Source organism: Phaeobacter sp. HF9A, from assembly GCF_011806385.1.
Classification (GTDB): domain Bacteria; phylum Pseudomonadota; class Alphaproteobacteria; order Rhodobacterales; family Rhodobacteraceae; genus Epibacterium.
Genome location: NZ_JAATOX010000003.1, coordinates 1 through 57,671 on the forward strand (window position 1 = coordinate 1; position 57,671 = coordinate 57,671).

43 protein-coding genes and 1 pseudogene (1 of these 44 running past the window's edge) are annotated in these 57,671 nt (G+C 61.4%); 21 read left to right on the plus strand and 23 right to left on the minus strand.

What is annotated here, in order from left to right; translation table 11 throughout:
* Nucleotides 1-205 precede the first annotated feature (205 nt).
* Nucleotides 206-4,459: an Ig-like domain-containing protein gene (locus HCZ87_RS20845; RefSeq protein WP_167641827.1), complete on the minus strand. Its 4,254-nt coding sequence runs from the start codon at nucleotides 4,457-4,459 to the stop codon at nucleotides 206-208.
* A 224-nt stretch (nucleotides 4,460-4,683) separates the two neighbouring features.
* On the opposite strand from HCZ87_RS20845, the gene HCZ87_RS00605 reads away from it, so the two are divergent.
* Nucleotides 4,684-5,982, plus strand: coding sequence for an MFS transporter (locus tag HCZ87_RS00605; RefSeq protein ID WP_167641828.1), 1,299 nt, complete (start codon nucleotides 4,684-4,686; stop codon nucleotides 5,980-5,982).
* A 19-nt stretch (nucleotides 5,983-6,001) separates the two neighbouring features.
* Nucleotides 6,002-7,729, plus strand: a complete 1,728-nt coding sequence (locus HCZ87_RS00610; protein ID WP_167641829.1) for a HAMP domain-containing sensor histidine kinase — start codon at nucleotides 6,002-6,004, stop codon at nucleotides 7,727-7,729.
* A 1-nt stretch (nucleotide 7,730) separates the two neighbouring features.
* On the opposite strand, the gene HCZ87_RS00615 is transcribed toward HCZ87_RS00610, so the two are convergent.
* The 3 genes from HCZ87_RS00615 to HCZ87_RS00625 form a co-directional block, all read right to left on the minus strand.
* Nucleotides 7,731-8,378 (minus strand): response regulator transcription factor, encoded by a 648-nt coding sequence (locus HCZ87_RS00615; protein ID WP_167641830.1) that lies wholly within the window; start codon nucleotides 8,376-8,378, stop codon nucleotides 7,731-7,733.
* 240 nt (nucleotides 8,379-8,618) lie between these two features.
* A complete protein-coding gene (locus HCZ87_RS00620; protein WP_167641831.1) occupies nucleotides 8,619-9,803 on the minus strand; it encodes an aromatic amino acid transaminase in 1,185 nt (394 codons plus the stop codon).
* Nucleotides 9,804-9,849: 46 nt separating this feature from the next.
* Nucleotides 9,850-10,887, minus strand: a complete 1,038-nt coding sequence (locus HCZ87_RS00625) for a zinc-dependent alcohol dehydrogenase family protein (RefSeq protein ID WP_167641832.1) — start codon at nucleotides 10,885-10,887, stop codon at nucleotides 9,850-9,852.
* Nucleotides 10,888-11,028: 141 nt separating this feature from the next.
* Here HCZ87_RS00625 and HCZ87_RS00630 point away from each other — a divergent pair, with 141 nt between their 5' ends.
* A complete protein-coding gene (locus tag HCZ87_RS00630; RefSeq protein ID WP_167641833.1) occupies nucleotides 11,029-11,508 on the plus strand; it encodes an Lrp/AsnC family transcriptional regulator in 480 nt (159 codons plus the stop codon).
* Between the two features lie 17 nt (nucleotides 11,509-11,525).
* On the opposite strand, the gene HCZ87_RS00635 is transcribed toward HCZ87_RS00630, so the two are convergent.
* Genes HCZ87_RS00635 through HCZ87_RS00645 form a run of 3 tightly spaced genes read right to left on the minus strand, consistent with a single transcriptional unit; the run spans nucleotide 11,526 to nucleotide 14,390 of the window.
* Nucleotides 11,526-12,002, minus strand: a complete 477-nt coding sequence (locus HCZ87_RS00635; RefSeq protein WP_167641834.1) for a hypothetical protein — start codon at nucleotides 12,000-12,002, stop codon at nucleotides 11,526-11,528.
* A gap of 22 nt (nucleotides 12,003-12,024) precedes the next feature.
* Nucleotides 12,025-13,308 carry a glycosyltransferase gene (locus HCZ87_RS00640; protein ID WP_167641835.1) on the minus strand — a complete coding sequence of 428 codons (1,284 nt, stop codon included), beginning with the start codon at nucleotides 13,306-13,308 and terminating at the stop codon, nucleotides 12,025-12,027.
* A complete protein-coding gene (locus HCZ87_RS00645; protein ID WP_254868470.1) occupies nucleotides 13,305-14,390 on the minus strand; it encodes a GntR family transcriptional regulator in 1,086 nt (361 codons plus the stop codon). The genes HCZ87_RS00640 and HCZ87_RS00645 overlap by 4 nt, the downstream gene beginning before the upstream one ends.
* Before the next feature lie 25 nt (nucleotides 14,391-14,415).
* On the opposite strand from HCZ87_RS00645, the gene HCZ87_RS00650 reads away from it, so the two are divergent.
* The 13 genes from HCZ87_RS00650 to HCZ87_RS00710 all read left to right on the plus strand — a co-directional run bounded on the left by HCZ87_RS00650 (nucleotide 14,416) and on the right by HCZ87_RS00710 (nucleotide 26,964).
* Nucleotides 14,416-15,465: a spermidine/putrescine ABC transporter substrate-binding protein gene (locus tag HCZ87_RS00650; RefSeq protein WP_167641836.1), complete on the plus strand. Its 1,050-nt coding sequence runs from the start codon at nucleotides 14,416-14,418 to the stop codon at nucleotides 15,463-15,465.
* A gap of 101 nt (nucleotides 15,466-15,566) precedes the next feature.
* Nucleotides 15,567-16,421 (plus strand): ABC transporter permease, encoded by an 855-nt coding sequence (locus tag HCZ87_RS00655; protein ID WP_217701923.1) that lies wholly within the window; start codon nucleotides 15,567-15,569, stop codon nucleotides 16,419-16,421.
* A 1-nt stretch (nucleotide 16,422) separates the two neighbouring features.
* Entirely contained in the window at nucleotides 16,423-17,214 is a 792-nt protein-coding gene (locus HCZ87_RS00660; RefSeq protein WP_167641837.1) for an ABC transporter permease, read from the plus strand.
* Entirely contained in the window at nucleotides 17,211-18,284 is a 1,074-nt protein-coding gene (locus tag HCZ87_RS00665) for an ABC transporter ATP-binding protein (RefSeq protein WP_167641838.1), read from the plus strand. The genes HCZ87_RS00660 and HCZ87_RS00665 overlap by 4 nt, the downstream gene beginning before the upstream one ends.
* Before the next feature lie 69 nt (nucleotides 18,285-18,353).
* The gene (locus HCZ87_RS00670; protein WP_167641839.1) at nucleotides 18,354-19,640 is read left to right on the plus strand and encodes a glycosyltransferase; all 1,287 of its coding nucleotides are present in this window, start codon (nucleotides 18,354-18,356) and stop codon (nucleotides 19,638-19,640) included.
* A complete protein-coding gene (locus HCZ87_RS00675) occupies nucleotides 19,637-19,999 on the plus strand; it encodes a cupin domain-containing protein (RefSeq protein ID WP_167641840.1) in 363 nt (120 codons plus the stop codon). Before HCZ87_RS00670 ends, HCZ87_RS00675 begins: the two co-directional genes overlap by 4 nt.
* Before the next feature lie 12 nt (nucleotides 20,000-20,011).
* The gene (locus tag HCZ87_RS00680) at nucleotides 20,012-20,356 is read left to right on the plus strand and encodes a cupin domain-containing protein (protein WP_167641841.1); all 345 of its coding nucleotides are present in this window, start codon (nucleotides 20,012-20,014) and stop codon (nucleotides 20,354-20,356) included.
* Nucleotides 20,353-21,417: an aminoglycoside phosphotransferase family protein gene (locus tag HCZ87_RS00685; protein WP_167641842.1), complete on the plus strand. Its 1,065-nt coding sequence runs from the start codon at nucleotides 20,353-20,355 to the stop codon at nucleotides 21,415-21,417. The genes HCZ87_RS00680 and HCZ87_RS00685 overlap by 4 nt, the downstream gene beginning before the upstream one ends.
* The gene (locus tag HCZ87_RS00690) at nucleotides 21,410-22,915 is read left to right on the plus strand and encodes an aldehyde dehydrogenase (protein ID WP_167641843.1); all 1,506 of its coding nucleotides are present in this window, start codon (nucleotides 21,410-21,412) and stop codon (nucleotides 22,913-22,915) included. The genes HCZ87_RS00685 and HCZ87_RS00690 overlap by 8 nt, the downstream gene beginning before the upstream one ends.
* A 22-nt stretch (nucleotides 22,916-22,937) precedes the next feature.
* The gene (locus tag HCZ87_RS00695) at nucleotides 22,938-24,431 is read left to right on the plus strand and encodes an aldehyde dehydrogenase family protein (RefSeq protein WP_167641844.1); all 1,494 of its coding nucleotides are present in this window, start codon (nucleotides 22,938-22,940) and stop codon (nucleotides 24,429-24,431) included.
* Nucleotides 24,428-25,180 (plus strand): NTP transferase domain-containing protein, encoded by a 753-nt coding sequence (locus HCZ87_RS00700; protein ID WP_167641845.1) that lies wholly within the window; start codon nucleotides 24,428-24,430, stop codon nucleotides 25,178-25,180. The genes HCZ87_RS00695 and HCZ87_RS00700 overlap by 4 nt, the downstream gene beginning before the upstream one ends.
* On the plus strand, nucleotides 25,177-26,574 hold the full coding sequence (locus tag HCZ87_RS00705; protein WP_368484061.1) for an NAD(P)/FAD-dependent oxidoreductase: 1,398 nt from the start codon (nucleotides 25,177-25,179) through the stop codon (nucleotides 26,572-26,574). The genes HCZ87_RS00700 and HCZ87_RS00705 overlap by 4 nt, the downstream gene beginning before the upstream one ends.
* A gap of 30 nt (nucleotides 26,575-26,604) precedes the next feature.
* Nucleotides 26,605-26,964, plus strand: coding sequence for a cupin domain-containing protein (locus HCZ87_RS00710; protein ID WP_167641846.1), 360 nt, complete (start codon nucleotides 26,605-26,607; stop codon nucleotides 26,962-26,964).
* A gap of 91 nt (nucleotides 26,965-27,055) precedes the next feature.
* On the opposite strand, the gene HCZ87_RS00715 is transcribed toward HCZ87_RS00710, so the two are convergent.
* The 7 genes from HCZ87_RS00715 to HCZ87_RS00745 all read right to left on the minus strand — a co-directional run bounded on the left by HCZ87_RS00715 (nucleotide 27,056) and on the right by HCZ87_RS00745 (nucleotide 35,500).
* On the minus strand, nucleotides 27,056-28,483 hold the full coding sequence (locus tag HCZ87_RS00715) for a M20 family metallopeptidase (protein ID WP_167641847.1): 1,428 nt from the start codon (nucleotides 28,481-28,483) through the stop codon (nucleotides 27,056-27,058).
* Nucleotides 28,480-30,045 (minus strand): gamma-glutamyltransferase family protein, encoded by a 1,566-nt coding sequence (locus tag HCZ87_RS00720; RefSeq protein WP_167641848.1) that lies wholly within the window; start codon nucleotides 30,043-30,045, stop codon nucleotides 28,480-28,482. Before HCZ87_RS00720 ends, HCZ87_RS00715 begins: the two co-directional genes overlap by 4 nt.
* Nucleotides 30,042-31,025, minus strand: a complete 984-nt coding sequence (locus HCZ87_RS00725; protein WP_167641849.1) for an ABC transporter ATP-binding protein — start codon at nucleotides 31,023-31,025, stop codon at nucleotides 30,042-30,044. Before HCZ87_RS00725 ends, HCZ87_RS00720 begins: the two co-directional genes overlap by 4 nt.
* Complete coding sequence (locus HCZ87_RS00730; protein ID WP_167641850.1) at nucleotides 31,022-32,017, minus strand: ABC transporter ATP-binding protein; 996 nt, start codon at nucleotides 32,015-32,017, stop codon at nucleotides 31,022-31,024. The genes HCZ87_RS00725 and HCZ87_RS00730 overlap by 4 nt, the downstream gene beginning before the upstream one ends.
* A 3-nt stretch (nucleotides 32,018-32,020) precedes the next feature.
* Nucleotides 32,021-32,917, minus strand: coding sequence for an ABC transporter permease (locus HCZ87_RS00735; RefSeq protein WP_167641851.1), 897 nt, complete (start codon nucleotides 32,915-32,917; stop codon nucleotides 32,021-32,023).
* Nucleotide 32,918: 1 nt separating this feature from the next.
* Complete coding sequence (locus HCZ87_RS00740; RefSeq protein WP_167641852.1) at nucleotides 32,919-33,836, minus strand: ABC transporter permease; 918 nt, start codon at nucleotides 33,834-33,836, stop codon at nucleotides 32,919-32,921.
* A gap of 140 nt (nucleotides 33,837-33,976) precedes the next feature.
* On the minus strand, nucleotides 33,977-35,500 hold the full coding sequence (locus HCZ87_RS00745) for an ABC transporter substrate-binding protein (protein WP_167641853.1): 1,524 nt from the start codon (nucleotides 35,498-35,500) through the stop codon (nucleotides 33,977-33,979).
* 148 nt (nucleotides 35,501-35,648) lie between these two features.
* On the opposite strand from HCZ87_RS00745, the gene HCZ87_RS00750 reads away from it, so the two are divergent.
* A complete protein-coding gene (locus tag HCZ87_RS00750; protein WP_254868471.1) occupies nucleotides 35,649-36,440 on the plus strand; it encodes an IclR family transcriptional regulator in 792 nt (263 codons plus the stop codon).
* A 91-nt stretch (nucleotides 36,441-36,531) separates the two neighbouring features.
* Nucleotides 36,532-40,032 (plus strand): DNA polymerase III subunit alpha, encoded by a 3,501-nt coding sequence (gene dnaE / locus HCZ87_RS00755; protein ID WP_167641854.1) that lies wholly within the window; start codon nucleotides 36,532-36,534, stop codon nucleotides 40,030-40,032.
* Between the two features lie 21 nt (nucleotides 40,033-40,053).
* On the opposite strand, the gene HCZ87_RS00760 is transcribed toward dnaE, so the two are convergent.
* The gene (locus HCZ87_RS00760) at nucleotides 40,054-40,485 is read right to left on the minus strand and encodes a DUF1489 domain-containing protein (protein ID WP_167641855.1); all 432 of its coding nucleotides are present in this window, start codon (nucleotides 40,483-40,485) and stop codon (nucleotides 40,054-40,056) included.
* Between the two features lie 176 nt (nucleotides 40,486-40,661).
* On the opposite strand from HCZ87_RS00760, the gene HCZ87_RS00765 reads away from it, so the two are divergent.
* Nucleotides 40,662-42,953: an adenosylcobalamin-dependent ribonucleoside-diphosphate reductase gene (locus tag HCZ87_RS00765; protein ID WP_167641856.1), complete on the plus strand. Its 2,292-nt coding sequence runs from the start codon at nucleotides 40,662-40,664 to the stop codon at nucleotides 42,951-42,953.
* Between the two features lie 176 nt (nucleotides 42,954-43,129).
* Entirely contained in the window at nucleotides 43,130-43,678 is a 549-nt protein-coding gene (locus tag HCZ87_RS00770; protein WP_167641857.1) for a metallophosphoesterase, read from the plus strand.
* A 142-nt stretch (nucleotides 43,679-43,820) separates the two neighbouring features.
* On the opposite strand, the gene HCZ87_RS00775 is transcribed toward HCZ87_RS00770, so the two are convergent.
* From HCZ87_RS00775 to HCZ87_RS00790, 4 genes are read right to left on the minus strand one after another with little or no spacing between them, the layout of a single operon-like run.
* The gene (locus HCZ87_RS00775; protein WP_167641858.1) at nucleotides 43,821-45,722 is read right to left on the minus strand and encodes a TniQ family protein; all 1,902 of its coding nucleotides are present in this window, start codon (nucleotides 45,720-45,722) and stop codon (nucleotides 43,821-43,823) included.
* Nucleotides 45,719-46,738, minus strand: a complete 1,020-nt coding sequence (locus HCZ87_RS00780; RefSeq protein WP_167641859.1) for a TniB family NTP-binding protein — start codon at nucleotides 46,736-46,738, stop codon at nucleotides 45,719-45,721. The genes HCZ87_RS00775 and HCZ87_RS00780 overlap by 4 nt, the downstream gene beginning before the upstream one ends.
* Entirely contained in the window at nucleotides 46,731-48,908 is a 2,178-nt protein-coding gene (locus tag HCZ87_RS00785) for a Mu transposase C-terminal domain-containing protein (protein WP_167641860.1), read from the minus strand. The genes HCZ87_RS00780 and HCZ87_RS00785 overlap by 8 nt, the downstream gene beginning before the upstream one ends.
* Complete coding sequence (locus HCZ87_RS00790) at nucleotides 48,905-49,609, minus strand: hypothetical protein (RefSeq protein WP_167641861.1); 705 nt, start codon at nucleotides 49,607-49,609, stop codon at nucleotides 48,905-48,907. Before HCZ87_RS00790 ends, HCZ87_RS00785 begins: the two co-directional genes overlap by 4 nt.
* Before the next feature lie 1,015 nt (nucleotides 49,610-50,624).
* On the opposite strand from HCZ87_RS00790, the pseudogene HCZ87_RS20915 reads away from it, so the two are divergent.
* Nucleotides 50,625-50,747: pseudogene (locus HCZ87_RS20915) on the plus strand (transposase); the annotation flags it as partial.
* 35 nt (nucleotides 50,748-50,782) lie between these two features.
* Here the strand turns inward: HCZ87_RS20915 and HCZ87_RS00800 are convergent.
* The 4 genes from HCZ87_RS00800 to HCZ87_RS00815 form a co-directional block, all read right to left on the minus strand.
* Nucleotides 50,783-52,429 carry a hypothetical protein gene (locus HCZ87_RS00800; RefSeq protein ID WP_167641862.1) on the minus strand — a complete coding sequence of 549 codons (1,647 nt, stop codon included), beginning with the start codon at nucleotides 52,427-52,429 and terminating at the stop codon, nucleotides 50,783-50,785.
* A 272-nt stretch (nucleotides 52,430-52,701) separates the two neighbouring features.
* Entirely contained in the window at nucleotides 52,702-54,762 is a 2,061-nt protein-coding gene (locus HCZ87_RS00805) for a TIGR03986 family CRISPR-associated RAMP protein (protein WP_167641863.1), read from the minus strand.
* A complete protein-coding gene (locus HCZ87_RS00810; protein WP_167641864.1) occupies nucleotides 54,755-55,987 on the minus strand; it encodes an RAMP superfamily CRISPR-associated protein in 1,233 nt (410 codons plus the stop codon). The genes HCZ87_RS00805 and HCZ87_RS00810 overlap by 8 nt, the downstream gene beginning before the upstream one ends.
* Nucleotides 55,984-57,671: the 3' portion of an RAMP superfamily CRISPR-associated protein gene (locus HCZ87_RS00815; RefSeq protein ID WP_167641865.1), read on the minus strand. The gene runs 67 nt beyond the window's last position; only the last 1,688 of its 1,755 coding nucleotides appear in the window; the start codon falls outside the window, past its right edge — the gene reads right to left on this strand; the stop codon is at nucleotides 55,984-55,986. Before HCZ87_RS00815 ends, HCZ87_RS00810 begins: the two co-directional genes overlap by 4 nt.

Sequence of the window (57,671 nt, forward strand, 5' to 3'; positions counted from 1 at the left end):
ATAACAATCACTTACACCCCGCTTCGGCGGGGTTGTTCGCGTTGCGACAAACGCACTGGAAGCACTACGGAAAAAAAACAGCGCCAAACCGCGATGTGGCCGAAGGGCAAGAATCCAAGGCCCAAAGCATGAACTAAATAGTGACCGCTGCAAGTAAATCGGCCGCCCCCGATGGGACGGCCGCGTTTTCGAGATGTTATTGGGGTCAGAGTACGATGTCGGTTGCGCCGTAGAGGGTGATGTCGACCGTTTCGACCGCAAGCCCGCCGTGCCCGTCAGTGACGGTGTAGACGAAGCTGTCGGTCGCGGTCTGCCCTGTATTCAGATAGTCGAAAGCCGATGCATCGTAGGTGAAGCTGCCGTCCTGGTTATTGATGACCTCGCCCAAAGTCTCTGTGGTGTCCAGCTCGAACACCAGCGTATCGCCATCGGGATCAAAGCTGCTGACATGGATGGTCCGCAACGGCGAGGGCTGTTCGATCACGGACGAGAACTGAACCGATTGCACATCCAGATCGTCAACCGCGAAGACCGTGGTTTCGTAGTCCAGATCGTTGACGACGGCCTTGGCGCTGACGATGCGCCCGTCGCTCAGTTCGACATCATTGACCGCGATCGTGATGCGTTTCACCTCTTCGTTGTCTTCCGGGAAGGCGACGAAGGCGTCGTCTGTCAGGCTGAAGCTGCCACCATCAATGTCGAGGATCTCGAAGCTATCGCTGTCCAGCTTGGTCTGCACCCCGTCGACAAAGAGATCGGCGCCGAAGGTCCAGCCCGTGTTGTTTGGGTTGGGGTGCACGATCAACCCGTTGCCGTTGCTCAGGTAGGCATCGGCAACCTGCTGTTCGCTATAGAGGTTCGAGAAGTCGCGCAGCACCGTTTGCGCCTGGTTCGTGTCGAAATCATAGATGTACCAGCGCCCGGAATTGGGCATGTCGGTATAGCCGATCCCGGCGCTGCGCTGGATGTCGGCTGGCTCGGAAATGGACAGGCTGCTGGACGTGGTTTGCGGCGCGTCGTTCAGCCCGTCCACCGTGACCGATACGGTTTCGGTGGCGGTGCTGCCCTGGCCGTCATCGACGGTGATATCGAAGCTGGCGGTCACGCTTTCGTTTGCGGCCAGCCCGGTGAACAGGCTGCCATCGGTGGCAAAGGTCCAATCCACGTTGCCGCCCTGCGCCGACGATGATGCGTCGGTGGCGATCGAGAACAGTGCTTCGACCGCGCTGGCATTGATGCCTGCGGTGTCGCCCGACAGGGCAAAGCCGGTCACGCTGGCGGTCTGCACATCCGACGTGTCAAGATCCGAGAACACGATCTGCCCCGAGGCTTCGGTCGCCGCGACCTGCGCGGCGATGGTCATGCCGGTGTAATAGTGGGTCTCGTCGCCTTCATCGGTGCCGAGGAAAACCGACAGACCATTTGCCGGGTCGAGATCGTCGCCTGCGCTCAGCGACCCGTTGACCGGGACATTGATCCCCATCGCATCCGACGCGCCGTCCAGATCATAGCTGAGGCTGTAGTCCTCGATCCGCGGCGAGGTGACGAAGGCGCTGTCGCTGCCTGAGGAGCCGGTCAGCACCGCCAGAGACCCGCTGGCCGAGGCGTCGTCGCTCAGCAGATAGACCCCGCCCTGTTCGCGGGTGAAGATCGACATGTGCCAGTCGCCATCGGTGAGGCCGATCATCGAGTCCTGATCGCCTGTGCCGTATCGGTAACCGCCCGTCAGGGTGATCGAAACCGTGTCGTCGGTGGTCAACTCGCCGGCTGCGAACAGGTCGATTTCGGTATGGATCACGCGGTAGCCATTGCCGGGCAGAACCCGCATGACGTCTTCGCCGCGATAGCTGATCAGATCGGCCGGGCCGCTGCCGGTGTAAAAGCTCAGCAGCTCTTGCGGGCTGAGGGTCATGGAGCGCGTGGTGCCTGCGCGCACTGTTGCGCTCAGGTCAGAGCTTGCGGCGTCGATTTCCACCGCATCGTTCTGGCCGGTGACGGTGACAGTGACGGTTGCCGTGTCGGTGCTGCCCTGGCCGTCATCGACGGTGTAGCTGAAGGTCTCGGTTCCGGTTTCGCCGACGGCGAGCGCGTCGAAGGCGCCATTGGGGTCGTAGCTGAAGGTGCCGTCGCCATTGTTGGTGACAAGGCCCTGAACCCTGCTGTCGTCCACGGTCACGGTATGCGTGTCCGAGCGATCCACATCCGAATAGTCCGCACCGAGGGTCAGGGCCGGGCCGTCCTCGTCCGTGGCTGCGGCAAGATCCTGCGCTTCGGGTGCGTCGTTGACACCGTTGACGATGATCTCGGCGCTGGCGGCGACGCCCTCGGGTGCGGCGAGCAGCGTGACGCCACCGATCTGCGGGGTCGTATAGGAGATGCCATTGCCCTGCGACACGCCGGGTATGGTGAAGCTGTGTACCATGTCACCGCAGTCTGCATCCGAGTAGGGGATTTCGACGGTGACCGTTTCATTGGTCATGTCGCCCCCCACCAAGACATAGCGGGCCGGAACCTCCAGCGAATCCACGGTGGTCGGGCCGGTGTAGCTGCCCAGCGACACGCCGTCGACGCCCACGGTGGACACCACGCCATCGTGAATGGCACGCGGGCTGATCCCGACGCCTGTGCTGTTGCCGTCGATCACCACCAAGGTGCCGTTCTCCACGCCGGCAACGGCGATGGCTTGTTCCGCGGTTGCGACAGACGGGCTGCGCTTGACGCGGATCAGGGTGCCGGTGTCATTGTCGGCGATGAAGAAGGTGCCGGCGTTGTCCAGCGTCTCGGCACCGGAGGTTCCCTCATAGGCCCGGTCGGCTTCGAACACGTCGTATGCGACGGTGACCGTCGCGCTTTCGCCTGCGGCAAGGTCATCGAACTGGCCGGGGTCCAGCGTCAGCGTGCCGGTGGTTTCATCAACCGAGACCAAGAGGGACCGCCCGTCCGACGCGGTGGCCGAGCTGTTTGCGATGGCGAGCGTATCGCCTTCGATGTCGGAGGCATTGGCGAGCAGGTCAAGGGTGAGCGGCGCATCGGCCTCGGTGACACTGGCGGTGACGGTGCCGGAAACCACGGGCGCATCATTGGTGCCGGTGATGGTGACCACAACGGATTGCGTCGAGCTGCCGCCATTGCCGTCGTCCACCGTGTAGGTGAAGGTGTCGGTTGCGGTCTCATGGCAGCCAAGCGCCTCGAAGGCGCCATTGGGGTCATAGCTGAAGGTGCCATCGCCATTGTCGGTCACCGCGCCAAGCGTGCCGGTGGTATCAACGCTGAACGTGTGGCTGTCCGAGCCGTCCACGTCAGAGAAATCGGCGGCAAGGGTGATGGCGGACCCCTCTTCGCCGGTCGAGCCGCTGATCGCCGCGACGATGGGCGCATCGTTCTGGCCCTGGATCGTGACGGTGACGGTTTCCGTATCGGTGCCGCCATTGCCGTCATCGACGGTGAAGGTGAAGCTATCGGTGGTGCTCTCGCCCGGGGCGAGCGTTTCGAAGGCGCTGTTGGGGTCGTAGCTGAAGGTGCCATCCCCATTGTCGATGACAGCCCCGAGCGTGCCGGTGGTATCGACCGTGACGGTATGCGTATCGGTCGCGTCAACGTCCGTATAGGCGGCGGCGATGGCGACGGCGGGGCCGTCTTCGAGCGCGGTGGCCGTGACGGCTCTCGCGACCGGGGTATCGTTCACACCTTCGATGGTGACCGTATAAGTCAGCGTCGTGGTGCCGCCCTGACCGTCGGACAGTTCGATGGTCACGGTCTCGGTGGCGATTTCCCCAGCGCCCAGCGTTTCATAGGCATTGCCGGGATCGACGGTCACGACCAGACCGCTGCTGCTGCCCGTTGTGGCGTCTTGCTGTGCCGTGGTCTGCGCAACGCTGACGGACCCGCCGCCGGTGATGGCAGAGGAGGTGACGGAGACGGTGCCACCTTCGAGATCGTAGACATCCAGCGCGAAATCGAAGGCGCCGTCTTCGTTGCCGGTCAGCCCGTCGCCGCGCAGCTGCGCCAGCGGTGCATTGTTGCCGCCCAGGCCAAAGCTTGCATCCGCGAATTGCAGCGTCTCGAAACGGTGCAGGAAGTCGTGGCCATCAGGGCCAGAGACAAGCAGCCAGGGGCCACAACCCACAGGTTTGATGGTGTAGTCGAGAAAGGATCCCGAGAAGACCGCCGTATCGCTGCCGCGTCCACCGTACAGGATATCATTGCCGCCGCCGCCGGTGACGGTGTCATCGCCCGATCCGGCGAATAGCATGTCGCGGTAGCGCGAGCCGATGATCGAATCATCGCCGTTGCGGGTGTGGGCGATCACGCCGTGACCCCGGTCGGAATAATCGCGGTTCTGGTCCCAATGATGGTTGCGGTGGTCGTCACGATCGTGACCGCGACCGCCACTGTTTCCCTTGTCTCCGTCATCGTGTTTGTTGCGGCGATCAGAGGTCTTAGATGAGTTCGATCTCATGGAACAATCCTTTGGTACGCTTGAAGAGTTTTTCCAGCAAAATCCGCAACTTAAAATTGTATCGCGTTTTTTGTTTCTTAACGTATCGTAAGGAAAGCCCCCCCGGCCCAACAATCGCCCGAATGGGTGAATGTGACGCTGGGCGGGGTGAGGTAGGGTCGGCGACACATTCGTCTTTGGGCGACCCGCAAGGGCGCGGTTGGGGCAGACGAGGAGCGCACACAATGGCGTCACGCCGTATTATGACCGTCTGGCAGGTGCTGGGCTATGGGCTGCTGACCACGCCGCTGGCGCTGACGGGCTTTGCGTTGGTGATCTACGTTCCGACGTTCTATGCCGTGGATGTCGGGCTTGGGCTGGGCGCGGTGGGGGCCGTGTTTGTGGCCGGTCGGCTGCTGGATGTGGTGAGCGATCCCTTGATCGGCCACCTGAGCGACCGAACCCGGCATCGCGCGGGGCCGCGGCTGGTGTGGATCGTGGCGGGGCTGCCGGGGTTCATCGCGGCGACATGGCTCTTGCTGAACCCGCCCGAAGGCGCGGGGCTGGGCTATCTGGTGGCGGTCAGCGCGCTGTTTTTCCTGTTCTACACGGTGGTGGATGTGCCCTATTCCGCCATCGGAATCGAGATTTCCCCCGATGTGCATGAACGGTCCTACCTGGCGGGTGCAAAGGCGTTGTTCCAGGTGCTTGGCGCGCTTGTCGCCTCCATCGTGCCGGTTGCGCTGGCCGCCGGGATGGGCGTGTCGCTGCGGATGATCGCGATTGTCGCGGTGGCGTTGGCGGTGCTGGGCGTTGCGTTGCTGGTGATGGTGCTGCCGCCTGCGCCCGCTTTGGTTGCAGCGCGGGGGCCTTTGCTGGAGGGATGGCGGGCGGTGCTGAACAACCGGTCATTCCGAAGGCTGGCGGCGGCGTTCTTCATCGTACAGGCCGCCAATGCGCTGACCGCAGGGCTGATGGTGCTGTTCCTGACCCATGTGATCGGAGCCCCGGATCTGGTGGGGCAGATGTTCTTGCTGGTCTTTGCCGCCACCGCAGTGTTCCTGCCGCTTTGGATCAGCCTGTCGCGCTGGCGGTCGAAGCGGTTTGCCTGGGGGGCGTCGGTGGTGTTCGCCGCGGCGATGCTGGGCTTTGCGCTGACGCTGGGTCCGGGGCAGGTGATGGCGGCTGCGGTGTTCAGTACGGCGCTTGGCGCGGTCTTCGGCGCGGATGCGGTGATGCCGACCTCGATGCTGGCCGATATCGTGTCGGATGAGGCCCAGAGCGGCGACGCCCCCCGCGCGGCGAGCTTTCTGGCGGTCAAGAATGCGGTGTCAAAGCTGACCTTTGTGGTGCCTATGGGGCTGGCGTTCCCGGTGCTGGGGCTGGTGGGGTTCGACAAGGCCGGACCAAATGACGCCTACGCATTGGGATGGCTTGCGCTGTTCTACGCGGGCCTGCCACTGGGGCTGCGCCTGCTGGCCTTTATGATGATCCTGAGGCTGCCCGTGGCGGCAGTGTCCGAGACCCCGGCCGCTGCGGCGTGACGGGGCAGGTGAATCCAGCATGAGCAAAGCCAACCCCTTTGATCTGTTTGATCTGTCGGATGTGCTGACAGAGGAAGCCCGCCAGCTGCGCGCGCGGGCCTGGGGGTCGGCGCGGATGGTTGGCTGGGTGATCCTGTTCGGAGCCATTCTGTTGGTGCTGAGCGGAAACCACCGCGACGCGGCGCTTTGGGTCGCTGTGGCCGGAGGCATGGTCGGGGTGACATTGCTATATGCCTATCGCATCTGGCCCGACGGCATCGCGGACGGGCAGGCGCAGGCCTATCTGCGTGGCCATGTTGTTGTGAGCGCCTGTACCGGGCTCGTCTGGGGTGGTTTCGCCATCTACATGGTGGCGGGCGGGGGCGAGGCGGAGATTTATGTCTCGGCGGTCTTCCTGTCGTCGATCACCACCGGAGGCGCCATGTCCGGCACGGTCTACCGGCCTGGTTACCTGGCGTTGGCGACTGCGGCGCTGATCCCGTTCGGCACCTATCTGATGGTCTTTGGCGAAGGATACCCAAGGGCTTATGGCCTGTTCGCCTATCTCTATTTCGCCTTCTGCTATATCACCAACGAACAGGCCAGCGCGCGGACGCGGCGGGCAATCATGTCAGATCTTGGCCGCGCCGCCTCGCAGGAGATTATCGACCAGGGTGTGATCATCGCCCGGCTCAACGACGAGAAGAAGCGGTTCATGGCTGCGATCAGCCACGACATGACCCAGCCGGTGATTGCGCAACAGCATCTGTTGGCGCATCTCGAAAGACCGGACGCAACGCCCGAAGAAATTTCAGCGCTGGCCGGGATTCGGCAGGCGCTGAACAGTCAGAAGTATCTGCTGGATGAGCTGATCACCTATGCGCGGCTGGACACATTGGCAGCGACCGCCGCGCCCGAGTTGATCGACACGGGCGTCTTGCTGGACACGCTCTGCGCGGAATTCACCCTGCGGGCCGAGGCACGCGGCCTCACGCTGGTGACCCGGAGCGACTGCGCGACCATCATCTCGACGCGTCACATCCTGCTGCGCATTCTGCGTAATCTGTTGAGCAACGCAGTGAAATATGCCGATGAGGGCAGCGCGGTCGAGATCACCATGACGCGGGACGCCTCGGGGCGGATCGCAATTGCGGTCGCCAATTGGGGACCGGAGATCGCTTTGGCGGATCGCGGGCGCATCTTCGACGAATACGTGCGCCTGTCGGACGGGGCCGACCAGCCTGGGCTTGGACTGGGCCTGACGATCACGCGCAGTCTGGTCGCGCAGATCGAGGGCCAGATCGCGCTGGTTTCGGGCGGCGGCAAGACGGTGTTTACCGTGAGTATTCCCGAACGCCCGGTCGCGCCCGCGGTTCTGGATGAGGCGCCTTTTGTTCTGTTTGTCGGGCAATCCGAGGATCCGTTGCTTGGCAGCTATAGCGAGATGCTGTCGATCTGGATGTGGCGCTTTGCCCATGCGGATAGCGAACACGGGGCGCAGCGGCTGATCCGGCTGATGGGGGCACGGCCTGATGTTGCGGTGCTGGACATGCCCCGAGATGCGGCCCCCGATGTGCCCATTGACGGGCCCGCAAAGGGCGAGGCTGTGCCTGTGCCGGATGGGCTGGCGATGGCCGAGAGGATCGAACGCGCGCTGGGCATTCCGGTGTTGACCATCGACCGAAGCGGCGCAGCGATCACGTCCAGCCTGAGCGCGCCGTTTTCGCCGCAGCTCTTGCGGCAGCGGATCGAGGCATTGCTGGTCTAGGTTAGATAAGGCTCAATTCGCGCGCGCGCCGGGCCGCCGCGGTGCGCGATTTGACACCCAGCTCCCGGTAGATTGCCTGAAGATGCGTCTTGACGGTGTTTTCGCTGATGAACAGCGCGTCCGAGATTTGCCGGTTGGAATGCCCCTCGGCGATAAGTTCCAGCACGCGGGTTTGTTTTGGGCCAAGTTGCGGCACGATGGACGCATCGCTTTCGGCCAGCCGCAGCGACATATCACGCGGGCTGGGGCGTTTGGCTGCATGCGCCTCGCGGATCGCGTCCAGCAGGGTTTCGGGATCGGCGGATTTGTGCAGGAAACGAAATGCCCCGAGTCGCTCACTGCTTTCGCGGGTCAACCCATCCTCGGATGCGGTCAGGATGATGCAATGCGCGGTCATCCCCCGCGACCGCACCGCCGTGATCAACGCCAGCCCATTCAGATCGCGCATGGTCAGGTCGGTCACGATCACGTCAAAGCGTTTGCCCGCTTCCAGCGCCTCCAGCAGATCGAGCCCGCTCTCGAAACACTGGCAGTGCATCGTGCCATCAGGGCCGTTCAGCAAGCGGTCAAGCCCTGCGAGAAACAGCTTGTGGTCATCGACAGCCGCTACGCGGATCGCTGATTGAGGCAGGTTCGCGGCAGGGGCCATTCAGAGTTCTTGCGTCCAGAGTGGTGTTGGCCGCGACCTTACGTCATGAACGGTGAAGAGCGTGCCATCCGCGTTCAAATTTCCAGAAAACGTGCGGCAATAACACAACAATGCGGATTTCAAGATGTGTCCGCCGCGCGTGTTTCGCCGATGCGTTGTTTTCTGGGCGGTGTCTGGCGGGTGGCCCGGCGCCGAATCTTTCCTCTGTGAAGAGGCGCGGCACAGCTGCCCTGCGGGGGGCTAGGGCGTTGACATCACCGTCTTTGCGGCGCGGATCAGCCAGCCGATATCCTCGGTGCCGAGGCGTGCGACATTGACCCGGCCGCCTTTGACGACATGAATGCCGTGATCACGGGTCAGGGCGGTTTCCTGGCTTTCGGTGAGCGGCAGCAAGGAGAACATGCCGGACTGACTGGCGAGGTAGCCAAGAGCCTGCGAGCTAAACGCCTGCATTTCGGTCTGCACGATATCCGCGCGAACCTGGGCCACGCGGGCGCGCATCTGGTCGAGTTCTTGCAGCCAGAGCGTCTTGAGCTCTGGATCCTGCAAGATCGTGCGCACCACGGATGGTCCATGATCGGGCGCATGCGAGGCCCCCGAACGCACGATGGCCGATATCGCCCGGTGCATGCGCTCCCGGTCTGCCGCGCGGGTCTTGACGAACAGTGCCCCAGCGCGGTCGCGATAAATGCCAAAGGATTTGGACAGGGTGACGCAGACGATACATTCGGGGAAACGCGCGGCGATCTTGCGGGCCATGGCGCAATCCGCCTCGAAGCTCTGCGCAAAGCCGAGATAGGCAAGGTCGATCCAGGGCACGATGCCCCGGGCTTCCAGCAGGTCGAGCAGCGCGTCGAACTGTTCCACCGTCATATCTGCGCCGGTGGGGTTGTGGCAGATGCCCTGCATCAGGAACACATCACCGGATTTGGCGGCAGCGAGCCCGTCGAGCATCTGATCAAAGGTGATCGCGCGCCGGATCGGGTCGTAATAGGGAACCTGGCTGAAGCGCGCGCCGGCGGCGGTCAGGATCGGGATGTAGTTGCCGTAGGTCGGCGTTTGCAGCCAGACGGAGGGGGCCTTCGGCATCTGGGCCAGAAGATCCGCCATGACCCGCAGCGCCACCGCCCCGCCCGCGGTCTGGGCTGCGACCCAGTCGGCGCCCCAAGTGTCGCCCAGGATGGCCTGTCCCAATAGGGCGCAATAGTCGGGATCGCCGGTCAGGGCGACATAGGATTTGGTCAACTGTGTATCGACCAGGCGCTGTTCGGCTGCCTTGACCGCCTGGAGCACCGGGGTCTTGCCCTGCGCATCCTGATAGATCCCAACCGTGAGGTTCAGCTTGTCCGTGCGGGGGTCCTGCGCGAAATAATCCGCGCCGATCATGATCGGATCGACGGGGTAGTCCTCAAGCGTTTCAAACATGGCTTCGCCCTTTCCCAGGTCGCCTGCGCGTCGCTGGATTTATGTCTCAGAACCGTGTGATCACGGTGGCGCCGACGGATTGGAATTTATCCATGTTCATCAGGGCCTCGGGCGCCTCTGCAAGGCTGATTTGATTGCCGACCAGCCGGGCCGGATCGAGCTTGCCGCTTGCGACCATATCCAGCATCGCGCCATAGCGGTGAGCCTGCATCCCATGTGAGCCGAGGAGCTCGATCTCCTGGCCGACGATCTTGGGCATCGGGATCGCGGGGGCGGAATGTTCGCCCAGCATCAGCCCGACCTGGATGTGTTTGCCCCGTGGCCGCAGGCAGAGGATGGAATTGGTCATGGTCACCGGGTGGCCAAGCGCATCGAGCGACACATGCGCGCCGCCCCGTGTGAGCTCATGGATGGCGCCGGGGACATCGGCCTCCTTGCCGTTGAGGGTGGCCACCGCGCCGAGATCCTTGGCCAGCGCCAGCTTGGCCGGGTCGAGATCAACGCCGATGACATTGGCGCCAGCGGCGGCGGCGATCATCACTGCCGAAAGGCCGACACCGCCGCAGCCATGCACGGCGACCCATTGGCCCGCCCGCACCTTGCCCTGATCAATCACCGCCCGAAAGGACGTGGCAAAGCGGCATCCAAGGCTGGCGGCGGTGGCGAAATCCATGCTCTCGGGCAGCGCCACGAGGTTCAGGTCGGCCTGGTGAATGCCGACATATTCGGCAAATGATCCCCAATGGGTGAAGCCGGGCTGTTCCTGATGCAGGCAGACCTGTTGATGACCCGCGTGGCATTCCGAACAAGAGCCGCAGCCGCAGATGAAGGGCACGGTGACCTTGTCGCCGACCTTCCAGTTGGTCACATCCTTGCCGACCGCCTCGACAATGCCGGCCAGCTCATGGCCGGGCACATGGGGCAGTTCGATGTCGCTGTCATGGCCCATCCAACCGTGCCAGTCGCTGCGGCAGACACCGGTTGCCGCGACCTTGAGCACGACGCCATGGGGCTCCGGGCTCGGGTCCTTGACGGTGACGAGCTTGGGCGCTTCTTGGAACTTCTCAAAGAGGACGGCTTTCATCGCGGGGTCTTTCCGTTGCGGTTGACGATTTTCCGGCACCATACCAAATGCCGCGAGAAATGCTTTGCTAATATTGCGCGGTTTACAGTATTTTAGGGCGGAAAGTGCTCCATTTTGTGCATTTTGAAGAGGTTTCTGCCCTTGCCTGAGATTGATGCCGTCAACGCCCAGATCCTGTCCGCGTTGCAAGATGATGGGCGGATCACCAATGCGAAGCTGTCAGAGATGCTGGGCATGAGCGAGACTCCCTGCTGGCGGCGGCTGAAGCGGCTGGAGGAGAGCGGCATCATCGAGGGCTATCAGGCCAATCTGAACCGCCGGAAGCTGGGGCTGGGGGTGATGGCCTTTGTGCAGCTGCGCTGTTCAGAGCACGACCAGGCCGCCACCGCGGAATTCCAGCGGATTGTTGACGCCACCCCGAATATTCTGACCTGTCACAACACCACCGGCGCGGATGATTTCCTGCTGATCGTGGTGGCCCGGGATCTGGATGATTACAGCGCCTTTGTTGATACCACCCTGCGCCGCCTGCCGGGGGTGACCAGCATCCGCTCGAATCTCTCGCTGAAAGAGATGAAAGCCTCCAGCAAATTGCCGATCAGCCCGCCGGCCCCTGCCTGAGGTGAGCGAGGGCGGCCCTAGCGCGGCAAGTAGCCGACGAAGGAGACGATCTTCCAGTCGCCGCCGGATTTGCGCAGGGTGAAGACGGATTGCCAGCTGTAGGGCTCGTGGCTGCCGTCCCGGAGCGGGAGCTTGCCGTCAAAGACCTTGTGCAGAATGGCGGTGTCCCCGCCGTAAAAGTCGATCCGCGCGATTTCTGCGCCGGAAAACAGCGCCTGGCGCAGCTGTTCCGGGTCTGCCTTGGCGAGGGTCTGCTGGGATTGCTCCAGCCATGAGGTGCGGTAGGCCGCGAGGTCGGGAAAGCCGATGGTCCAATCGGCCGGGGTCTGTGCCCCGCCCGCATCAAGGGCGATGAAGCGTTCGGCGTCGAAATAGGGGGCCACCGCGTCCCAGTCGCCAGCGATGAAGGCGTCGATGTCGATGCGCATATGCGCCTCCCAGAGGCTGCGACGCTGGGCATCCGAGGCGGGAAAGGGATTGTCGAAAGGGGACATCTGGAGGGGCTCCTTTGGGGGATCAGCGGTGGCGCAGCAGCGCCATCACCGCGTCGGCGGCGCTGCGGGTTCCGGGGGTTTTCTGCATCTGCTCGGAGACCTGCAAGAGCCGGTCCGCCAGCGCGCGGTCGTCCAGCAACGCCATGATATCGGCGCGCAGTGTCTTTGGCGTCCAGGCGGCGCGGTCCACGCGCCGTCCCACAATGGTATCGACAGCCCGCTGCGCATTGTCGTGCCCGTCCCAGCAATAGGGCATCACCAGCGAGGGCACGCCGTGATACAGCGCTTCGCAGAAGCTGTTGTTGCCGCCGTGGTGGATGAACAGATCGCAATGTGCCACGACCGAGGGCTGCGGGAACCAATCGCCGAGAAATACATTGTCCGGCACCTGGCCATAACTGTCGAGATAGCCGCCGACATTGACGATGAAGCGCGCGTCGATTTCGGCATAGGCGTCGATCAATCGCTGGATCAGCTCGGTGTCCAGCGCGCCAAGCGAGCCGAAGCTGGTATAGACGAGGGGGCCGGAGTTGCGCCGGAAATAGGGCAGCTCAAAGGGGCTTTCATCGCGCACGCAGCCCTCAAGATAGACAAAACGATCCGGGTCGAGCGGTGTGGCCCGGTCATATTTCACCACCGAGGGCGCGAGCAGGAGATTGAGATCGTCGGAGTTCTCCAGGAAAATTCCCGGCGCAAGCGGGGGCAGCCCGCATTTGCGGCGAAAGGCGTTGTAGCGTTTATGGGCGCCCTGCGCGGCGTTGTGGTAGGCCTTTTGAAAGGCGGCGCAGTCGGCGGCATCGGTGGCGGAGAGGCCGGACAGATAGGGCGGCACGGCAGGGTCCGGCAATTCGGTTTCGGCGCAGGAGACAACCCGCACCCAGGGGCAGCCCGCCTGGGTGATGGCGGGGAACATGATGACGTTATCCAGCAGAATCGCATCCGGGCGGATCTGGGCGAGAATGTCCTTCAGGCTGTCTTCTACTTCGATCGCCGTGTCCACGATCGCCTCCCAGGTGGGGGCAACATAGGTGTCGAGCTGCGCAAGCGGCGGCAGGTTGAAGTGCGGCAGATGGGTGTTGAGGAAGTCTTCCCAATGGGCTTCGGCGGTTTGGGTGCTCTGACTGGGCTGGGCGGTCAGGTGGAATTCGGCAAAGCCATATTCCGCAAACACACCGACAAAGCCGGGATGGCAGATAAACACCGGGGTCGCGCCCTGTTTGCGCAGTTCTTGCGCAATGCCGACGCAGTTCAGCGCCGCGCCAAAGCTGGCTTCGGGGAAGAGGGCGATTGTTGGGGACGTGTTCACGGGCGCGAACCTCTTCTAAGCGGTGAAATGCCGCGGTTGGTGGCCTCCGGGCGGCGAATGCTGGAGCGGCGTAAATGCACCGTCATCTGATCGGCGGCCAGCGCATATTGCTTGCGGTCCAGACTGTCGAGGATTTCCATGTGCTCTTCCATCGCCTGATGCATGCGGAAGGCGGGGATCGTCGGACCTTTTTTCGACGCCTGACGCAGGCGGTGATGGGTCAACAGGGCGCTGCGCACAAAGCGGTTGCCGGAGCTTTCGGCGATCAGGCTGTGAAAGTCGATGTCGATGCGCTGAAACAGGGTGGCGGAGGTGCGGGTTTCCTCCACCGCGAGAAAATCTTTCATCTGGCTGCGCAAGAGGCCCACTTTTTGCGGATCAACGGCGAATCCGGGGGCTGAAATCGCCAGGGGTTCAAGCGTCAGGCGCATCTCGAAACTCTCTGACGCCGATTTTGGGGAATCTATCATGGGTTGAAAGGCCCATGCGCGCCCCGGCAATTGCGTAACGATTCCCTCTTGGGATAGTACTTTTAGCGCAAATAGTACTGTACTTCTGGCGGTGCTGTATCTTCGAGCAAGGGCGCTGACGGACTGTATTTCATCCAGGCGTCTTTCGCTGCGATCCAGTAGGATGCGATTGGCAAGAGTCTCTTCCGCGTTTTCCAGTTCCTGAAGGGCGGCGGTGATGCGATCGGCGGTATCTAGCGCGGTAAAATATCCCTTCTCTTGTCGCCACTCTAAAATTCCTTTTGATTCAAGCAGCTTAAGGGCGGATCGGATGGGGGTTCGAGAAACGCCGCAGGCGTCGGAAAGGGCTTGCTCTGGCAGGTGTTCACCACATTTCATGCCGCGCTCCAGGATGAGCGCGGCGATCTGCTGTGCCAGGTGCAGGTGGCTCTGGTGAGAGTTGCGCCGCGTGCTTGCCATTTTCGAGGGGTCCTCCCTTTGAGGGTCGGCGGCTTTGCCAAGGTTTTCTGAAAAGAACAGCAAATACAAATTGACGTACTTTTGTTCTGAAAAATACAGTTTGGGCAGACGGCACGCAATAGCCGCCAGAATAAATCTTGGCCTTGCGACCAAGGCTCAACACACAGGGAGAAACAAGATGAAGCGGAAGATACTCGCGACAAGTGCCTTGTCGGCGGTGGCGGTTTTCGGGATGTCCGGGGCGCTGCTCGCCGGGGATCTCGTGGTGTCAAACTGGGATGGCTACATGGCCCCCGATGCGATCGAAGCCTTCAGCGCCGAAACCGGCAACGGGGCCGAATTGGTTCTGCATGGCACCAACGAAGAAATCATGGGCAAGCTGATTGCCTCTAAGGGCAAGGGCTATGACGTGGTTTTTGTCTCTTCGCCCTTTGCCGAGGTGCTGCACAACCTGGGCCTGGCCGAAACGCTGGACCATGCCAAGCTGCCCAATCTTGCCAACCTCTATCCCGAAGCGGGCGAGCTGGCGCATGATCCCGGCAACATGTTTTCGGTGCCCTATGCCTGGGGCACGACCGGTCTGTGCTACCGCTCTGACGCGTTGGCCGAGGCGCCGGGCAGCTGGATGGATCTTCTGAGCCCGGCCGAGGATGTCAGCGGCAAGACCACGATGCTGGCCACCGACCGCTGGCTCTTGGGCGCGGGGTTCCTGGCCAAAGGGTATTCGGTGAATGAAACCGATCCCGACAAGGTCGCCGAGGTGCGCGATCTGCTGATCGACGCCAAGCACACGCTGCTGGCCTATGACGACACCACATTCTACGCCAAGCTGGTGTCCGGCGAGGCGGAGCTGGTGCAGGCCTGGGATGGCTGGTGCAACTATGGCATCGCCGAAAATTCCGACATCAAATACGTCATCCCCGAAGAAGGTTCCGACCTCTGGGTGGATACGATGGTCATCCTGAAAAATTCGGAAAACAAGGACGCGGCCTATGATTTCGTGAACTTCATTCTGGACGCGAAAAACCACGGCTGGGCGGCTGAAAACATCCTCTACAAGGTGCCGAACAAACCCGCCATGGAGAGCCTGTCCGAGGATTTCCTTGCCAGCTATCCGAACATGGCCATCAGCCCCGAAGAGCTGATCACCTATGAACAGCTGCGGGATGTGGGCGAGGCGCAGCGGCTTTATGCGCGCACCGTTTCGGAGATCAAGGCGGCGCCCTGACGCCTGATTTTCCGACCACGTAAAGGCGGACGGGCGCAGGCCCGTCGCCGTCCTTCCAGATTGTACGCAGGCCCCGGTCTGCGCCAAGCACAAGTGTCCGCATGAAAGACCGCAAACCCCTTTACCTCATGACCCCGGCGCTGGCCTGGTTGACCGCCTTCATGGTTATCCCCTGCCTGCTGATCCTGGCTTTGGCCTTCTTTCGGCGCGGGCTCTACGGTGGTATCGAATATACCTTCACCCTTGAGAACCTCGCGCTGGTGTTTGATCCGCTCTATGCGGGCATTTTCCTCAAGTCCGCTGCGATCGCCGGGCTGTCTGCGCTGATCGCCGTGATCATCGGCTATGCGGCGGCCTTTGCCATTGCGGCGGCGCCATCGCGGCGACAGCCGATCCTGCTGTTTTTTGCGGTGCTGCCGTTTTGGTCGAACTATCTGGTGCGCACCTATGCCTGGATCGTGCTGCTGAACCGCGAAGGCCTGATCACCGGGCTGGCGCGCTGGCTTGGGTATGACGCGGAGATGCCCCGTCTGTTGTACACCGAAGGTGCCGTGGTTGTGGGGCTGGTCTACAATTACCTGCCCTTCGTGATCCTGGCCTGCTATGCGCCCCTGTCGCGCCTGAACCCGGAAATCGCCGAGGCCTCTCGTGATCTGGGGGCGAGCAGCTGGACCACCTTTCGCCGCGTGGTGCTGCCGATGACGGTGCCCGGCATTGCCACCGGTTTCGTCTTTGTCTTCGTGCTGTCGATCGGCAACTTCGTGACCCCGGCGCTTCTGGGGGGCGGGCAGTTCCAGATGATCGGCAACCTGATCTACGCCCAGTTCCTGACCGCCAATGACTGGCCCTTCGGGGCGGCGCTTTCGATGGTGCTGATCGCCATCATGATGGGGCTCTTGACCCTTCAGACATTTGCAACCGAACGCGCCTCTGGTGCCAAGCGGGAGGAGAGCTGACATGGCGTCCCTTGCCAACCCCCGCCTGATGCTGGCGATCCTTGCTGCGGTGTTTGCCTTCCTCTACGTGCCGATTTCGGTGCTGGTGGCGCTCTCGTTCAACGATGGTGGCCTGCCCACCGCCTGGACCGGGTTTTCGACGCGCTGGTACGGCGAATTGCTGCACAACCGCGATATCATGTCGGCGGCGTTCAACACGCTGGTGGTCGCCGTCGTGTCGACCGTGCTGGCGACGATACTGGGCAGCCTTTTGGCGATCGGTGTGGAAATCCGCCGCCGCAAGGGGCGCTTTCTGGAGACCATCATCTTCGCGCCGATGATCATTCCCGACATCGTGCTGGCGATCGCGCTGCTGAGCTTCTTTTCCCTGCTGAATGTGACCATGGGGCTGCACACGGTGATCCTGAGCCATGTGGTCTTCAACCTCGCCTTTGTCTGTTCGGTGGTGCGGGCGCGGCTCAAGACCTTTGACTGGTCGATCGTCGAGGCTTCTACCGATCTGGGCGCCAGCACCCCTGTGACGCTGGTGCGGATCGTGCTGCCGGTCATGCTGCCTGCGGTCATCGCCGGTGCGCTGCTTGCCTTCACCCTTTCGGTCGATGAATTCATCATCGCCTTCTTCACCGCCGGTGCGGGACGCGACTCGATCACATTGCCGATGCAGATCTTTGCCATGATCCGCTTTGGCGTCACCCCAGAAATCAATGCGCTTGCGACCATCGTGATGGCCGTCTCGGTGATTGCTCTTACCCTGTCGCAGCGTCTGAACCGAGGAGGTCTTCCGGGACAATGACCCAGCCCCTTTTGTCACTTCGCAACGTGCAAAAGCACTTTGGAACCGTCCGTGCGGTGGATGGACTTAACCTCGATATTCAGGAGAACGAGTTCTTTGCGCTGTTGGGCGCATCAGGCAGCGGCAAGACGACGCTTCTGCGCATGCTGGCGGGATTCGAGGTGCCGACCGGCGGCGAGATCCTGCTGGACGGCAAGGATGTCTCCAACGTTCCGCCCAACCGGCGTCCGGTCAATCTGATGTTCCAGTCCTATGCGCTGTTTCCGCATATGACGATTGCCCAGAACGTCGCCTACGGGCTTGAGATGGAGAAATGCCCCAAGGCGGAGATCAAGACCCGCGTCGGGGAGATGCTGGAGATCATCCAACTGTCGCATCTGGCGGGGCGCAAGCCCGATCAGCTGTCGGGCGGGCAACGTCAGCGGGTGGCGCTGGGCCGTGCCCTGATCAAACGGCCGCGCCTGTTGCTGCTGGACGAGCCGCTTGGCGCGCTGGACAAGAAGCTGCGCGGCGACATGCAGCTGGAGCTGAAGCGGTTGCAGCATGAATTCGGCATTACCTTCATCATCGTGACCCACGATCAGGAAGAGGCGCTGGTGATGGCGGATCGGGTGGCGATCCTGAAGGATGGCACCCTGCTGCAATGCGCCTCGCCCCATGACATCTATGAACGCCCCAACAGCCGCTATGCCGCGGATTTTATTGGCGTGATGAATTTCATGCCCGCCAAGGTCAGCAACGGTCGCCTGCTCGGCGCGCATGGCAAGCCAGTGACGGCGCAGATCCCGGAAGGGCTGCACGAGGGCGCCGATGTGGTCGTCGCGATCCGGCCCGAACGGCTGAAGGTCAGCGCGCCGCAGGGCGATGCTGCGGGCAGCTTGCCGCGTGGTCGGGTGCTGGCCACCGCCTATCACGGGCTTGATTTGCAGCTGCATCTGGAAACCGAGCTCTGTGCCGATCCGATCACCGTGCGCCTGACCGCGCAAGAGGCCGATCAGATCGCGCTCTCGCAGGGCGACCAGCTGGAATTGGGCTGGGACGCCAAGGACACGCGTGTTTTTGCGGCCTGACGCCGCGCGCATGAACCAAGACAGAAAAGCCGCCGCAACAGCGGCAAAAGACCAACAGGAGTGATCATCATGGCTCAGAAAACCTTTGCCTTTTTCCCAGAGGCGGCCTTTGGCCCCGCGCTGAATTCCGTGGGCATTGCCCAGGCCGTGGAACGCATGGGGCATAAGGCGGTGTTCCTTTCGGACCCCGGATTTGTCGATGTCTACAAGGGCTATGGCTTTGAGGCCCATCCGGTGAACCTGTCCGAGCCGATGCCGGCCGAGCAGATGGCGAAGTTCTGGGAGGATTTCATCAACGGCCATATTCCGAACTTCCGCAAGGCGCCGATCGATCAGATCGACAACTACGTCAAGGAATGCTGGGAAGCGATCGTCGACAGTGCGAAATGGGCGCAAAAGGACCTGCCCGCGATCCTGGCCGAGATCAAACCGGATGTGATTTCGGTGGACAATGTGATCCTGTTCCCGGCGATCAAACAGCACGGTGTGCCCTGGGTGCGCATCATCTCCTGTTCGGAGAACGAGATCGAGGACGATGCGATCCCGCCGCATCTGTCCGGCATGTCGGAAAAGGACACCGAAGGGCACGCCGCCTTCCGCGCCAGGTTCAACGAGGTGGTGAAGCCGCTGCACGATGATTTCAACGCCTTTCTGGCGGAGAACAACGAAGACCCCTATCCCTTGGGCCAGTTCTTTGAGGCCTCGCCCTATCTCAACCTGCTGCTCTATCCCGAGCAGGTGAAATACAACCGGGCCAAGCCGCTGGACCCCGGCCAGTTCCAGTATCTTGAGGGCTGCGTGCGGCAGGACGATCCCTATGAGGTGCCGACCTTCAAGAAGAACAACGACGGCCCGCTGCTGTATATCTCTTTCGGCTCGCTTGGGGCGGGGGATACGGATCTGCTGAAGCGGCTGATCACGCTGGTTGGAAAGTCGCGCTATCGGGCGCTGGTTAATGTCGGGGACTACAAGGACGATTACAGCGATATCCCGGACAATGTGATCATCGACAGCTGGTTCCCGCAGCCCTCGGTCATTCCGCAGGTCGATGCGGTCATCCATCACGGCGGCAACAACTCCTTCACCGAGTGCCTCTATTTCGGCAAGCCGGCGATCATCATGTCCTATGTCTGGGACGGTCATGACAACGCGATGCGGGTTCAGGAAACCGGGCATGGGTTCCGCTCGGAGCGGTATGACTGGACCGAAGAAGAGCTGATCGAAAAGATCGAAACCTGCCTTACCGACGCGGAGATGGCGGCCCGGCTCAAGGAGACGTCGGCGCATATGCAATCGCAGAACGGTCAGGAAAAGGCGGCGCGCCTGCTGGTGGATCTGGCGGAGAAGGGCGCATGAGCAATCTTGATTCCTCGGCGCCGCATATCCACGCGGCCACAACCTATGACGATCTTGTCGATTGGGGTCCGCAGCCGGACATGATCGAAGGGCAATCCCATTCCACCGGTCGGCTCCTGCATAAGGGGCCGAACAATTCGCCCGAAACCGGTGTCTGGGTCTGCACGCCCGGCACCTGGCGGATTTCCGTCCCGCGCGACGAGTTCTGTCATTTTGTTTCCGGGCGGGTGATCTATCGCCGCGATGGGTCGGACGAGGTCATCGAGGCAACGCCGGGCACCTGCGTCATGTTTCCCGCAGGCTGGGAAGGCACCGCCGAGATCACCGAGACCCTGCGCAATATCTATATGCTTGTCTGAATGGAGAAAGACATGAAAGCCCCTGTTATGCACAAACCCCTGGAGATCACCGACACGGTGGACTGGGGGATCATTCCAACCATGATCGAAGGCGAAAGCCATACCTCCGGCAAGGTCCTGCACAAGGGTCCCGATGGCCAGAGCGAGTGTGGATTGTGGATCTGCACCCCCGGTAAATGGGACTGCCACGTCACCAAGGACGAGTTCTGTCATTTTCTGGAAGGCCGCTGCACCTACGTGCATGAAAGCGGCGATGTGATAGAGATCACCCCGGACACCGCCGCCTTTTTTCCGCAGGACTGGAAGGGTGTCTGTACCGTTCACGAGACAGTCAAAAAGGTCTATATGATCCGATGAGCCCCGCCGCGCCCCTCTCCATCGCCGATGCCAATCTGTCAGACGGGGCGGTCGCATTCCTGCGCCGCCATGGTCTGGCAGAGGTCAGCTTGCAGGCCTTTGACGCGGATGCCTCGACGCGCCGCTATTTCCGCCTGCTTGGGCAGAACCTTCTGTTGATGGACGATCGCCATGACCCCGAAGGCTTTGCCGCCTTTGCCCAGATATCGGCGCATCTGGGCGGGCTCGGCCTCTCCGCGCCCCGGGTGCTGGAACAGGATCGGGCGCAGGGTCTGGCCCTGATCGAAGACATGGGCGATGACACCTATGCCCGTTGTCTGGCCCGTGGGGTCGAGGAGGGCGCGCTTTATCACCTGGCGGTGGAGGCGCTATTGCATCTGCATCACGATGCGCGGGGGGCGCAGATCGACCGGCCCGCCTATGACCTCAGCGTGCATCTGGACGAGCTGTCGATCTTTTCGCAGTGGTTCGCACCGGCGGTGGCGCCGGACATTGATGTGGCGCGGTTTGACGGCGCGTTCCGCAGCCTTTGGGCCAGGGCGCTGGCACCTGTGGCGGATCGCCATGAAACGCTGGTGTTGCGCGATTTCCACGTGGACAACCTGATGCTGCTGGAGGGGCGCGAAGGCGTTGCGCGCTGTGGCCTGCTGGATTTTCAGGACGCGATCCTTGGCCCGTCGGAATATGATCTTCTTTCGCTGCTGCAAGACGCGCGCCGGGATCTGGCCGCCGGGCTGGAAGAGGAGCTGCTGACCTATTACTGCGCCCACGCCCCGGCGCATCTGGGCGGCGCCGAGGCGATCCGCCAGCGCTATGCGCTGCTCGGGGCGCAGCGCCACGCACGTATTCTGGGCGTCTTTGTGCGCCTCTGCCTGCGAGACGGGAAGGCGCGCTATCTGGCCTTCCTGACGCGGGTTTTGACACAATTCCAGACCGCATTGCAGGCCGCTGGCCTTGCCGAGATTGCGGACTTCCTGAATGCCGAATTGCCGGGCTGGGCGCAGATTGCACAGACGCTGCCCCAGACCTTGTTGCAAAGAAATGGACCGACAAATGACTGATGCCCTTTCCCCCTGTTACTATCTGGCGCCTGATTATGTGCCCACCACCGGTTCCGTGCACGAGGTGCAGGATCCGGCCACGCTGGACACTGTCGGCAGCTATGGCGCGCCCTCCTCTGAGCAGCTCGAAGAGCTGCTGGACCGGGTGAATGCGGCGCAGAAATCCTGGGCTGCGATGGATTGCAAGACCCGCGCGGGCCTGTTGCACCGGGTGGCCGATGCGATGGAGCAGGCGGATATGACCGAGATCGCCGTCATGATGACGCGCGAGATCGGCAAACCCTACCCCGAAGCCATCGGCGAGATCGCCAATATCCCGGCGGTCTTTCGTTATTACGCCGAAATGGCGCGGGACGATGCGGGCAAGATCGCAGGCCCGATGCAGCCGGGCTCTTTCCAATATCAGACCTATGCGCCGCATGGGGTTTCGGTCCATATCGTGCCCTATAACTTCCCGCTGATCCTTGGCTGCTGGACCATTGCGGCCTCGCTGGCGGCGGGCAATGGCGTGGTGCTGAAGGCGGCGCCGGCGGGCACGATCTGCACGCTGATGTTCATGAAATTCTTCGCCGCGCTGCCCAAGGATCTGATCGCTTGTGTGGGCGGTGGGGCCGAGCTGGGCCAGCAGCTGATCGCTAGCCCCAAGACCCATGCCATCGCCTTTACCGGCTCGGCAGAGGTGGGGCGCAAGATCGCGATGGAGGCGGCCAGCCGGATGAAACCCTGTGTCATCGAGGGCGGCGGCAGCGATCCCATGATCGTCTCCAAACATGCCGATGTGCAGGTGGCTGCGGCGGCTGCGGTGACCACGGCCTATCTGCAATCGGGGCAGGTCTGCACCTCGGCAGAGCGGATCTATGTCGAGGCAGAAGTCTATGATGACTTCGTTGCAGCCATGATCGCGCGCACCCGCCAGCTGCGTGTGGGCAATGGTCTGGGCATCGCCGAGATCGGGCCCGTGGTCTCCGAAGCAGCGCGGGACCGCGTGCTGGGCTGGATCGAACGGGCCCGCGACAAAGGGGCCACCATTGCGCTGGGCGGCGGTATCCCTGCGGATCAACCCAAGGGCTGGTTCATCGAGCCGACGATCGTGACCGAGGTGACCCAGGACATGGGCCTGTTTGAGCACGAGATCTTTGGCCCCGTGGTGTCGATCGTGCGCACGCAGAGCTTTGACGAGGCGCTGGAGCTGGCCAATGATTCAGATTTCGGCTTGGGCGCCAGCGTCTTTACCCGCGATCTGGGCGAGGCTCATCAGGCCATTGACGCGTTGCAGGCCGGGATGGTCTGGGTCAACAACCCGCTGGTGGACAATGACGCGCTGCCCTTTGGCGGGGTCAAGTCCTCGGGGCTTGGCCGCGCGCTGGGGCGTATCGGGCTTGATGCCTTCCGCCAGCCCAAGATGGTGATCCTCGATCCCGTCGCGAAGGAGGCGGACTGGTGGTATCCCTATCCAGATGATTGGTTCCTCGACGCCGGCGGCCGCAAACACGTCTGACTCTCAGCAAGCGAGAAAACCCATGAAAACCGAGCTTTATATTGACGGCGCCTTTGTGGCGCCGGCAGGTGGCGCGACTTTGCCCGCTGTTGACCCCGCGACCGAGCAGGTCTTTGCCCAGGTGGCGTCTGGCGGCGCGGAAGATATCGACCGCGCCGTGCGCGCGGCCCGCCGTGCCTTTGATGCGGGCGTCTGGTCTGACCTGCCCGCGACCGAGCGGGCCGCCGTGCTGCGCCGGATCGCAAACGGGATCCGCGAAAACCTTGCGGATCTGGCCGCGCTGGAGACCCGCGACAACGGCAAACCCCTGCCAGAGGCGCAGTGGGATATCGAGGATGCGGCCTTCTGCTTTGACTATTACGCCGATCTGGCCGAGGCGGACGCGGCGCAGCCCCTGCGCACCAATGATGTGGGCGACGCCCGGTTTGACAGCCGTGTGCTGCGCGAACCGGTTGGCGTGGTCGCGGCGATTACGCCGTGGAACTTCCCGATGCTGATGGCGGTCTGGAAAGTGGCTCCGGCGCTTGCCGCTGGGTGTTGCGTGGTTCTGAAACCCTCCGAGCTCTGCGCGATGACCTGCCATGCGCTGGCGGGGATCATCGACAAGGCCGGGCTGCCTGCGGGTGTGTTCAACCTGGTGACCGGGTTTGGTGCGGAGGCGGGCGCGCCGCTGTCGGAACATGCGCTGGTCGACAAGGTGGCTTTTACCGGCTCGGTCGCGACCGGGCGCAAGGTGATGCAGGCGGCCTCGGCCGGTATTCGGACCGTGTCGCTGGAGCTGGGCGGTAAGTCCCCGTTCCTGGTTTTTGACGATTGCGATATCGACAAGGCGGTGGAGTGGATCCTGTTCGGGATCTTCTGGAACAAGGGCGAGGTCTGCTCGGCCACCTCGCGGGTTCTGGTGCAGCGCGGGATCTACGCGCGGCTGATCGAGCGGCTGAAAGAGGTCACCGAGGCGATCAGGATCGGCGCAGGCGATCAGCCGGGGGTCAAGCTTGGCCCGATCGTCTCCAAGGGCCAATATGACAAGATCCTTGGCTTTCTTGAGCGTGCCAAGGACAGCGGTGCCCGTTTGGTGACCGGGGGCGGCCGGGCCGAGGGGTTCGAGGTGGGATATTACATCGCGCCGACCATCTATGCCGATGTGCCGTTGGACGCCGAAATCTGGCGCGAAGAGATCTTTGGTCCCGTGGTCTGCCTCAATCCTTTTGACACCGAAGAAGAGGCGCTGCGGTTGGCGAATGACAGCCCCTATGGGCTGGCAGCGGCGGTGATGTCGGACGATTTGGAGCGCTGCGACCGGGTGGCGGCCAAATTGCGTGCCGGTATCATCTGGATCAACTGCTCGCAGCCGACTTTCACGCAGGCGCCTTGGGGGGGCTACAAATCCTCGGGCATTGGCCGCGAGCTGGGGCGCGAAGGCTTTGATGCCTTTCTGGAAACCAAGCAGGTAACCCGCTTTGATCACAGCCAGACCTGGGGCTGGTATCTGGATGAGGAGGAGGCAGGTCAATGACGATGCCAACAGAGATCGCCGCCATCGTGCTCGCGGCGGGCAAGGGCACGCGGATGGGGTCTGACCTGCACAAGGTGCTGCATTCCCTTAATGGCAAGCCGCTGCTGGGCCATGTGCTGGACACGCTTGAGGGCATAGAGGCGGCGCGGCGGCTTGTCGTGGTCGGGGCCGGGCGCGAGCAGATCACGGCGGCCTATCCCGCGCTGGATACTGTCGTTCAGGAGGAGCAGCTCGGCACCGGCCATGCGGTGCGGATCGCGGCCAAGGCGCTGGAGGGGTTTCAGGGCACCGTGCTGGTGCTGTATGGCGACGTTCCGCTGGTCTCGGCGCGGACGATGGCGGCGCTCTGTGACACGATTGACGCGCAGACCGCCGTTGCGGTGCTGGGGTTCCACCCGCAGGATGCCGGGGCCTATGGGCGTCTGGTGACCGGGCCGGACGGAACATTGGAGCGGATTGTCGAATTCTCCGATGCCTCTGATGCGGAGCGGGCGATTACCTTTTGCAATTCCGGCATTCTGGCGGTGCGGGCAGATGCGCTGTTTCAGCTTCTTCCCAGGATCCGCAACGACAATGCCAAGGGCGAATACTACCTCACCGATCTGGTGGGGCTGGCGCGACAGGCCGGGCACCGGGTTGCCACGGCCGAGGCCGATCCCTTCGAGGTGACCGGCGTCAATTCCCAGGCGGAACTGGCCGCGCTGGAACAGGCGTTGCAGGCGCGCAATGCGCCAAAGGGGGCATCGTGAAACTGGCCTCTCTGTCCTCGCGTTTCAACGATACTGTATTCACGCCCTATTGGCAGGAGACCGTCAGCGCGCGCAGGGATCTGCCCGCGCTGACGGGGGCGCACCGCTGCGATATCGCGGTGATCGGGGCAGGGTTTACCGGCCTGTGGAGCGCCTTGAAGGCGCGCGAACGGCATCCGAATGCGCGTATCATTGTGCTGGAGGCCCGACATCTGGCCGAAGCAGCCAGCGGTCGCAATGGCGGGTTTTCCGCGCCCAGTATCTCGCATGGGGTCGGCAATGCCGCCGCGCGCTGGCCCGATGAGGCCGAAGCGCTGGTGCGGCTGGGGCGGCAAAACCTCGACGATCTGGAGGCCGATCTGGTCACCTATGGTATCAAGGCCGAGTTCGAGCGCACCGGCAAGGTCAATGTGGCTGCCACCCCCTGGGAGGCCGAGGGGCTGCACGACATGCAGGCGACCTATGCCCGTTTCGGGGTCGAGGCCAAGGTGCTTTCCGGCGATGAACTGAAACGCCACCTGAACAGCCCGCGCTATCCTGCGGGCCTCTATGAGCCGAACTACGCCTACGTTAATCCGGCGCGGCTGGTGCATGGGCTGGCAGAGGCCTGCCTGCGGGGCGGTGTGTCGATCCATCAGGACAGTCCCGTGTCTGCCATCACGCCGGACGGGGACGGGGTGAGCCTGACGACGCCGCGGGGCGCGTTGCGCGCGGGCAAGGTCGTCATGGCGACCAATGCCGACCTGCCCATCCTGCGCCGTCTGCGGCCCGCCATCGTGCCGATCTTCGACTATACGATCATGACAGAGCCACTGAGCGATGCGCAATTGGAGTCGATCGGTTGGCAGGGGCGCTATGGCGTGGCTGATTGTGGCAATCAGTTCCACTACAGCCGCAAGACGGCGGACAACCGCATCCTCTGGGGCGGCTATGATGCGATCTATCACCGCGGATCCAGACGCGATGCGCAGCTTTTGAACCGGGCGCAATCCTATGCGCGGCTTGAGGCAAACTTCCTGGAGGCCTTTCCCAGCCTGTCGGGCGTGACCTTCAGCCATGCCTGGGGCGGCATCATCGACACCTCTGCGCGGCTGACTTTTTTCACCGGCACCGCGCTGGGCGGGCGTCTGGCCTATGCGATGGGCTTTACCGGGCAGGGGGTCACGGCTTCCCGCTTTGCCGCGCTGACGATGTTGGATCTGCTGGACGGCGAGGAGACCGAGCGCACGCAGCTGCGGATGAGCCGCAAGCGACCGTTTCCCTTTCCGCCGGAACCGTTGCGCGGCCTTGCGATCAAGGTCGCCCAATCTCACCTCGCGCGGGAGGATCTGACCGGCAAGCGGTCGATGCTGCTGCGTCTTATGGACCGGGCCGGGATCGGCTTTGGGTCGTGATCGCAAGAAGTTCAGAAGGCAAAGGTAGATATGAGCAAATCTCCCAACCATGTTGTCGCGTTTGACGCTGGGGATCTGGCCCCGGCCGAGACCTGCGTCGAGGACCCCAAACTGGTCGATACACCCTATCGCAGCAAAAGCTGGCGGCATTTTCAGAACGCGGAGAAGGGCGCGCTTGCCGGGATCTGGGAAGCGGAGCCGCATCTGGAGCGCTGCGACTGCGATTATGACGAGCTGTGCCACATCCTGGAGGGGCGTGTCCGCCTGACCGATGCCGAGGGCCATGCGCGTGAATTCGGGCCGGGTGACAGCTTTGTCGTGGCGGCTGGTTTTTCCGGGACCTGGGAAAACCTGACGCCGGTGCGCAAGGTGTTTTTTATCCTGTCGTGAAGAGGATCGCATACGCCCAGGCGCATGCGATCCTTGCAAGGGGCGGCGTTCTGTCGTCCCGGCGTGGCAGGCCGGGACGATGGGCCAGCGCTCAGACGGGCCCGGCGCGTTTCAGCAGTGCTTTGGCGGCGGCGTCCGAGGCGTTCAGGGTGCCGATGTCCCAGAACACACCCGCCATCACCCGCAGCGCATCGCGGCAGACCGGTTTCAGCACATGTTCATTCGGCGCATGCTGCGAACAGCCGCGATAGGAATGCGGCACCCAGATGGTGGGCAGCTCCAGAATATCGGTGAAACTGTCGTTGGGCAGGGAGCCGGCCAGGTTTGGAAGCACATGCAGATCACCAGCCGTCGCGCGGATCGAATTGCCCACGAATTGCGCCCAGGGATGATTGGGATCAAGCCGAGTGGCGGCAAAGAACCCCCGGTCGAGGTTGCGGATTTCGACCTTTTGGAAGCCATGCGCATCGAGGTGACGGCGCAGCGCCGGGATCACGGCTTCGGGATCGGTGCCAACCACATAGCGCAGCTGACAGGTCGCCCGCGCCCAGCCGGAAATCGCGTTCACCGGCGCCTCTGGCACGCCAGAGACCATCGCGAGCACGGTGAAACTGTTCCAGCCAAAGGCGCGCTCCGCCGGGGTCAGCCCCTCTTCGCCCCAGTCGGGGTTCACCTCGGGACCCTGGCCTCCGGCGACGGGCAGATCCTTGAGCGCGGCACGCACGCTGTCGGTCAGGCTGTCGGGGCGCCATTCCGGCACTTTGATCTGGCCGCGCACATCGGTGATACAGGCCAGCGCATGGGCCAGGATCATCGCCGGATCGGACAGCAGCCCGCCCCAGTTTCCGGAGTGATGCGCACCCTCGTGGGTTTCCACCACCAGATCAAAGGTGGTGCCACCACGCGACCCCATGAACATGGTCGGCACATCCGGTTGCAGCCGTGGCCCGTCGGAGGCGATCAGCACATCGGCGCTGAGCCGGTCCTTATAGGCCCTGAAGACCTCCGGCAGACCGACAGAGCCGACTTCTTCGCTCATTTCCAACACGATCCTTGTGTTGAAACCAAGATGCCCGCGCTCCGCCAGCACCGCTTCAAGGGCGGCGATATTGACCAGATGCTGGCCCTTGTTGTCGGCGGTGCCGCGCCCGTAGAGACGCTCGCCTTCTTCGACGATCTCCCAGGGCGAGAGCCCCTCGCGCCACATCTCGTCCTGGCCCAGAACCGCGTCGCCGTGGCCATAGGTCAGGATGGTGGGCAGATCTTCGCCCTCGCGGCGTTCGCCGATCAGCAGCGGGCCGCCGCGCGGGTCCGGGTTCGCCAGGATTTCGCAGGTGAACCCCAGCGCGGTCAGCCGCGGCAGCATCGCCTCGGTCAGGTAGCGCAGGCATTCGGCGCGGGCCTCTGGGGCGTCGCTCTGGCTTTCGCTGCGGTAGGTCACCAGATCGGCAAGTTCGGATTGAAAGGCTCCGGTTTCAAAATACTCGGTCACGCGGGAAATGGCGGCGTCGCGGGTCATTGGTCGTCCTCGGGTATTGCGTCGCCCCAGGGCGACATGATTTCGGTGCAGCCACTGTTCAGGCCGTCTTTGCGCATCACGCCCGCCGGGCAGGCAAAGGCATAGGGCGAGACAGTGCGGCGGGTACTGCGCGTGGGTTTTTCCTCGGCAAGGGCGGCCAGAACCTCTGCGGGCAGGGTCTCGTCCGCGATGATCTCTGCGCCGCCGGACATGTCGATGCGCGGGGTGTGAAACGCCTGTTCCACATCCATGCCGCCATCAACGACAAAGGAGGCCAGCTGCGACACCGCAGAGACGATCTTGCGCCCGCCGGACGCGCCAAAGGCAAAGCGCGTATTGCCCTGCGCGCCGAGCACCGGGCAGACGTTCATCAGGCAGGCCTTGTTCGGCGCCAGCGAGTTCGGGCGGCCCTGTTCCGGGTCAAACCACATGATGCCGTTGTTCATCAGAAAGCCGGTTGCGGGCGATACCACCCGGCTGCCGAAGATCGAAAGCAGCGTCTGGGTGTGGCTGACCATATTGCCGGCGCGGTCCACCACCGAGAAATGCGTGGTGCAGCCCGGGGCTTCGGGCACTTCGCCGGTATCGCCCATCTTGCCGAGCCGTTCCGCATAGGCCTGATCCAGCGCGCGGGCGTAGGCAACATAGGTGGAGGACGGGGTTGAGAGGTCGGCTGTCTCCAGCTGCTCCATCACCCGCGCAAAGGTCGGCCCCGCGGTCAGCCCCGGCATCACATGGAGCCGGGCATCGCGGTAATCGACGGCGCGGGCGGCGCCCGTCCAGGCGCGGTATCCGGCCAGATCCTGCGCCGAAAGGCAACCGCCCTTGTCCTGCACGTCCTGTGCCAGAGCTTGGGCCAGATCGCCTTCGTAAAAGCCGCGCGCGCCGGTCTCGGCCAGATGCGCGAGCGAGGCGGCCATGCGGCTCTGATCAAGGCGATTATCAGGAATGGCGGTCCAGCCGGAGCCCTTGGGCCAGGTGCCATCGTCAAGGAACAGCGCCGCAGCATCCGGGTCGCGGGCCAGGTTGCGCGCGGTGGAGGCGATCAGCAGGGCGGCGTACCAATCGACCAGCATGCCTTCGCGGGCATAGCCAACAGCCGGGGCCAGCAGCTCCGCCCAGGGCATCCGCCCCCAGCGGGCATGCGCCTGACCCAGACCATCGACGGTGCCGGGCACGGCGATGGCCGTGGCGCCCTCGACGTTGCGATCCTCGACCACCCGTTCCCAGGGAAAGAGATCCCCGGCCTTGCCATCGCCAGAGAGCGGATAGTCAGAAATCTTCAACCCCTTGGGCGAGCGCATGCCGAAGTTGATCGCAACAGCCTCGCCGGTGTCAGCGCGCCAATGGACGGCGGCACCGCCACCGGCGGGTCCGCTCATCCAAGGCTCCAGCACCCCGACAACAAAGGAGGTCGCCACGGCCGCATCCACCGCATCGCCGCCCGCGCGCAGCACCGCGGCACCGGCCTCGGCGGCCTGACGGTGCTGAGAGGCCACAACCCCGCCGGCGGTTTCGATCACATGCTTGCGGGTGCGCTGGGTTCTGGAGAGTGCGCTCATGCGGCATCCTTTTGCGTCATTGGGCTTTTGGGGTCCTGAAGGTGGCATTCCACGCGGCCATGCGGGGTCTGTATCGGACGCGGTGCGACTGTTTTGCAGTGCTCCGTCGCCAGCGGGCAGCGCGGGTGAAAGGCGCAGCCGGAGGGCGGGTCGATCGGGTTGGGATAGGCGGTGCCAAGCGCGGTTTCCGGCACGCCCAGCCCCGGTTCCGGGGTCAATACGGAGCTTAGCAGCGCTTTTGTGTAGGGGTGCTTGGGCGCTTCGAACAACTCTGCCACCGGGGCTTCTTCGACGATGCGGCCCAGATACATCACCGCCACCCGGGTGGCGAGATGTTCAACCACCGCAAGGTCATGGCTGATGAACAGGTAGGTCAGGCCGAATTCGCGGCGCAGATCGCCCAAGAGGTTGAGGATCTGGCTTTGAACCGAGACATCAAGCGCCGATGTGGGTTCGTCGCAGATCACGATCTCGGGTCGCATCACCAGCGCGCGGGCGATCGCCACCCGTTGGCGCTGGCCGCCGGACATCTGGCTGGGATAGGTGTTCATCACCCGTTGCGGCAGCCCGACGATATCCAGGATGTCCTTCACCGCCTTGGTCTGGCTGGCGGTGTCCCCGATCTTGTGCACCCGCAAGGGCAGGGAGACGATGTCATAGATCGACTTGCGCGGATTGAGCGAGGAATAGGGGTCCTGAAAGATCGGCTGAAGCCGCCCGGCAAGCGCGCGCCGGTCCAGGTTGTCCATCGACACGCCTTCGACGAGCACCTGACCGGCGGAGGGTTTTTCCAGCCCCAGCAGCAGCTTGGCCAAGGTGGACTTGCCGCAGCCGGATTCCCCGACCAGCCCCAGCACCTCGCCCTTGCCGAGCGACAGCGACACGTCGTTGACGGCGGTCAAGGGTTTGGGGGTGCCAAACAGGCCCTGCTTGACCTGATAGGTCTTTCTTACCTGGTCCAGGGTCAGAACATCACTCATGCGAGCTCTCCTTCTGCGGATAACGCCCCGTCGGCGTGAACGCATTTGAACGCGTGGCTGTCATCCCCCCGGAGCGGGATGGGGCCGCGGCAGTCGGCGCTGGCATGGGCGCAGCGGGTGCGGAAGACGCAGCCGCTGACATCGCCGATCAGCGATGGCACGATGCCCGGAATGGTGCCAAGCGGGGCGCCGCGTTCGGTCTTGCCCGGTTGCGGGATGCAGCGCAGCAGGCCGCGCGTGTGGGGGTGGCTGGGCGCGGAAAAGACCTCGGCGGCGGGGCCGGTCTCGACCAGCCCGCCCGCATACATCACCGCCACTTTGTCGGCGACCCGGGCGACGACGCCGAGATCATGGGTGATCAGGATCATCGCCATGTTCATCTCGCGGGTCAGATCCACCAGAAGACGCAGGATCTGCGCCTGGATGGTCACATCCAGCGCGGTCGTCGGCTCGTCCGCAATCAGCAGATCCGGTTCGCACATCAGCGCCAAGGCGATCATGACCCGCTGGCGCAGACCGCCGGACAATTGATGCGGATATTGCGACAGGCGGCTTTCGGCGGCGGTGATGCCGACTTTTTCCAGCAGCTCCACCGCGCGCGCCCGTGCTGCCGCCTTGCTGACCTTGCGGTGCAGCAGGAGCGTCTCTGTCAGCTGATCGCCGATGGTATAGGCCGGGTTGAGCGAGGTCATCGGTTCCTGAAAGATCATCGCCATCCGGTTGCCGCGCAGATCGCGCATCACCCGGCGATTGGCCTTTTGCAGGTCGATAGTGTCAAACCGCATCTCGTCGGCCTGACATTTGATCGTCTTGCTCAGAAGCCCCATCACCGCCAGCGAGGTCAGGGATTTTCCCGATCCGCTTTCGCCAACGATAGAGAGGGTCTCGCCCCTCTTGAGGTCGAAATCAATGCCACGCACCGCGTGCAGCGTACCGCTGCCGGTGGGGATGCTCAGGGTCAGGTTCTTTACGGAAAGAAGCGCATCAGTCATGGGTCAGCTCCGTCCTTCGGGGGCGGTGACGTCGCGCAGACCATCGCCCATCAGATTGATCGCCAGCACCAGCACAAAGAGCACGGCCCCGGGGATGAGCACGAGCCAGGGCTCGAACAGCATCATGTTCTTGCCCTCGGAGACCATCAGGCCCCAGGAGGGGGTCGGAGGCTGCACGCCAAGGCCGAGGAAGCTGAGCGCCGCTTCCAGCAGGATCGCATGGGCCATCTCCAGCGTGATCACCACGATCAGGTTGTTGAAGATATTCGGCATGATCTCTGTCAGCAGAATGCGCGGGGTGGAGGCACCGATCACCTGCGCGGCGGCCACGTAGTCCCGGCGGCTGACTTGCAGGGTGGAGGCGCGCATCACCACGGCGAAACGGTCCCACAGCAGCAGGCCCAGCACGCAGACCACCACGGTGAGGGAGCCACCAAGGATGGCAACCACCGCCAGCGCCACCAGCACCACCGGCATGGCGAGGCGCACATTGATGAGGAAGGTGACAAAGGCATCGACCTTGCCGCCGAAATACCCGGCGCAGACCCCCATGGTGGTGCCGATCAGGCCGGAAATCAGCGCCGCAATCGAGCCGATCAGCAGCGAGACACGGGCGCCGTAGATCAGGCGCGACAGGTAGTCCCGTCCCAGGTGATCGGTGCCCAGCGGGTGCTCCCAGCTGCCGCCCATAAAGACGGGGGGCACCATGCGGTTCATCAGGCTCTGCGCGTAGGGATCATGCGGCGCAAGCACGGGCGCGAACAGGGCGATGAGCACCAGCAGGCCAACTACGATCAGGCCAAAGAGCAGCCCCTTGTGGCCGAAGGCCCGCATCCTGAGTATTTGGCGGGGCGTGGGGCCGTGGATTTCTTGTGAGAGCGGATCAGCAGCGTCAGTCACGTCAGGAACTCCGCATTCTGGGATCAAGCCAGGCGTTCAGCACGTCGGCGAGAAAGGTGAAGACAATGTAGAACATAGAGAAAACAAGGATCAGCGCCTGTACGGTGGGCAGGTCATTGCGGGCGATGCTTTCCCAGGCGAGGAAACCGGCGCCATGCAGCGCAAAGACCGACTCCACCACGATGGAGCCCCCCAGCATGAAACCCATCTGAACCGCAGCGAGGCTGACCACCGGGATGATGGCATTGCGCAGCGCGTGTTTGAACAGAACCCGCCCCTCGCCCGCGCCCTTGGCCCGGGCGGTGCGGATGAAGTCGGAATTCAGCACATCCAGCATGCCCGCACGCGTCAGCCGCATGATGGCGGGCATCGCGTAATAGCCAAGCACGATCGTGGGCATGATGAAATGCCGCCAGGTTGCAGCGCCTGAGGGCGGCAGCCAGCCGAGCTGAATGGCAAAGACGACGATCAGGATCAGGCCGAACCAGAACGAGGGCATCGCCTGACCGGCCACCGACAGGAACAGCGCCACCCGGTCGATGAGCGAGTTCGGACGGATCGCGGCGACCACCCCAAGGGGCACGGCGGTCAGCAGCGCAAACAGAATGCCGCAGACCCCGAGGATCATGGTCACTTGCAAACGTTCTGCGATCAGCCCGGCAACGGGGAGCTTGAAATAATAGCTCTCGCCAAAATCGCCCCGGAGGGCGGAGAACAGCCATTCGCCGTATTGCACCAGCATCGGGCGATCAAAACCGTAGAGCCGGCGCAGGGCTTCGACGTCTTCGCCGCTGGCGGTTTCGCCAGCCAGCGCGGCGGCCGGGTCGCCGGAGAGGAACAGCAGGGAGAAACTGATGAAGCTGACGGTCAAAGCCACCAGCAAGGCCAGGCCCAGTCTCTTCAGGATGAATGGCAGCATGGGATACCTCTGGCGTCCAGCCTCGGGCGGGCGGCGCGTCTGGGGGTTGGTCTTATGGGGGTGGGGCGTGAGGAACGCATGTCGCGGAAGGGGAGGACAGGGCGAGGGGTTGCCCCCTCGCCACATCAGATCCGGTCAGATCAGTTCCAGGACATATCCACGAAGCGCAGCACCTCATCCGCAGTCGGCGTATAGTTCACATCGCCGGTGAAGACATAGTTGGTGTTGTAGCTGAACATCGGCGCCCAATAGGCTTCGCCGGTGATCTTTTTCAGCGCCTTGGTGTAATATTCGATGCGCTCATCCGGGTTGGTGGAGCTATCGGCCACGTTCAGCCAATCCAGCACCTCGTCGTCGCGGGTGCTGTCAAGCGAACCATGTTTGAAGAACTGGCTGACCATCGCGGAGGCATCGTTGATCGAGTAGCTGCCCCAGGTCTGGAACGACAGCGGCACTTCGCCCTTCATGTTCAGTTCGCGCAGGGCGGAGTATTGCAGCATCTTGAAGTCGGTCTCGATGCCGATCGCATTCAGATAAGAGGCGATCGCCTCGGCGTATTGGCGGTCGCGGTAGGCGTAGAACTCGGTCGAGAACCCATCGGGATACCCCGCCTCGGCCAGCAGTTCCTTGGCCTTTTCCGGGTTGTAATCATAGGTGGTGACATCCTGAGCGCAGCCGAACTGGCTGGGGAAACAGGGGGTATTGATGACCTGGCTCGACCCTTTCAACAGCGCCTGAACCAGTTCTTCGCGGTTGATCGCATAGTTGACCGCCTCGCGGACCTTGGCGTTGGTAAAGGGGTTGTCGGCGCCGCTGCGACCGGCCGCATCCATCTGGAGATACCCAACGCGCATGGTGGATTCATTGGCGACGGTGAACTGGCCCATCTGGCCCAGCTTCTCGGCCTGATCCGCGGGCACCTGCCAGATCAGATCGAGCGAACCCGAGAACAGCTCCGCCATCTGGGTGTTGACGTCGGGAATGGTGCGAATGTCGATCTTGCCGACCGTGGGTTGGCCCTTGGGGCTGTCATAGTAGTTTTCGTTCTTTTCCAGCACAAAATGCTGCCCGGGCACCACTTCGGTGACCTTGTAAGGGCCGGTGCCAACCGGTTTCAGCCCCATGCCGGAGGGGCCGACCTCGGCGTAATATTCATTGGGGTACATGGACACCGGGCCGGAGAGGAATTCGATCGCCGCCGGGAATTTGTCCTTCAGCAGGATGCGCACGGTGTAGTCGTCGATCTTCTCGGCCGATTTCATCCAGTTCACATTGCGCTGGGTCTTTACGCCGTTTTCTTCGTTGGCAACGTAGTTGACGGTAAAGACCACATCATCGGCGTTGAAAGGTTCGCCATTGTGGAAGGTCACCCCTTCGCGCAGCTTGAACTCCAGCGTGGTGTCGTCGATCCATTCCCAGCTGGTGGCCAGGTTGCCGATGTATTCGTTGGTTTCGGGGTCGCGATAGATCAGACCATCCCAGACCGCACGCTGCATGACCACGCCTTCGCGCGAGGAATTGAAGTAGCTGTCAACGTTTTCCAATTCCTTGGTGAAGGCCACATTCAGCGTGTCCGATGCTTTGTCGGCAAGCGCGGGCATGGCCGCGCCGGAGGTCAAGACGGCGGCAACGAGGAGAGAGCGGGTGAAGGCGTGTTCGGTCATGTCATTTCCCTGTCTGTACGATTGAACAGTTGATGTATCATTATTTAATACATAGTATTGTTATATACCCATCATACGCCGAGGCTGGTGACATTCGTCAAGTTTTTGTTACAGCGGCGCAGGGACGTTCGGCCAGAAACGGAAAAAGATGTTGGAAAAGAAGCAAAACCCGCTGTTCGTCGGCACCCTCGCGAAGGGGCTGCGAGTGCTGCGGGCCTTTGACGAATCACATGTCTCGCTGTCGCTGGCCGAGCTGGTCAAACTGACCGGGCTGGAAAAAAGCGCGGTGCAGCGTCTGGCCCATACGCTGCATCAGGAAGGCATGCTGGAGCGCGATCCCGGCACCCGCCGATACCGTCCGAGCCATGCCTGGCTGGAGCTGGCCTATGCCTATTACTGGTCGGATCCGTTGATCTCGCGGGCGCTGCCAAAGCTGGTGGAATTCAGCCGGGTGCATGGCGAAACCGTGAACCTGGCGCAGATTTCGGGGGATCACATCATCTATGCGCTGCGCCTGCCCAACCAGCGTACCCAGTTTGCGGCCAGTATCATCGGGCGACGGGTGGCGGCGCTGGGCACGGCTGCGGGGCGGGTGATGCTGGCAACCTGGAGCGCGCAAGAGGTCGCGCATGCACTGGAAAGCTGGCCGCTGCATGCGATGACGCCAAAGACAATCACCGACCGCGCGGTGATTGCGCAAGAGATCGCGCAGGCCGCGCAGGACGGCTATTCGCTGACGCAGGGTCAGATGATCCTGAACGAGATCAGCCTGGCGGTTCCGATCACCGGCATAGATGGGCGCGCGCATGCGGCCTTGCAGGTGGCGGTCTCTAGCCACAGTTTCGACCCGGAGCGGGTGCGGCAGGAGCTTCTGCCGGCGCTTCTGGATACCGCCAGCGGCATTCCCGGCGAAACCCTGATGCAGGAACCCAGGTCCTGACCCCGATCTGAGCACGCGACCTGATAGGTTCAGGGCGCCAGCGGTGCGATCTGATCTTTTCCAGCCTGCGGCGGGGGGATAGGGTCGCGGCATGACAGCATCTCCTCGATTCATTCACCTGCGCACCCATACGGAATATTCGCTTCTGGAAGGGGCCGTGCGGCTCAAGAAACTGCCGGACCTGTGCAAGGCGCATCGCATGCCTGCGATTGCGATCACCGATACCAATTCGATGTTCGCCGCGCTCGAGGCCTCGGTCACCCTTTCGGGGGCTGGCATCCAGCCGATCATGGGCTGTCAGGTGGATCTGACCTATGTGAAGAGCGAGCCGGGCGAGAAACCCAAACTGCCCGCGCCGCTTGTGCTGCTGGCGCAGAGCGAAGAAGGCTATGAGCATCTGATGAAACTCTCCTCCTGTCTCTATGTGGACAAGGGCGGGCAGTTGCCGCAGGTCTCGCTAGAGGAGCTGGAGCTGAACAGCGGCGGTCTGATCTGCCTCACCGGTGGCCCAAACGGGCCCGTCGGGCAGCTGTTGCAGAACGGCCAGCGCCCCGCCGCCGAGGCGCTGATGCAGCGGCTGAAAGCGATGTTCCCGGATCGGCTCTATGTGGAGCTGCAACGCCATCCCGGCGAGGACGGCCAGCCGGTCGAGGAGGTCCAGACCGAGCGCGGCCATGTGGAGATGGCCTATGCGATGGATCTGCCCCTGGTGGCGACCAATGACGTCTATTTCCCCAAGACCGAGATGTATGAGGCGCATGATGCGCTGATCTGCATCGCAGAGGGGGCCTATGTCGATCAGTCGGAACCGCGCCGCCGCCTGACCGCGCAGCATTATTTCAAAAGCCAGGAAGAGATGATCGCTCTTTTTGCCGATCTGCCGGAAGCGATTGAAAACACGGTCGAAATCGCGCAGCGCTGCGCCTTCATGACCTATCGGCGGGATCCGATCCTGCCAAAATTCGCCGATGACGAGGTGGTGGAGCTGCGCCGTCAGGCCAATGAGGGCTTGCAGGCCCGGCTGGCGGTGATCCCCCATGCGGTGTCGGTTGAAAAATACCAGGAACGGCTGGATTTCGAGCTGGATATCATCGAGGGCATGGGCTTTCCCGGCTATTTCCTGATCGTTGCGGATTTTATCAAATGGGGCAAGGAACAGGGCATTCCGGTGGGGCCGGGGCGGGGCTCTGGTGCGGGCTCGCTGGTGGCCTATGCGCTGACCATCACCGACCTTGACCCGCTGCGCTACAGCCTGCTGTTTGAACGCTTCCTCAACCCGGAACGGGTCTCGATGCCCGACTTCGACATCGACTTCTGCATGGATCGCCGCGAGGAGGTGATCAAATACGTGCAGCAGAAATATGGCCGCGACAAGGTGGGCCAGATCATCACCTTTGGTGCGCTTCTGTCCAAAGCAGCCGTGCGCGACATTGGCCGGGTGTTGCAGATGCCCTTTGGCCAGGTGGACCGGCTGTCCAAGATGATCCCTGTGGAGGGCGTGAAACCCGTCTCGATCGAGAAAGCCTTGCAGGACGAGCCCCGACTGGCGGAAGAGGCGCGAAACGAGCCCGTGGTGCAGCGTCTTTTGACCTATGGCCAGCAGGTCGAGGGGCTCTTGCGCAACGCCTCCACCCACGCGGCTGGGGTGGTGATCGGCGACCGGCCTCTGGATGCGCTGGTGCCGCTCTATCAGGATCCGCGCTCCGACATGCCGGCGACCCAGTTCAACATGAAATGGGTGGAACAGGCCGGGTTGGTGAAATTCGACTTCCTCGGCCTGAAAACGCTGACCGTGGTGCAGAACGCCATGGAGCTGATCTTCAAATCCGGCCGTCCGTTGCATGTCTCGGCCGAGGGGCAGCAGCTTTATGAACCGGCGGAAGGGGCGGAGAACCAGATCAACGCGATCCCGCTGGATGATCCGATCACCTATGACCTTTATGCCCGGGCCAAGACGGTGGCGGTGTTCCAGGTGGAATCCACCGGCATGATGGATGCGCTCAAGCGCATGAAGCCCACCTGTATCGAGGATATCGTGGCGCTGGTGGCGCTCTATCGTCCCGGCCCGATGGAAAACATCCCGGTCTATTGCGAGGTCAAGAACGGGCTGCGCAAGATCCAGTCGGTGCATCCGCTGATCGACCATATCCTGGAGGAAACCCAGGGCATTATCGTCTATCAGGAACAGGTGATGCAGATTGCCCAGGTGATGGCGGGCTACTCCCTGGGCGGTGCGGATCTGTTGCGCCGCGCCATGGGTAAGAAGATCAAGGAGGCCATGGACGCCGAGCGCCCGAAGTTTGAAAAAGGCGCGGCGGAAAACGGGGTCGACAAGAAAAAGGCCTCCGAGGTTTTTGACCTGTTGGAGAAATTCGCCAACTACGGCTTCAACAAATCGCACGCGGCGGCCTATGCGGTGGTGTCCTATCAGACCGCCTGGTTGAAGGCGAACCACCCGGTGGAGTTCATGGCCGGGGTGATGAACTGCGATATCCACCTGACCGACAAGCTCTCGATTTACTTTGAGGAGGTCAAGAAGGGGCTGAAGCTGCCCTATGTGGCGCCGGACATCAATCGCTCCTTGGCGACCTTTGACGTGGTCGAGGGCGCCCTGGTCTATGCGCTGGGCGCGCTGAAGAACGTCGGCCTTGATGCGATGAACCTGATCGTCGCAGCGCGACAGGACCGGCCCTTTGTGAACCTCTATGATTTTGCCCGCCGGGTGGATCTCAAGAAGGTCGGCAAGCGGCCTCTGGAGATGCTGGCGCGGGCCGGGGCTTTTGACGTGCTGGACAAGAACCGCCGCCGGGTATTCGAGAGCCTGGAAGGGCTGGTGAGCTATTCCGCCGCCATCCACGAACAGAAGAACTCCAACCAGGTGTCGCTGTTTGGCGAGGCGGGCGAGGATCTGCCGGAGCCGCGTCTGGCGGGGGTGCCGGATTGGCTGCCTGCGGAACGGCTGAACGAGGAATTCAAGGCGATCGGCTTTTACCTGACGGGCCATCCGCTGGACGACTACATGCCAGCGCTGAAACGCAAGGATGTGATGACGCTGGACGAGGTCATGGCCAAGGCGGAGCGCGGCCCCTTTATGGCCAAAATGGCCGGGGTGGTTGCGGGCCGGCAGGAGCGCAAATCGGCGCGCGGCAATCGTTTTGCCTTCGCGCAGCTCTCGGATACCACCGGCGCCTTTGAGGTGACGATCTTCTCGGATGTTCTGGAAAAAGCACGGGAGTTTCTGGAGACCGGCTCCAAGGTGGTGATCACCGCCGAGGCCACCATGGAGAGCGATCAGCTGAAACTGCTGATGCGCTCTGCCGGGCCGGTGGATGCGGCGATTGCCGATGCCGGGCGTTCTTCCCTGCGGGTCTATCTCGACAGTGCCTCGGCGGTGGCAACGGTGGCAACGGTGCTGGAGGATGCCAAATCCGCCGCCCGCAACGCCAGCCCCGGCGAGATCTATGTTTACCTGCAAGACCCGGGCCTGCCGGGGGATGTGGAAATGGATCTGGGGCAGGTCTTTCCGATCAACCCGCAGATCAAAAGCGCGCTCAAAAGCCTTGAGGGCGTCATGGATGTTGAAGAGATCTGATCTGCCGGAGCAGGCAGGCGGCTAAAGCACGCCGATGTCGGCCAGCGCCTGCGAGAGCTCACTGGGCAGGGCGGCCTCCGCCTCGCGGCCCTCGCGCAGGTCGGCGGGGGTGTCTTCGGGATTGAGATAGCGCCAGCCCTGAAACGGGCGTTTGGGGGCGGTCAGGGTGCGGTGGACCTCGGGGTCGAGCACAATGGCGCAGCGGCGGATCTCGTCCTCGCCGATGACCTCATCCATGCGCAATACCCGCTGACGGCATTGGATCAGCCCCTTGATCACCCAGTAAATCGACCCACCATTCAGGATCTCGCCCTCGCGTTTGGGCCACATGCGGGTGATATGGCGGGGTAGCCTGTCCTGCCAGCGCTGGGCGTAGGTGGCCTGCCACTCCATCAGCCCTTCGACGCTTTCAGAGCCAACGGAGAGCTTTACGAGATTTACATGCTTATCCACAGGATGTCCCCAGAGTCGTCCAGAAGTAATACAGTATATTGTAGCTTGATGGTGACGGGCAGCAAGGTCTTGTGGTATAATTCTGAAGATTTGCTAAATTCGCCGTTGAGGCATCGCGCCTCTCCGGCTAAGCAGGCCGCCAATTCATCATCATACCGACCATAGGGATTCGCCATATGAGCCGTTTTGCCGCCCCCATCGCCGAGCAGATTTGGGACATGAAGTACCGTTTCAAGGATGCAGATGGTAGCCCGATTGACGTCACGGTCGAGGACACCTGGCGGCGCATTGCCCGGGATCTGGCGCGGGCCGAGGCCAAACCGGATGTCTGGGAAGAGAAATTCTATTCCGCGCTGGAGGATTTCCAGTATCTGCCCGCTGGCCGCATCACCGCAGGGGCAGGCACCGCGCGGCAGGTGACGCTGTTCAACTGCTTTGTGATGGGCACGGTGCCGGACAGCATGGGCGGTATCTTTGATATGCTGAAGGAAGCGGCGCTGACGATGCAGCAGGGCGGCGGCATCGGCTATGACTTCTCCACCATCCGGCCGCGCGGCGCCGATGTCAAAGGCGTGGCGGCGGATGCTTCTGGCCCCTTGTCCTTCATGGATGTCTGGGACGCCATGTGCCGCACCATCATGTCGGCGGGCTCGCGCCGCGGTGCGATGATGGCCACCATGCGCTGCGACCACCCGGATATCGAAGCCTTTATCACCGCCAAATCCGATCCGGCCCGGCTGCGCATGTTCAACATGTCGGTTCTGGTCACCGATCCCTTCATGGAAGCGGTGAAGGCCGATGGCCCCTGGGAGCTGACCTTTGGCGGCAAGGTCTATCACACTGTGCAGGCGCGCGACCTGTGGAACAAGATCATGCAGGCAACCTATGATTATGCCGAGCCGGGTGTGATCTTCATCGACCGTATCAACAAGGCGAACAACCTCAGCTACGTGGAGCAGATCGCGGCCACCAACCCCTGCGGCGAGCAACCGCTGCCGCCCTATGGCGCCTGCCTTCTGGGGTCGATCAACATGGCGCGGCTGGTCAAGAACCCGTTTGAGAAGGACGCGGAGCTGGACCCCGAGGCGCTGAAAGAGCTGGTCGCCACCGCCGTGCGGATGATGGACAATGTGGTGGATGTGTCCAAATTCCCGCTGGAGGCCCAGGCGCAGGAAGCCCAGAACAAGCGCCGCATCGGCCTTGGCGTGACCGGTCTGGCGGATGCGCTCCTGATGCTCGGCCTGCGCTATGGCTCGGACGAGGCGGCGCGTCAGACCGACCACTGGCTGCACCAGATCGCCCGCGCCGCATATCTGGCGTCGGTGGATCTTGCCAAGGAAAAAGGCGCCTTCCCGTTGTTCGACGCCGAGGCCTATCTGGCGTCGGGCAATATGATGAACATGGATGGCGATGTGCGCGAAGCCATCCGCGAGCATGGCATCCGCAACGCGCTGCTGACCTCGATCGCGCCAACCGGCACCATTTCGCTCTATGCGGGCAACGTATCATCGGGGATCGAGCCGGTCTTTGCCTATGCCTATACCCGTAAGGTGCTGCAAAAGGACGGCTCGCGCACCGAGGAGGAAGTGGTCGATTACGCGGTGCAAATGTATCGCGAGAAGTTCGGCGCGGACGCGGCACTGCCGGACTATTTTGTCAATGCCCAAACCCTGGCACCGGCTGATCACGTGAAAATGCAGGCGGCGGCGCAGAAATGGATCGACAGCTCCATCTCCAAGACCATCAACTGCCCCGAGGACATTGATTTCGACGCATTCAAGGACGTCTACATGCAAGCCTGGGATCAGGGCTGCAAGGGCTGCACCACCTACCGTCCGAACGATGTGACCGGCTCTGTGCTCTCTGTGTCCGAAAGTGCCGATACCGCCCCAGGCGAGGGCGCCGAGGCGCCGCAAGCGACCGAGGAGAATGGCGCCGAAGTCGTCTATATGTCGGAGCCCCTGGACCGCCCGCAGAGCCTGGAGGGTCACACCTACAAGCTCAAATGGCCTGATAGCGAGCATGCGATCTATCTGACCATCAACGACGTCATCATCAACGGTCACCGCCGCCCGTTCGAGGTCTTTATCAACTCCAAGAACATGGAGCACTACGCCTGGACATTGGCGCTGACGCGGATGATCTCCGCCGTGTTCCGCCGGGGCGGCGATGTGTCCTTTGTCGTGGAAGAGCTGAAAGCGGTGTTCGACCCGCGCGGTGGTGCCTGGGTGCAGGGCAAATACATCCCGTCGATCCTGGCGGCGATCGGTGGGGTGATCGAGACCCATCTGGTCAAGACCGGTTTCCTGGAGGGCGAGGGCATGGGGCTGAAGGCGGACCCAACGGCACAGGTGGTGAACCTGAACCAACCGCGCGGCAAGGCCTGCCCGAGCTGTGGCCAGTTTGATTTGCAGATGGTCGAGGGCTGCATGACCTGCCGAAGTTGTGGTCACTCGAAATGCGGCTGATTGAAGTCCAGTGGGATTGTAGGTGCCCCCATAGTTCTGCCATTTTGGCACTGAAGACTGCCATTTTGGCCTGAAAGAACTGCCATCGGCATCGGATCAGCGGGGCTCTTGCCTCGCTGATTGCATTTGAAACGCCAGCTTCCTATCAAAGGGAAAATGGTCGGAAAGGGATGGTCATGGCCAACTGGTATTCGGCTGACCTGCACCTTGGTCACCAACGCATCATCGAGTTCTGCAAACGTCCTTTCGTCTCGACGGACGAGATGAATGCTGCGCTCATCCGGAATTTCCAAGGCTGCGTCGGCCATGACGACGATCTCTGGATCTTGGGGGATTTCGCATTCGGAAAGGACGCCGGGAGGATGGAGAACTGGTTCCACCAGCTGCCGGGCCGCAAGCATCTGATCATCGGCAATCATGACGATGAGGCTGTCGTCTCCCTGCCTTGGAACAGTATCGCATATATGGCCGAGATCAGGGGTGGGGAGCGCGACCTGGTCCTCTGTCACTACCCGATGATCACCTGGAATGGCGCACGCAGGGGCTCATTACAGCTGTTCGGGCATGTTCACGACCAGTGGCGGGGGGCGCGCAACAGCGTGAATGTGGGTGTTGACCAATGGGATATGCGCCCGGTGCAGATTGGCGAGATCGAAAAACGGGCTAGGAGACTTTCCGTAAACAAGCATTGGAACGATGTGGAGCATGGCAACGACCTTAGCTGAACTCTGCGAGGTGTTGTGCCGCGACGGAGGAGCAACGCAGCCGATGTTTACTGAGCGGGTACTGTTGAAAAACTCAGTCCTTGCCTGAAGTGAGCGCCAGATGAGCTACCTTTCACGACAAGTTTGCGCTTCGCGCCCTCTATCAGCCCAAATCTTCGACCAAGCCTTCAGGCAGCGTTTTCCCGCGTAGTGCCAGACAAAAATCGGCCTCGTACAAAATTTCGGCCCACCTTCGGCGGATCTCGGACCTCGCATAAAGGCGACCATTCGCTTCCGTTCCCAGGTCCAGTGGCTCGAGACCGACCTGCTTAAGGATCGCGGCAGTCGTGTTCGCCCGCACCTTGAACAGATCTGAGAGTTCTCTCATCGGCATGTACACCGCCAGGAATTCCTCGAGCGTACCCGGGGTGATTACAAGCGCAGCCTTCCTCGAACTTGCGCTCCGTGATTTCACCGCGACCAGATCCTGCCGATCGAGCAACGCTTGGATCGCCGCATAGGTCAGGCCCAGTTGCTTCGCCAGCGCTTCCCTCGTGAAACCTTCGACCCCCACGCCCTCAAGATGCGGCCAGATCTCCTCCACGTCTACGCGGAGCCCTGCATAGCCCTGTCGAGAGATATCGACATGAACGGCTTTCAGTTGACCCGAGAGGATCAGGCGTACGAGTTCCCCTGCGCCGCAGACCAGCTTGCGGGCAGCGATCTGGAGGTCGCAGGCGGTCGCGGGCATCTCTTGAACGGGAACGGGCGTGGCGGCCTTGATCAGCCCGTCGAGCAGGTTTTCGACCTTCTGCTTGGAGAAGTGCGGAGTGATGTCGCCGAGCCCCTCCTGAGGAGTGAGGAGCCCATCCGCGACAAGCGCATCGAACTGTGCACGGGGCGCATCCAGAAGGTGCATGGCCTGTATTCGGGTTATACCATCGTTCAGACGCAATCGGATTGTCTCCGCGGACTCGGCGTCGAACGTCCCCGGCGCAAGTACTGCGCCCGTATCGGGGTCGAGCTTCAGGAAACCTGCGGCCACCAGCGCGGCTCTGATGCGCTTCCCCGCCACTCTGCACTGCCGGCTGAAGGTCGCGAGCGTATGTACCCGGCGCGCGGTGACGCGCTCCCCCAGCACCAGATCTCCCTCTCCGTAGGGGAAGGCTTCGATGATGTACTGGCGCATGAGTGCCTTCAACGGCGCGTGATAGGGCTGACGCGCTCCACGACTCAGCCATTCATAGAGCGGTCCTAGATGCCCTTGTGCCTTCTCATGAAAACTCGGGCGCGGCAGTTCATCCCGCAAAGCTGTCAGAATGGCAGATGGCCCTTGAAGGGCAATAGTCAGACCCAGATCGGTCGCGTCACACAACGCCGGCTGTTCTAGCTCGCTCGGCGATGTTGCCGCCCCATGGACAAGAAGCACACCAAGCAGCGTAACAAAGGAAATGGCCGGATTGAGCTCTACGGCATCAAGCCATCCCAACTTCGCCTCTCCCATGATCCGTCCAGCAATGTAGCGCGTCGCCTTGGACGGGGAGGAAACGACTGCTCGATCTGCCAGCTGCAGGATCTCGTCGCGATGGGTGCGAACCCGGCGACTGAAGTCATGCGGAAAGCTACCATCCCCCAACGGGTCGAGCGCAACCAGTGCCACGCCGTGTGTCGGGCACTCTCGCAGGAAGGCCATCTGCCAACCGGCCTGTCCCGTGAAGCCATTCTGCCCAGTGGTCTCTAGCTCTTCCGCTACGCACAGCGGGCATAGACGAAGCTTTGAGCGCACGATCCAGCGGCCCTCGACCAACTGACCTGCCACCCGATAGCGGCGGTGAATGTCCTGTACCACAGCGAAGCGCGCGATCGCCTCGATTGTGCTCCCCGACAACGCAGCGAGGCCGCGCATCTGCGCGGCCTCGCCTGCCGAGATAGCATACAGATCCAGATCAGCAGCTGCACAGAAACTAGCCCCACACTCAAAGCCACAGAAATACGCCAGTCTCGAGGCGTAGGATGCAGGGCTTTCCCCCAGAACAAGCGGCAGGGAGGCGCGTAGAGGCTTCATCGCGCAAGCTCCGCGCGGTGTTTCCGGATCAGATTGCGCATCTCCTCCCGGCGCTCATACTGATCGCGATCGGGCAGGATCTGACGCACGGAAACGGCCTCGTAGTCTGCAGATAGGAACGGGTTCATGCCGTCGCTGCATCCCGAATAATGGCGGAAGTGCCGCGAAAAATCCTCTCTCCGCAACTCGCTTCGTCCCTCTTCCAAGCCGAAACGCAAGGACTCGATGATCATCTTCAACATCCAGCCAGGTTGGTAGTCCGCCGCATGGAACAGGCGGGGCAGGAATCGTGCGGTTAGAACCTTCGGGCAGACTGTCATCCCAACGAGGGACGCGTAATGCTCGATGGCAGAGCTGACCTCGGGCCCCTGATCCGCATGACTGACCGGCTCAATCTTAACGGTCCGAACCCTCCGTACGACCTGTGTTTCGGTGTTGATAAGATCAGCCAGCTCGAGGGTTCCGACCAGCAGGAGGTTCACCGGCCAATCGATCTCGTTGACCAAGGCCTTGAGTGTGTTAAGCGAAGAGTTGAGCTCGCGCCCCCGCTGGTTGAAGATGAGCTCGTGGACTTCATCGAGCACGACAAAGTTCACACGTTGGATCCTCAATTGCTGGAAAACCACAGCCCAGATCGTACCGATCTTTTCCTTCTTCGGGACGGGCGCATCGAGAGCCTTCAGCAGGTAGGCCCCTGTGTCCATCAGCGTCGTGCTGGCCGGAATGCGCACATGTACATACCGGCGTTCGTTTCGCTGAAGCCCCTCATAAAGAAACCCCGACTTGTCCAGAAGCTTCTTCGTCATGAAGGACTTGCCAGCACCGGGATCGCCAACAAGCACGATGGCCTCGCACTCGGCCCCGTTGCCCGCCTCGTGGTCGGCGATCTTCTGGAAGAACAGGCGCTCGAATTCGACCCGCAAGTCGCCATATTTGGGCGTCTCGAACAAGGTGGACTTGGCCGCGGCCAGTTTGCGGGCGGCCGCGAGCCGCTGTGCGGTGGAGACGTCAGTCATTGGATACCTTCCAGGCGCGTTTCGTTTCGGGTGCTGTCGCGGTGTGCTGCTCGGGCTCAGGTGTCACCTCTGGATCAAGAGACAAGGGGAGATCCTCCTCCTCGACAGCGGGCGTCTTTTCGGACGTTTGATACGGCTCGATCACCTCACCAATCAGGCCGCCCTCGAACGTCACCGGAGCTGGCGCGGGGGCATCGCCTAAATCGACCCCGATTCTGAGATCCCGTTCGCCTCGCGCGATGTCCTCGTCAGTCAGGCTATGTGGCGTCAGACCCGCTCGCAAGGTGGCTACGATGTCGGTCTCTCGAATGAGACGCAGTGTCCGATCCACGACAGGCTGCTGCAGACGTGCATCTTCCCCATGCTGCGATGCAAGCTTGCGGCGTTCACGGGTCCATGCGGCGTAGGGAATCCCATCCAGCCCCGGCTGGCGACATTTGGCCGGATACCACTCCGTACCGATACGCACGGAGACATGCCCGATATCTGTCGGATCAACCCGAAGGTCGACGTCGCGCTGGTGCGAATGGAGACGCATGTTCTGCAGTTCAGGACACGCATAGTCGAGCCCTGCGAACTGGACACCCCGCTCGCCGACACGACACTGCGCCTTCAGGCCAAAGATGGCCCGTCGGGTATGCGGTGGAGGCGGTGGTGACACAGACTTTTGCGCCACGAGCCGATCCCAGCAGTTCTCCGGCGTCTCTCCGTATAGGCTGCGGTGCGGTCGCTTGTGATAGACGTCCACGATGAACAAGACGAGGATCATTGTCAGCTCGTCGTCCGTCAGCGCCGCGAGGTCTTCCGGGACGTTCGCACCTTTGGCTAGGATACTCTCGAATGTCCGTGCCGTGATCAACGGCATGACTTCCGTGCCGAAGGTACGAAAGATTCGCTCTCCCGCTCCGCGTAGGAACGGCAGCCCAGCAGGGGCACCCGCACGACCGACGCGGAGATCAGTGAGGCAAGTCTCGAATTCGGGCCCGATGAACTCTGGGCCATTGTCATGAATGACTTCGAAAGGTGTCCCGCACTGATGCCACGTTCCCAGCGCATTGAAGGCACGTGCGACCTCGGTCTTGTCGCGTGTGACCTGTTCGATCACGGCGCTTGCTTCCTTGGCATTTGCCTCTTTGCAAACCTTGATGCCGACAACACACCGGGTCGCCACATCGATAGCCATAATTACCCATCGCCGTCCCCGCGGGATCTTCTGGATAACCTCGGGTGCCAGCAGATCGATGAGTGCAGTGGTTGTGAAGAGTGTCTGGGCATCCACCATCCAACTGTCGATCTCGATGCGCCGCAGCGGGATGTCCTCCATCAGGCCAGCCCCGGAAATCCTGAACTTGCGGTTGGCTTCCTCGACACCCCAACGCCGCGCATAGGTGGGATAAGGATCCATCGCGTTCAGGGCGTTCGTGGTCGCCTTACGCCCCGGTATTCTAAGCGGCAGCCACCCCTTTGCCTGCCTCGCCGCATTCTCTTCGCGAAAACGCCGATTGACGTGCTGGATAACGTTCTCGTCGCCCGGTCGACGCCCTGTTCCGGCCTCACAAACCTCCCGATTCAGGAGAAGCTGGGCTTCAGGCTCCAAACGGGGCTGACGGTTTCCGCAATTGTGCCACTTCGGCAAAACCGCACCAGTATTGCCTCCGGATTCATCGATTTGCTTTATGATCTCCCGCGCTTGTCGCGTTCTCGGCACCAGATATCGTGTTCGCAGATCCAGACCGGAGTTTCTCCGTTTCGCAGCCTCCGCCCAGAACGTCTCCATGTCCTCATCTACCATCGCCTGGATGATTGGCCTGCATTCTTGATACGATGCATCCGTCTTTTTGAGCTTACCGGCGTGGTAGAGCTCATAATACCGCGCATAAAACCGGCTCTTGGCGTAGGCAAGGAACCTGTCGCGATCAGATGCCAGAGAGACAAACCGGTCTCTGCCCTCAGCCCGAAGCTGCGTCCGGACCGGGCTAAAATGAAACCTGTCCCAGCGCCAAGTCTGGCTGCGAATCTTAAGGGCCAGATCCGGATAGGAGATGTGGATCTCAACATCCAGCATATCGAGACGTTGAAAGATGAAACCATGCGGGTCAGCGCGCAGTGGTCGCATTTCTATCCCGTTATCAATCACGCGATCCAAGCGGTCGAAATGGTACCGGATCATGAGCACATCCCCGCTGCGACCATCGTCTCTGGAGCGATCCGGCCAGGCGTCACCTGGCGAAGAACTCGTTCGAAGATGGCGAGAACGGCAGCGCGATACCCACGACCGTCGAGACCAAGCACCTCGAGCATCTTCCGGATGGAAATCGTGCCTCGGAGGTCTCTGGAGAAAGCCGCGATACGCAGCTGTAGGTGTTCCTCGCGGTCCCGACGGAAATAAGCAAAGAGCGAGGCATTGTGCACGACATCACGGTCCAACATGCGCTCCGTAACCAGCAGAACCTCATCGGCAAAGCCACGCGGCATCTGTGTTTTCACATGCGGCAGTAGCCGACGCAGAGGAGGCGCTCGATATTCGGAGCGATAGGCCAAAGCGATTTTCCGGCCTGAGCGGAGGCGGACAAGAAAGTCGAAGTGGTGCTTATGGATTTTCGGATCACCCGGCAGGATGAACTCGACCGCACGCGGCTGGTCCCAAACGTCTACGACATCGGGCAGAGAGGCGAGATACCAAAACAGGTTCCGCTCGCCCCAGCTCTCAAAGACGAAGATACGATCTCGACTATCAGAATCGAACCGCCAGACCAGACGGCCACGAAAACTGGCAGACGAACGTTTCGGTGGCAAGCGCGTGGCGCGGGTTGGTTCGGGCGGACGAAAACAGGCGTCGGCGACATATCGCGACGTGACAGGTGCACTCATGACACCACACTCCTTTTGGAACAAGCGAAGCTCCCCCGCGACAACCGAGCCGCGGGGCATTGACTTTTGCATCAAGTGGGGCGATCAAGAGCTATAGACAGCGATCTTCTGATCGCCCCGAGGGCTTGGCAATTGCAGTTGCCGGGTCCTCTTTCGTTTGGGGACTGTGGAGGTAATTACTGCATTTGAACCTCCCAGTCCGGTCCCCAGACATCATCGAAAGGCCGGTCGATCCGCTTACAGATCTCGTGCATAATTCTTTCGGATGTTCGGCGTCCTGCACAGACATTGGCGACTGTTCCGCGCGTAACATTCAGGTCGCGCGCCAACGAGGCGAACGATTGTTCACGATCCTCAAGCTCACGCCTGATAAGGCGGCATCGTTTTTCCAAGGTCATAGGCCAGAATACATGGTTGCTTCTGCCTAATTGGATATCTTGAAGCGAATCGGACAGTCAAGGATGAAACAACTCAAGACATTGATTTTAATGGGTTAAATGTCAGTTCTACTTTTAACATTACAACCGCCCCAAACCCAATAAACGGCTTTCCGAAAACACTTGCTCCTCGAGAATTTTAGTCAGCAGTGAGTTCGGCCCACAGCCGAATTTCGTGCCGGGCGCGGCGGGTGACCGGTGTTCAGGCCGGAGCAGATGGGGTGGATGGCTCCCGCTCCCGGCGTCGCAATGCGCCATACTGCAGGTGTCGTAAACTGCAATTGAGAGGAGCCACCCCATGCAAGTTACTTCGTGGTTCGACAGCGCATCCAGTTGATCAACATGCTCCGAAGCCTGGCCGCGGAGTTCGGGATCACCATCGCTCGGGGCGTCGCGCGGGCCATCGATTTTGCGAAAGAGATCATCGAGGGCAAGCAGTCCGGGTTCCCCGAGCTCGCTCAGGACGTTCTGCGGGTCCTCAGCGTCAGTTGGTCGAGCTGCACAACCGCCTTCGCTGGTACGAAATCACCATTCGCATCCAGGCTCGTCTCAGCCGGCAGGTGCAACTCCTGCAGACCATTCCCGGCGTAGGACCGGTGACCGCCTCGGCCGTCGCCGCCACGATTGGGTCGGGCCACCAGTTCAAGAGTGGGCGGGAATTTGCGGCGTGGCTTGGTCTGGCACCGCGCAACCACTCCAGCTTTAAGGGAGTTGGTGTATTTTTACCGGCGGAACGTCACCCGAGGGACAAGAATATCAGTGCCATCGCGCACAACAGACCCACGAAAAGTGCCGGTCTTTCGGTGGCACGAGCGATCCGGTTCCAAGCCGCATATCCGACAATGAGGAATATCGGGGCGAATACGAGCAATAACAACATTTGCCGCGCCTCTCCCCAATGCAGCTGGGCAAACAGCTGCGGGTTTTCGCCGAGGCCTATGAAGAGGTTGCTGCCGGCGCCGCCAAGGACTAAGCCACCCAGCACACCGATGCCAGCAAGGACGCTAAGCTTGTTTGCCGATGTCGCGAGTTCTGTTTGCTTTGTCGTATGAATGGCCTCGACCGCTGTTTGAAGCTCGTCATGGACATCGTCCTTCAGCGCCTCGATGCCAAGTGTCTGCATCCAACGGGCATACATCTCTGTGGGCTGGATTTGGCTGGACACACCGGTGAAGTGATATCGGTGCCGATACGTGAGATAATCCTGCTGGATACGCAATATCTCATCGGCGAATTCCTCAGTCCCTTTTTGGGGAAGGGTGCGGGTAATGCGGGAGGACAAGGCGAGCAGCATCGTTACCTGAAAACGCGCAACCAGGGAGAGCTGTGCATAATGCCTGCGCCAGTGATGCAGCAATATATTGTCGTAAAACCATCCGGCGCCAACGCTGCCGTAATGGTGCTCTCCGAACATATGACGGGTTGCGCTTGATCCTTCCTTGGGGTCTGGCGCGAACCTGTCGTAAAATGCCCGCTCTCGATATTGCTCAAGAAAGTCCGAATTGTAGGGATAAGATTGTCCCGCCTGCTCTGCATCCCAGAGCCGCCACCAGTCGCAATCCCGGATGCGGTTGACGCTCGTCGCGTCGTCCAGATGCTGATCTATATCGGTCGTTGTGGTCACGCTGACGTAGGAGTTCACGGGCATGCGCTCATCAGAGGGGTCTCGCCAGAGGCCGCCGTCCTCGCCATTGAGCTTTAGCGGCGCGATCATGTCGGACCAATGCTGAAAAACCTTTGGATTGCGCTCAAACCCGCTTCGCTCCAGACAGGCCATTGCCTCGTCGCGGGTGGGAGGGTTTGCCATTGCCTCCACCCCGTTCAGCCGGACGGATTGTGGGCATCTTTGCGCGGTGCCGGAGGTCCAGAAGGGCACGTAGGTCCGGCGGAGATAGTCAAGTGCGGTTTGTGCTTTGTCCAGCGTGATGGCCGGGCCCTGATGGGTCAACTCCAGCGTCATGATGGCGATGCCGAGATCAAACATATGCAGGGTTAACCGCTCGACCGCGAAATCCAGCCCGAATGCCCCTGCGCCCGCGTCAAAGGTGGCGCTGAGCTGCTTGAGGTCGTGCCGTTCAAACAGAACAAAGCTCGCATTCTCGTCGCCTGCCTTGGGGTAGAGAAAGTCCTGCGCGAAATCATGGAAATAGACAAATTCCCCGTAGGGGCCGCCGTCCTTGGCGCTATCGCCCATTTTGACGACATGGAGGGGGTCAGCCACGGACCAGTTCTTATCCGCATGCAGCGCATCAAGCGCGGCTTTGCGTTCCCGTTTGATGGCGGCGGTGCCGCCTGCCGGTGACAGGATCAGGGGCCATTGATAGAGCAAGCGAAACTGGTGAACTGGGATTTCGGTGGCGGGCGTGCCCTTAATCTCTGTCATTTATCGAATACATGTCCACGTTCGAATGTAAAAAATAAGCCGGCGCCACCCGGGGTGCTGCGCAAGCCTATTTTAAGCCAGGCCGACTGCCGTGATCAATCCGCCTTCGTGCGGACAGGTGATCTCACCGCAACGAGCCGACATCGACGAACTACCCGTCGAAGCTGATTGAGTTTGGACAGGTTGCACATCGCGCGGAGCGATGATTTTGGCGAAAAAACTCAATATTTACAATTAGTGTCAATGTATTAACGATTATCTGAACCAAAATATCACCTCTTGCGCCTGTCTGTATGGCTGGCCGCCGGGTATTCGGGTAGGCCAAGCGCGGATGTCTCCTGAATGGTTTTACCTGCGTAGCCCTGTTTGGCTTCTGTGGCTTTGGACTTCAGTTCGGAATATGCGGCGAGGATCTGATCTGAATCGGCGCTATCGGTCCCGGCTTTGGGGTATTGGAGCAATTCCGCTTGCTGCCTGCCGATTTCGGGATCGGCCATCGCCCGGAGGCTCTGGATCTGCGGCAGGCTGTCAAACGGCTGTTCCAACTGCGCAGATACCCAGCTGGTATAGGCGGTCAGGGCAGCCGCCAGATCCAGATCGCCACATCCGGCGATGCGGGCGCGGACCTGACCATAGCCAAAGGCTTTGGCCCGTCCCATCATATGACGATAGCCGTGTTTGTCGTCGAGATCACCAAAGGTAATCGCCCAGACCAAGGCACCGAGTTCAATGGGAGAAATGTTGCGAAAGCGAATGTCGCCGCGAAAGAGCGCGCCTTTTTGGAGAAAGGTCACCTCGCTGCTCATGCGCTCGTCTCGCCCCTGCGCGCTGACTGTCCCGCTGCCCGAGACCTGCGGGAGGCTGACCTCGCTACCTCGCGCGACATAACGCTTTCGGCCTGCAAGGATGGCGTTTTTGTTGTTGAAATCAACCGGGTGCTTGGCGGTGTCGGTGTCTGCTTTCAGGTAAAAGGGCCAATAAGAGGCGCGCGGTCGGGTGGCAGCGTACCGCCTGGGCTGCTGTTCTTCCTTGGCGTTGTCCGATAGGGCAAAGCCGAAACGGACCCGGCTGCGCAAGGCCTTTTGCTGCTTTGTTCGCATCGCCGGGCGGGTGTCTGGCGTTTCAGGCGGTGCCCAGCCCAACAGCGCTTGAACGAGATCATATTCGTCGTCGGATGTGCCATCTGGTTGCGTTCGCGTGATCAGGTCTCGTACAGATTTTTTGTAGGGAACCCGCAAGAACGGCGTCAGGGAGAGTATTGGCGTTTCTCCACAAGTGCTTTGGTTGCCACCAACCTCTGGATTGCGCCAATACACCGGCAGCCCCCAGCGGTTCGGGTCTTTCAGTTGTTCCTTGAGAGACATGCGCTTATCGACCTGGCCAGCATCAGCGGCCTCGGCCTGGTCAAAGCAGATTGCCCGGCCTTCAGCGACGAGAACATCATAGAGGCACTGGGGGGCATTGCCCGTGTCGTTGTCACGTTTGGCGTTGGAGACGCGACTGAGGGAGGCGAGGAAGCGCTCGGCGACGTCTGCATTGATTCGCGTGCCGACGGAGTGAACAGGGTGGTCTTCGAGGTCGGGCCAGGTAAAAATGTACTCTTTCGTTTTCTCTGTTTTGCCTGAGCGCCCGGGCTCCGCTGTTGTGGATGTGACCACAAGCTGCGCGCGGCCATGATCCGGTGAAAGCCCCAGTTCCTCAGCCCTGCACAAACCACCGAGCGCGACTTTATCTATGGCTTCGTGGCGCTCAAAGGCAGTGGCCAGATGCCATTGGTCTTTGCCCATGGGCGAGCCAAGCAAGGGGAGCAAACTGGAAAATTCGATCGGCAGAGTTTGAGCGGCCTGAACCAAGACATAGCTCGGTTTAACCTTTCCGTCAGCATCTTCCAGCACACGAAAAAGCCAACCTCCTTTGGGTTTGCTGTCAGCTTTAGGCTTGACTTGGGTTTTCCAGGTGGCGTCGTTCATATTGCGTGTCGCGGCAGCGCAGTCATCAACGAAATTCAGGCGCGCGAAACAGGCGATCTCCATCACAGAACGGATCATGCCCTTCAAAGTACTACCGGGCAGCGCGAACTGGTCGCCAATTTTGAGCGGGCGGTTGCTATCAGGGGAGGCGTCAGCCGTATCAACTGCATCGCCCCCTCCGACAAGCAGGGGCGTCTCCGCTTGCCATTCAACCTGGAGCGTGCCGGTCAAACTGACTTCGACAGGGCGGCTCAGGTCTAGGTCATCACTTGGTGAGCTCAGCGCTTTTTTTCCAATTTCGACAAACCGGTAAGGCGCGCGGCAAAGGTTGCTAAGGTTGTGCTTGGTGTTGTTGTTACCCATGGTTTTCAACCTCCACAGTAAACCATCCAAATCCGACAGAGGAACCATGCCCAAGCTCAAGCCCCTCAGCTTTGAGGTTGGAAAGCAGCTGGTCGACAAGTTTCGGAGACTCGGGCGTCCCAATGAAATGCCGGGGAACTCGTAGGTCGACCTTGAACTCCGGCTGCCAGGCTGCGCTGCGAACAAACAATGCTGTATCTCGCGCCGCGCCAGTCAGGCGATCAATACTATTGCTGCTGAGTGTGATCGGTTTGCCGGGATTGGTACAGCTGACAGCGCCGATTTGCAGGGCGGCCTTGCGGCCCGCCACACCAAACAATTGTTCGATCTCGCTCAGGCCGTCCAGTAAGGTGTCGCGATCCCTTGCGATATTTGGTTGATCACACGGTTCGGACGCTCTGTTTCGTGAGCGTTCTGCCAACCAGCGGGCCCTGGATCTGAGCGCCCCGGCAATGCTTGATTGCATGAGCTCAGGTTCATCCTTCGCGGTTTTCCGTCCGGTTAGCGTGTTGCCATGGGTGTCTCCGACAGACATGTAGGGGCCATCACACCGCAAATGTAGCGTGAGCCTGGTATGGTTGTCAGAACTAAAGGCGTACCGGTCCATTTCGGTCAAGAGACCTGTGATGTCGCACGACGTTTGCTTTAACGGTCCGTCGGCGTTGGCGGCGAGCTGGCGAATCTCTATGCTCTCGCGGCATAAAAAAACCTGGCCAAATCCTTTAGATGATCCGCCGCCGATCTGAATGCCTTGTTCCAGAACCGCGAGAACAGGAGCGAGTGCCTCAATCTCGGCGCCAAAGTAGTCGGCGCGGAAAATGTACTCAGCGCCGCCCGCGATTTCATCACGGTTGAAGAGCTTATTTTCTTGCGATGCACCTGTCGCAGGGTCCAAGGCAACATGAGTGACGGTGCGAACCTGTTTGACCGAACCACCCATAACGCAGTGATCTATCCAAAGCGTCGCAACATTGCCAACGCCACGTTCATGCTCGCTTCCCTGTCCAAAAAGAGTGCATGTTGCTGGTTCGTCAAGATCGACGAGTGCGCGGCGCAATGCTCCCTTGAGCGAGGATGCAGGTATTATCGGTTGACCGTCGTGCCACCTGACAATCGTAGATACTTCGTGGCCCTCGTCATCCAGTCGGCGGTCGGCGCCACTGACGAACAGATCTGATTTGGCGATAAGGATCGCTTGAACGGCAACGCGGTTTCCGAAGATCATAGTTTTAGCCCCTTGCTCACTAGGGCATGGTCGAAGTCGAACGACACCTGGCCGAACCCGTTTTCTCGAAGGAAGGGAAATTCACGCCAGTCGCGGCTCATACAAGATGCAGGCGGCAAACCATGTTGAAGGATATCGGCAAGCTGAGGCCTATCGACGACTTTCAGACGAAACACTGAGCCGGGCGAGGTCATAATCCAAGGGATATATCCCTTGGGATTGGCGCGATAGCGCAGCGCCAAATAGCCGCCTTTGATATGCTGGCGTGCATAAAAGCGTTCAAGTTGCAGGCCATGCTCTTCAAAATAACTCTGGTATAGCTCCTCGGTAGACGTATTGGAGGCTTTGTCTGGGGCAAACAAGCAGGCTTCGGTTTCGAGGCACAAGTTCACATGTTCAGACGTTGGTGTGATTGGTGCTTCGTCCTCCGTAGCGAGGCCGCGAAGTACTGCGCCGGTTTTCCCAAATCCAGGAATCCCCTGATCGAGCATGGCGAGGATCTCGGATAGGGGGGTGGTTACCGATGGTGGGCGAATGAAGCCGCGCCAATACAGGCCATCAGTTGGAACGACGGCCATTTGCGAGAACAGTTGGCCCGTGCCCTCAGCCCCTTCCAGTCCCGGAACGTAGGCCGAGGTCAGTGTTTCAGACGCAATACGCGTACGGGTGCGACCACTATATCGAATTGCCGGATCGTTTTCCCATTCCGTGCCAAGTGTTCGTGCAAGTGCGGCGCGTACGTCACTCTCCTCGTTCTTCCAGTCGGTTTGATATTTATGATGGCCAGTGCGTTCGTCGCCAGCAAGGCTGCAATAAAGTGATCCCTCGCAAGCAGAAAGTGAGAGAGGAAGAGATCTTCTGCCGTTTGGCTGCGCATGGCTAATCATCATCATTGAGAGGAATTCAGTGGCTTCAATGCCGGCAGCAGATAATGACCGAGCCAGAGTTCCTTTAATCGCACCGCCAGGTAAAATAGCAGAACCGAAGTACATATTTTGCCCATGGCGCTCAGCATCGACAATGAAGGGCCGATCAACGAAATAATCCATGCGCAATCTATGAAGCGGCTTAGCAGCCTTCGCTGGTATGCGTTTTACCTTCTCAAGGCCAAAGGGCTGCGGGGCACCTACCTCAAGCTTAGCCACCCTGCCGAAGCCGACGCTTTTCATTCCGCCCATTGCAAATATCCGTAGTGCTGCACTGGCAATCAGATTTCGAGCTTCTTTCTCGCCAAGGTTTTTAGCACTGGGAATACTGCCGGGAGCGAAAAGCACGTCGCCGTGAAAGGCGACTTCCTGACCGAAGTCGAATGGGCATTCAATGAACTGAAGCGCTCCTTCCTGAGCGGTCCCTAGTTCAGAATCGATGGCAACGCGTACGGTGCGTTTGGGTGCGGTATTGTCGGCGTCGTTGGCAGAGGGGGCTGATTGGAAATCAGGAAAGATGAGGGCCGCCCTTTCAGGTTCATTGTCGACCTGCCATTTCGGGGCGGGCGCCCCGGTTCTTCTATTGCCAGACGGGGTGCCAAAAAGCTCTGCGACATCGTCGTCGTTCAGGATCCGTTCGTGACATAGCTGCTGTGCAGCGGCTAGGAAATTTCCTTTGACCAGCGATGCAGGCAAAACAAAGCGCTCTCCGCTTGCGTCGCGCGCTAGGACCGCATCAAAGCCAGGGCCAGCCGCCG

Excerpts from the sequence above, each read along its gene's own strand:
- HCZ87_RS00635 (WP_167641834.1), bottom strand. The coding sequence starts at position 12,002 with ATGTCCCCTTTCGACAATCCCTTTCCCGCCTCGGATGCCCAGCGTCGC.
- HCZ87_RS00805 (WP_167641863.1), bottom strand. The coding sequence starts at position 54,762 with ATGGGTAACAACAACACCAAGCACAACCTTAGCAACCTTTGCCGCGCG.
- HCZ87_RS00720 (WP_167641848.1), bottom strand. The coding sequence starts at position 30,045 with ATGAGCGCACTCTCCAGAACCCAGCGCACCCGCAAGCATGTGATCGAA.
- HCZ87_RS00710 (WP_167641846.1), top strand. The coding sequence starts at position 26,605 with ATGAGCAAATCTCCCAACCATGTTGTCGCGTTTGACGCTGGGGATCTG.
- HCZ87_RS00650 (WP_167641836.1), top strand. The coding sequence starts at position 14,416 with ATGAAGCGGAAGATACTCGCGACAAGTGCCTTGTCGGCGGTGGCGGTT.
- HCZ87_RS20845 (WP_167641827.1), bottom strand. The coding sequence starts at position 4,459 with ATGAGATCGAACTCATCTAAGACCTCTGATCGCCGCAACAAACACGAT.
- HCZ87_RS00750 (WP_254868471.1), top strand. The coding sequence starts at position 35,649 with ATGTTGGAAAAGAAGCAAAACCCGCTGTTCGTCGGCACCCTCGCGAAG.
- HCZ87_RS00615 (WP_167641830.1), bottom strand. The coding sequence starts at position 8,378 with ATGGCCCCTGCCGCGAACCTGCCTCAATCAGCGATCCGCGTAGCGGCT.
- HCZ87_RS00745 (WP_167641853.1), bottom strand. The coding sequence starts at position 35,500 with ATGACCGAACACGCCTTCACCCGCTCTCTCCTCGTTGCCGCCGTCTTG.
- HCZ87_RS00620 (WP_167641831.1), bottom strand. The coding sequence starts at position 9,803 with ATGTTTGAAACGCTTGAGGACTACCCCGTCGATCCGATCATGATCGGC.
- HCZ87_RS00765 (WP_167641856.1), top strand. The coding sequence starts at position 40,662 with ATGAGCCGTTTTGCCGCCCCCATCGCCGAGCAGATTTGGGACATGAAG.
- HCZ87_RS00690 (WP_167641843.1), top strand. The coding sequence starts at position 21,410 with ATGACTGATGCCCTTTCCCCCTGTTACTATCTGGCGCCTGATTATGTG.
- HCZ87_RS00785 (WP_167641860.1), bottom strand. The coding sequence starts at position 48,908 with ATGATCCGGTACCATTTCGACCGCTTGGATCGCGTGATTGATAACGGG.
- HCZ87_RS00660 (WP_167641837.1), top strand. The coding sequence starts at position 16,423 with ATGGCGTCCCTTGCCAACCCCCGCCTGATGCTGGCGATCCTTGCTGCG.
- HCZ87_RS00700 (WP_167641845.1), top strand. The coding sequence starts at position 24,428 with ATGACGATGCCAACAGAGATCGCCGCCATCGTGCTCGCGGCGGGCAAG.
- HCZ87_RS00665 (WP_167641838.1), top strand. The coding sequence starts at position 17,211 with ATGACCCAGCCCCTTTTGTCACTTCGCAACGTGCAAAAGCACTTTGGA.
- HCZ87_RS00680 (WP_167641841.1), top strand. The coding sequence starts at position 20,012 with ATGAAAGCCCCTGTTATGCACAAACCCCTGGAGATCACCGACACGGTG.
- HCZ87_RS00715 (WP_167641847.1), bottom strand. The coding sequence starts at position 28,483 with ATGACCCGCGACGCCGCCATTTCCCGCGTGACCGAGTATTTTGAAACC.
- HCZ87_RS00730 (WP_167641850.1), bottom strand. The coding sequence starts at position 32,017 with ATGACTGATGCGCTTCTTTCCGTAAAGAACCTGACCCTGAGCATCCCC.
- HCZ87_RS00810 (WP_167641864.1), bottom strand. The coding sequence starts at position 55,987 with ATGATCTTCGGAAACCGCGTTGCCGTTCAAGCGATCCTTATCGCCAAA.
- HCZ87_RS00625 (WP_167641832.1), bottom strand. The coding sequence starts at position 10,887 with ATGAAAGCCGTCCTCTTTGAGAAGTTCCAAGAAGCGCCCAAGCTCGTC.
- HCZ87_RS00790 (WP_167641861.1), bottom strand. The coding sequence starts at position 49,609 with ATGAGTGCACCTGTCACGTCGCGATATGTCGCCGACGCCTGTTTTCGT.
- HCZ87_RS00770 (WP_167641857.1), top strand. The coding sequence starts at position 43,130 with ATGGCCAACTGGTATTCGGCTGACCTGCACCTTGGTCACCAACGCATC.
- HCZ87_RS00780 (WP_167641859.1), bottom strand. The coding sequence starts at position 46,738 with ATGACTGACGTCTCCACCGCACAGCGGCTCGCGGCCGCCCGCAAACTG.
- HCZ87_RS00605 (WP_167641828.1), top strand. The coding sequence starts at position 4,684 with ATGGCGTCACGCCGTATTATGACCGTCTGGCAGGTGCTGGGCTATGGG.
- HCZ87_RS00670 (WP_167641839.1), top strand. The coding sequence starts at position 18,354 with ATGGCTCAGAAAACCTTTGCCTTTTTCCCAGAGGCGGCCTTTGGCCCC.
- HCZ87_RS00695 (WP_167641844.1), top strand. The coding sequence starts at position 22,938 with ATGAAAACCGAGCTTTATATTGACGGCGCCTTTGTGGCGCCGGCAGGT.
- HCZ87_RS00610 (WP_167641829.1), top strand. The coding sequence starts at position 6,002 with ATGAGCAAAGCCAACCCCTTTGATCTGTTTGATCTGTCGGATGTGCTG.
- HCZ87_RS00740 (WP_167641852.1), bottom strand. The coding sequence starts at position 33,836 with ATGCTGCCATTCATCCTGAAGAGACTGGGCCTGGCCTTGCTGGTGGCT.
- HCZ87_RS00725 (WP_167641849.1), bottom strand. The coding sequence starts at position 31,025 with ATGAGTGATGTTCTGACCCTGGACCAGGTAAGAAAGACCTATCAGGTC.
- dnaE (WP_167641854.1), top strand. The coding sequence starts at position 36,532 with ATGACAGCATCTCCTCGATTCATTCACCTGCGCACCCATACGGAATAT.
- HCZ87_RS00655 (WP_217701923.1), top strand. The coding sequence starts at position 15,567 with ATGAAAGACCGCAAACCCCTTTACCTCATGACCCCGGCGCTGGCCTGG.
- HCZ87_RS00675 (WP_167641840.1), top strand. The coding sequence starts at position 19,637 with ATGAGCAATCTTGATTCCTCGGCGCCGCATATCCACGCGGCCACAACC.
- HCZ87_RS00685 (WP_167641842.1), top strand. The coding sequence starts at position 20,353 with ATGAGCCCCGCCGCGCCCCTCTCCATCGCCGATGCCAATCTGTCAGAC.
- HCZ87_RS00800 (WP_167641862.1), bottom strand. The coding sequence starts at position 52,429 with ATGACAGAGATTAAGGGCACGCCCGCCACCGAAATCCCAGTTCACCAG.
- HCZ87_RS00775 (WP_167641858.1), bottom strand. The coding sequence starts at position 45,722 with ATGAAGCCTCTACGCGCCTCCCTGCCGCTTGTTCTGGGGGAAAGCCCT.